The 57,671-nt window shown below is 72.2% G+C and carries 41 protein-coding genes and 2 pseudogenes (1 of these 43 cut by a window edge); 14 read left to right on the forward strand and 29 right to left on the reverse strand.

What is annotated here, in order from left to right; translation table 11 throughout:
* A partial coding sequence (locus tag AB0924_RS17575) for an AAA family ATPase (protein WP_366911869.1) occupies positions 1-1,731 on the forward strand: 1,731 nt, incomplete at its 5' end.
* A 77-nt stretch (positions 1,732-1,808) separates the two neighbouring features.
* Here AB0924_RS17575 and AB0924_RS17580 read toward each other — a convergent pair.
* The 9 genes from AB0924_RS17580 to rimP all read right to left on the reverse strand — a co-directional run bounded on the left by AB0924_RS17580 (position 1,809) and on the right by rimP (position 14,672).
* Positions 1,809-2,756, reverse strand: a complete 948-nt coding sequence (locus AB0924_RS17580) for a bifunctional riboflavin kinase/FAD synthetase (protein ID WP_358935819.1) — start codon at positions 2,754-2,756, stop codon at positions 1,809-1,811.
* Positions 2,757-2,885: 129 nt separating this feature from the next.
* Positions 2,886-6,362: a trypsin-like peptidase domain-containing protein gene (locus AB0924_RS17585; RefSeq protein ID WP_366911925.1), complete on the reverse strand. Its 3,477-nt coding sequence runs from the start codon at positions 6,360-6,362 to the stop codon at positions 2,886-2,888.
* 1,283 nt (positions 6,363-7,645) lie between these two features.
* Positions 7,646-8,551, reverse strand: coding sequence for a tRNA pseudouridine(55) synthase TruB (gene truB, locus AB0924_RS17590; RefSeq protein WP_358935817.1), 906 nt, complete (start codon positions 8,549-8,551; stop codon positions 7,646-7,648).
* The gene (gene rbfA / locus AB0924_RS17595) at positions 8,548-9,009 is read right to left on the reverse strand and encodes a 30S ribosome-binding factor RbfA (protein ID WP_358935815.1); all 462 of its coding nucleotides are present in this window, start codon (positions 9,007-9,009) and stop codon (positions 8,548-8,550) included. The genes truB and rbfA overlap by 4 nt, the downstream gene beginning before the upstream one ends.
* Positions 9,010-9,061: 52 nt before the next feature.
* Entirely contained in the window at positions 9,062-9,355 is a 294-nt protein-coding gene (locus tag AB0924_RS17600) for a DUF503 domain-containing protein (protein ID WP_358935813.1), read from the reverse strand.
* Between the two features lie 187 nt (positions 9,356-9,542).
* The gene (infB, locus tag AB0924_RS17605; RefSeq protein WP_358935811.1) at positions 9,543-12,605 is read right to left on the reverse strand and encodes a translation initiation factor IF-2; all 3,063 of its coding nucleotides are present in this window, start codon (positions 12,603-12,605) and stop codon (positions 9,543-9,545) included.
* 149 nt (positions 12,606-12,754) lie between these two features.
* Entirely contained in the window at positions 12,755-13,060 is a 306-nt protein-coding gene (locus tag AB0924_RS17610) for a YlxR family protein (protein WP_358935809.1), read from the reverse strand.
* A gap of 101 nt (positions 13,061-13,161) precedes the next feature.
* A complete protein-coding gene (gene nusA / locus AB0924_RS17615) occupies positions 13,162-14,160 on the reverse strand; it encodes a transcription termination factor NusA (RefSeq protein WP_358935807.1) in 999 nt (332 codons plus the stop codon).
* Positions 14,161-14,162: 2 nt separating this feature from the next.
* Entirely contained in the window at positions 14,163-14,672 is a 510-nt protein-coding gene (gene rimP / locus AB0924_RS17620; protein WP_358935805.1) for a ribosome maturation factor RimP, read from the reverse strand.
* Between the two features lie 238 nt (positions 14,673-14,910).
* On the opposite strand from rimP, the gene AB0924_RS17625 reads away from it, so the two are divergent.
* From AB0924_RS17625 to AB0924_RS17635, 3 genes are read left to right on the forward strand one after another with little or no spacing between them, the layout of a single operon-like run.
* Positions 14,911-15,456: a hypothetical protein gene (locus AB0924_RS17625; RefSeq protein ID WP_366911870.1), complete on the forward strand. Its 546-nt coding sequence runs from the start codon at positions 14,911-14,913 to the stop codon at positions 15,454-15,456.
* Positions 15,453-15,938, forward strand: a complete 486-nt coding sequence (locus AB0924_RS17630; RefSeq protein WP_358935801.1) for a ferritin-like domain-containing protein — start codon at positions 15,453-15,455, stop codon at positions 15,936-15,938. Before AB0924_RS17625 ends, AB0924_RS17630 begins: the two co-directional genes overlap by 4 nt.
* A gap of 52 nt (positions 15,939-15,990) precedes the next feature.
* Complete coding sequence (locus tag AB0924_RS17635; RefSeq protein ID WP_358935799.1) at positions 15,991-16,899, forward strand: aminoglycoside phosphotransferase family protein; 909 nt, start codon at positions 15,991-15,993, stop codon at positions 16,897-16,899.
* Positions 16,900-17,521: 622 nt separating this feature from the next.
* Here AB0924_RS17635 and AB0924_RS17640 read toward each other — a convergent pair.
* The 3 genes from AB0924_RS17640 to AB0924_RS17650 all read right to left on the reverse strand — a co-directional run bounded on the left by AB0924_RS17640 (position 17,522) and on the right by AB0924_RS17650 (position 20,738).
* Positions 17,522-19,225 carry a proline--tRNA ligase gene (locus AB0924_RS17640; protein WP_358935797.1) on the reverse strand — a complete coding sequence of 568 codons (1,704 nt, stop codon included), beginning with the start codon at positions 19,223-19,225 and terminating at the stop codon, positions 17,522-17,524.
* Between the two features lie 110 nt (positions 19,226-19,335).
* A complete protein-coding gene (locus tag AB0924_RS17645; protein WP_358935795.1) occupies positions 19,336-19,869 on the reverse strand; it encodes a GNAT family N-acetyltransferase in 534 nt (177 codons plus the stop codon).
* A 20-nt stretch (positions 19,870-19,889) separates the two neighbouring features.
* Positions 19,890-20,738, reverse strand: coding sequence for a GNAT family N-acetyltransferase (locus AB0924_RS17650; RefSeq protein ID WP_366911871.1), 849 nt, complete (start codon positions 20,736-20,738; stop codon positions 19,890-19,892).
* A gap of 227 nt (positions 20,739-20,965) precedes the next feature.
* Here AB0924_RS17650 and AB0924_RS17655 point away from each other — a divergent pair, with 227 nt between their 5' ends.
* A complete protein-coding gene (locus tag AB0924_RS17655; protein WP_366911872.1) occupies positions 20,966-22,816 on the forward strand; it encodes a SpoIIE family protein phosphatase in 1,851 nt (616 codons plus the stop codon).
* A gap of 238 nt (positions 22,817-23,054) precedes the next feature.
* Here AB0924_RS17655 and ispG read toward each other — a convergent pair whose 3' ends face one another.
* The 3 genes from ispG to dxr form a co-directional block, all read right to left on the reverse strand.
* Positions 23,055-24,212 (reverse strand): flavodoxin-dependent (E)-4-hydroxy-3-methylbut-2-enyl-diphosphate synthase, encoded by a 1,158-nt coding sequence (gene ispG, locus AB0924_RS17660; RefSeq protein ID WP_358935789.1) that lies wholly within the window; start codon positions 24,210-24,212, stop codon positions 23,055-23,057.
* A gap of 170 nt (positions 24,213-24,382) precedes the next feature.
* The gene (locus tag AB0924_RS17665) at positions 24,383-25,687 is read right to left on the reverse strand and encodes a site-2 protease family protein (protein WP_358935787.1); all 1,305 of its coding nucleotides are present in this window, start codon (positions 25,685-25,687) and stop codon (positions 24,383-24,385) included.
* A complete protein-coding gene (dxr, locus tag AB0924_RS17670) occupies positions 25,684-26,949 on the reverse strand; it encodes a 1-deoxy-D-xylulose-5-phosphate reductoisomerase (protein ID WP_366911873.1) in 1,266 nt (421 codons plus the stop codon). Before dxr ends, AB0924_RS17665 begins: the two co-directional genes overlap by 4 nt.
* Before the next feature lie 275 nt (positions 26,950-27,224).
* On the opposite strand from dxr, the gene AB0924_RS17675 reads away from it, so the two are divergent.
* Positions 27,225-27,686 (forward strand): hypothetical protein, encoded by a 462-nt coding sequence (locus AB0924_RS17675; protein ID WP_366911874.1) that lies wholly within the window; start codon positions 27,225-27,227, stop codon positions 27,684-27,686.
* A 29-nt stretch (positions 27,687-27,715) separates the two neighbouring features.
* Here AB0924_RS17675 and AB0924_RS17680 read toward each other — a convergent pair whose 3' ends face one another.
* The gene (locus AB0924_RS17680) at positions 27,716-29,653 is read right to left on the reverse strand and encodes an acyl-CoA dehydrogenase family protein (protein ID WP_366911875.1); all 1,938 of its coding nucleotides are present in this window, start codon (positions 29,651-29,653) and stop codon (positions 27,716-27,718) included.
* 708 nt (positions 29,654-30,361) lie between these two features.
* On the opposite strand from AB0924_RS17680, the gene AB0924_RS17685 reads away from it, so the two are divergent.
* Complete coding sequence (locus AB0924_RS17685; RefSeq protein ID WP_358935779.1) at positions 30,362-31,513, forward strand: hypothetical protein; 1,152 nt, start codon at positions 30,362-30,364, stop codon at positions 31,511-31,513.
* A gap of 389 nt (positions 31,514-31,902) precedes the next feature.
* On the opposite strand, the gene AB0924_RS17690 is transcribed toward AB0924_RS17685, so the two are convergent.
* The 3 genes from AB0924_RS17690 to AB0924_RS17700 form a co-directional block, all read right to left on the reverse strand.
* Positions 31,903-33,348, reverse strand: coding sequence for an aldehyde dehydrogenase family protein (locus AB0924_RS17690; RefSeq protein WP_366911876.1), 1,446 nt, complete (start codon positions 33,346-33,348; stop codon positions 31,903-31,905).
* 139 nt (positions 33,349-33,487) lie between these two features.
* Positions 33,488-35,059: a PucR family transcriptional regulator gene (locus AB0924_RS17695; RefSeq protein ID WP_358935775.1), complete on the reverse strand. Its 1,572-nt coding sequence runs from the start codon at positions 35,057-35,059 to the stop codon at positions 33,488-33,490.
* Between the two features lie 138 nt (positions 35,060-35,197).
* Positions 35,198-37,324 carry an ATP-binding protein gene (locus AB0924_RS17700; protein ID WP_358935773.1) on the reverse strand — a complete coding sequence of 709 codons (2,127 nt, stop codon included), beginning with the start codon at positions 37,322-37,324 and terminating at the stop codon, positions 35,198-35,200.
* Between the two features lie 287 nt (positions 37,325-37,611).
* Here AB0924_RS17700 and gabT point away from each other — a divergent pair, with 287 nt between their 5' ends.
* Positions 37,612-38,946 carry a 4-aminobutyrate--2-oxoglutarate transaminase gene (gene gabT / locus AB0924_RS17705; RefSeq protein ID WP_358935771.1) on the forward strand — a complete coding sequence of 445 codons (1,335 nt, stop codon included), beginning with the start codon at positions 37,612-37,614 and terminating at the stop codon, positions 38,944-38,946.
* A gap of 376 nt (positions 38,947-39,322) precedes the next feature.
* Positions 39,323-39,979: pseudogene (locus AB0924_RS17710) on the forward strand (phosphatase PAP2 family protein); the annotation flags it as partial.
* Here AB0924_RS17710 and AB0924_RS17715 read toward each other — a convergent pair.
* The 8 genes from AB0924_RS17715 to AB0924_RS17750 all read right to left on the reverse strand — a co-directional run bounded on the left by AB0924_RS17715 (position 39,921) and on the right by AB0924_RS17750 (position 49,584).
* Positions 39,921-41,735, reverse strand: coding sequence for a glycoside hydrolase family 18 protein (locus tag AB0924_RS17715; RefSeq protein WP_358935769.1), 1,815 nt, complete (start codon positions 41,733-41,735; stop codon positions 39,921-39,923). The pseudogene AB0924_RS17710 and the gene AB0924_RS17715 overlap by 59 nt on opposite strands.
* Positions 41,736-41,804: 69 nt before the next feature.
* On the reverse strand, positions 41,805-42,278 hold the full coding sequence (locus tag AB0924_RS17720; RefSeq protein WP_358935767.1) for a hypothetical protein: 474 nt from the start codon (positions 42,276-42,278) through the stop codon (positions 41,805-41,807).
* Between the two features lie 123 nt (positions 42,279-42,401).
* On the reverse strand, positions 42,402-43,832 hold the full coding sequence (locus AB0924_RS17725; RefSeq protein ID WP_358935765.1) for an FAD-dependent oxidoreductase: 1,431 nt from the start codon (positions 43,830-43,832) through the stop codon (positions 42,402-42,404).
* A 23-nt stretch (positions 43,833-43,855) separates the two neighbouring features.
* A complete protein-coding gene (locus AB0924_RS17730; protein WP_358935763.1) occupies positions 43,856-44,656 on the reverse strand; it encodes an ABC transporter permease in 801 nt (266 codons plus the stop codon).
* Positions 44,657-45,586, reverse strand: a complete 930-nt coding sequence (locus AB0924_RS17735; RefSeq protein WP_366911877.1) for an ABC transporter permease — start codon at positions 45,584-45,586, stop codon at positions 44,657-44,659.
* Between the two features lie 2 nt (positions 45,587-45,588).
* On the reverse strand, positions 45,589-46,752 hold the full coding sequence (locus AB0924_RS17740) for an ABC transporter ATP-binding protein (RefSeq protein ID WP_358935759.1): 1,164 nt from the start codon (positions 46,750-46,752) through the stop codon (positions 45,589-45,591).
* Positions 46,749-47,996: a spermidine/putrescine ABC transporter substrate-binding protein gene (locus tag AB0924_RS17745; protein ID WP_366911878.1), complete on the reverse strand. Its 1,248-nt coding sequence runs from the start codon at positions 47,994-47,996 to the stop codon at positions 46,749-46,751. Before AB0924_RS17745 ends, AB0924_RS17740 begins: the two co-directional genes overlap by 4 nt.
* 49 nt (positions 47,997-48,045) lie before the next feature.
* Positions 48,046-49,584 carry a gamma-aminobutyraldehyde dehydrogenase gene (locus tag AB0924_RS17750; RefSeq protein ID WP_358935755.1) on the reverse strand — a complete coding sequence of 513 codons (1,539 nt, stop codon included), beginning with the start codon at positions 49,582-49,584 and terminating at the stop codon, positions 48,046-48,048.
* Between the two features lie 239 nt (positions 49,585-49,823).
* Here AB0924_RS17750 and AB0924_RS17755 point away from each other — a divergent pair, with 239 nt between their 5' ends.
* The gene (locus AB0924_RS17755) at positions 49,824-50,387 is read left to right on the forward strand and encodes an NADAR family protein (RefSeq protein WP_366911879.1); all 564 of its coding nucleotides are present in this window, start codon (positions 49,824-49,826) and stop codon (positions 50,385-50,387) included.
* 37 nt (positions 50,388-50,424) lie between these two features.
* On the opposite strand, the gene AB0924_RS17760 is transcribed toward AB0924_RS17755, so the two are convergent.
* The gene (locus AB0924_RS17760; protein ID WP_366911880.1) at positions 50,425-51,207 is read right to left on the reverse strand and encodes a DUF4190 domain-containing protein; all 783 of its coding nucleotides are present in this window, start codon (positions 51,205-51,207) and stop codon (positions 50,425-50,427) included.
* Positions 51,208-51,330: 123 nt separating this feature from the next.
* Between AB0924_RS17760 and AB0924_RS17765 the strand changes: the two are divergent.
* Both AB0924_RS17765 and AB0924_RS17770 read left to right on the forward strand, forming a co-directional pair.
* Positions 51,331-52,487, forward strand: a pseudogene (locus tag AB0924_RS17765) (adenosine deaminase).
* A gap of 101 nt (positions 52,488-52,588) precedes the next feature.
* Entirely contained in the window at positions 52,589-53,275 is a 687-nt protein-coding gene (locus AB0924_RS17770) for a glycerophosphodiester phosphodiesterase (RefSeq protein WP_358935749.1), read from the forward strand.
* A gap of 65 nt (positions 53,276-53,340) precedes the next feature.
* Here AB0924_RS17770 and AB0924_RS17775 read toward each other — a convergent pair whose 3' ends face one another.
* A complete protein-coding gene (locus AB0924_RS17775) occupies positions 53,341-53,868 on the reverse strand; it encodes a hypothetical protein (RefSeq protein WP_358935748.1) in 528 nt (175 codons plus the stop codon).
* Between the two features lie 206 nt (positions 53,869-54,074).
* Between AB0924_RS17775 and AB0924_RS17780 the strand changes: the two genes are divergently transcribed.
* A complete protein-coding gene (locus tag AB0924_RS17780) occupies positions 54,075-56,474 on the forward strand; it encodes an excinuclease ABC subunit UvrA (protein ID WP_366911881.1) in 2,400 nt (799 codons plus the stop codon).
* 167 nt (positions 56,475-56,641) lie between these two features.
* Positions 56,642-57,671, forward strand: partial view of an acyltransferase family protein gene (locus AB0924_RS17785; RefSeq protein WP_358935744.1) — the 5' portion only. The gene runs 8 nt beyond the window's last position; the window shows 1,030 of its 1,038 coding nt (coding positions 1-1,030); its start codon is at positions 56,642-56,644; its stop codon lies off the right edge, out of view.

The following is a 57,671-nucleotide window of genomic DNA, read 5'->3' on the forward strand; positions in this document are numbered from 1 at the left end:
GGCTTCCCCCAGCAGGGACAGCAGCAGGCCCCCGCAGGGCCCACTCCCCCCGGCGGCTACGGCTTCCCGCAGCCCGGACAGCAGCAGGCCCCCACCAGCCCCACCCCGCCCGGCGGTTACGGCTTCCCCCAGCAGGGACAGCAGCAGGCCCCCGCAGGGCCCACTCCCCCCGGCGGCTACGGCTTCCCGCAGCCCGGACAGCAGCAGGCCCCCACCGGCCCCACCCCGCCCGGCGGTTACGGCTTCCCCCAGCCCGGACAGCCGCAGCCGTCCGCGCAGAACCCGGAGGCCGGTGCGGCGGGCCAGGCCGCGCAGCCGGCCGCCGATCCCCGGGCCGGTGCCGCATGGCCACAGCCGATCCAGCACGACCAGCGGCAGCCGACCAACCCGGGTGCCGCGCCGCTGGGTTACACCGCGGCCGTGGAGCTGTCCTCGGACCGGCTGCTCAACAACAAGCGGCAGAAGGCGAAGAGCGGCCGGCCCGCCGCCGCCGGGTCCCGTTTCAAGCTGGGCGGGAAGAAGGAGGAGGCCGAGCGGCAGCGGAAGCTGGACCTGATCCGCACGCCGGTGCTCTCCTGCTACCGGATCGCGGTCATCAGCCTCAAGGGCGGCGTCGGCAAGACGACCACCACCACCGCCCTCGGCTCGACCCTCGCCACCGAGCGGCAGGACAAGATCCTCGCGATCGACGCGAACCCGGACGCCGGCACGCTCGGCCGCCGGGTGCGCCGGGAGACCGGGGCGACCATCCGCGACCTGGTCCAGGCGATCCCGTACCTGAACTCGTACATGGACATCCGGCGGTTCACGTCGCAGGCGCCCTCCGGTCTGGAGATCATCGCCAACGACGTCGACCCGGCCGTCTCGACCACGTTCAACGACGAGGACTACCGGCGCGCCATCGACGTGCTGGGCAGGCAGTACCCGGTGATCCTCACCGACTCCGGCACGGGCCTGCTCTACAGCGCGATGCGCGGAGTGCTCGACCTCGCCGACCAGCTGATCATCATCTCGACGCCGTCCGTCGACGGGGCGAGCAGCGCCAGCACCACGCTGGACTGGCTGTCCGCGCATGGCTACGCCGACCTGGTCTCCCGGTCGATCACGGTCATCTCCGGGGTACGCGAGACCGGCAAGATGATCAAGGTCGAGGACATCGTGTCGCACTTCGAGACCCGCTGCCGCGGGGTGATCGTGGTGCCCTTCGACGAGCATCTGGCCGCCGGTGCCGAGGTCGACCTCGACATGATGCGGCCGAAGGTGCGGGAGGCCTACTTCAACCTCGCGGCCATGGTCGCCGAGGACATCGTGCGGCACCAGCAGATGCACGGTCTGTGGACCAACGACGGCAACCCGCCTCCGGTGGCCGCCCCGCCGATGCCGGGCCAGCAGATGCCGGCCCAGCCGTACCCCGGTCAGCCGATGCCGGGCCAGCCGTATCCCGGACAGCCCGCGGCGGACCAGCCCTACCCCGGTCAGCCGTACCCGGGTCAGCCGTATCCGGGTCAGTCACACCAGGGCCAGCCTTATCCGCAGCAGCCCGGCCGGCCGTACGCGCCGCAGCAGCAGCCGTACCCACCGCAGCAGGCACAGCCGGGGCAGGCGCAGCCGTACCCGGAGCAGCCGGCGCAGCCGGGCCCGCCCCACCAGCAGGACGCCCCTGCCCAGCCCTATCCGCCGCAGCCCGGCCCGCCCCAGGCCCAGCCCCCGCAGGCTCCGCCGCAGCAGTAGGCCCCGGGCCACGGGGACGGTACGACGAAGGGCGGCCGGTGCGCATCGCACCGGCCGCCCTTCCATGTCCAGGGGGTCTACGCCTCCGCGGCCACGATCTCCCGGCACCGCTTCACGTCGTCGGCCATCTGCTCCAGCAGCGCCTCGAGCGACTCGAACTTCGCCTGGCCGCGGACGTAGGCGACGAAGTCGACGGCGACGTGCAGGCCGTACAGATCGAGGCCGACGCGGTCGATGGCGTACGCCTCCACCGTGCGCTCGGTGCCGTCGAACTGCGGGTTGGTGCCCACCGAGATCGCGGCCGGCATGGCCTCGCCCTGCGCGTGCAGATAGCCGGCGTACACGCCGTCGGCCGGGATCGCGGTGTGCGGAAGCGTCTCCACGTTGGCCGTGGGGAAGCCCATCTCGCGGCCGCGCTGGGCACCGCGCACCACCACGCCCTCCACTCGGTGCGGACGGCCCAGGATCTCGCGGGCACCGGTCACATCGCCCTCGGCGACCAGGCGCCGGGTCAGGGTCGAGGAGAACGGCTCGCCGCCGCCCGCCTCGCCGGTGACGTACAGGTCGACGACCTCGACCTCGAAGTCGTAGATCTCGCCCTGCTCGGTGAGGAACCCGACGTTACCGGCCGCCTTGTGGCCGAAGCGGAAGTTCGGGCCCTCGACGACCGCCTTGGCGTGCAGCTTGTCGACCAGGACCTTGACCACGAACTCGGCGGGCGACAGCTTCGAGAACTCGGTCGTGAAGGGGAGGATCAGGACCGCGTCGACGCCCAGTTCCGTCATCAGCTCGGCTCGGCGGTGGTGCGGGGCGAGCAGCGGCGGGTGGCTGCCGGGGCGGACGACCTCGCTCGGGTGGGGGTCGAAGGTGACGACGACGGCCGGGACGCCCAGCTCGCGGGCGCGGTCGACGGCGTGCTTGATGATCAGCTGGTGGCCGCGGTGGACGCCGTCGTAGGAACCGATGGTGACGACGCTGCGCCCCCAGTCCTGGGGGATGTCCTCCAAGCCACGCCAGCGCTGCACTGTGACCGCTCCTCGAACCCTTGTCCGTGTCTACCGTTGACCTCTTGTGCAGGTCTAAGGGTGCCATGCCGGGTGCCCGGCGCCCGCATCGGCATGGAGGCTGTGACCGGGCGCACGTTCCCCGGCAGCTCAGGCCGGTACGCGGACGCCGGCCAGGTTGTCGATCATGCGGTGGGCGCTGGGGCCCACCACCGCGGCCCAGTCGTCGGGGGCCTCGCTCAGCCAGCGGGCCATCCGGGCGGCGAAGCCGGGCGCGTGCCGGGCCAGGTCGACCAGGGCGCAGTCGAAGCGGGTGGCGCCCTCGGGGGTGCGGACGAGGAGCAGCCCGGTGCGGTGGACCAGTGCGCGCAGCTCCGTCTCGCGGCCGTCTCCGTGCGGGGCCGCGGCGTACAGGACGGCGTCCAGGACGGACGGCTCCCGCTCATGGGCGAGCAGAAGGTCAAGCAGCTCGCGGCGCAGGGGCCGGGATGCGAGGGCTCCGGGGGCGGCGAGGACGGTGGCCAGGGCCGCCCGGGCCTCCTCGGGGCCGTCGTCGAGCAGTCCGGTGACCAGGGGCAGCAGTACGGAGCGGGCGACGGGGCCCCGGTCCAGGCAGCGGTCGACGTGGTCGGCCACGGGCCCGGCCAGCTCCGGGCGTGTCTCCACCACGTCCCGGACCAGGGCGGCGACCCGGCCGGCGACGGCATGGGAGGTGACGTCGGCGAGCGGGCGCAGTGTCTCCCCGGCGTCCGCGCCGCCGCCGCCGCTCAGGCGGGCGCGGAACGCCTCCAGGACCGGCCCGGGGTGGGTGTTCAGGGCCGGGACCAGGGCGGCGGGCGGGAACAGCGGATCGCCGTCGGCGAAGTGACGCAGGGCTTCGGTCAGGTGGCGGTCGCGGGTTGCGGGGTCGCGGACCAGGAGGGCGAGGGCACCGCCGTGCAGGGTGCGGTCGGCGGGACGGGCGAGCAGGGCGAGGGCGGCGTAGCGCAGCAGCTCCCGGTCGGCCGCCGAGTGGACGTGGGGGGCCGCGCGCAGCCCGGACACGACGGCCGCGGCGCGGCGGGCGGGGCGCTCGTCGTGCGCCCAGCGGTCGACGGCCCGGCAGAGCGCCGAGGGCTCGTCCTCGGCGAGGACGGCGAGCAGTTCGTCGGCGCGCGGGTGCCCACTGGTCGCGAGCACCTCGGTCAGGTCGTCCAGGGCCCCGTGCCGATGAGTGTGCAGCAGCGCCTGGGCTGCGGTCGCCACGGTGGCGTCCGGGGCCGCGGGCAGTGGTCGCTCGTCGTCGAACCAGCCGGCCAGGTACGGCTGTACGACGCGCGGCCGGTCGGCGAGCAGCCGGGCCACGGCGTCGAGGTGGCGTCCGCCCGCGTCGGCCGGCTCCGGTGGCGCGGTGTCCGCCAGGACCAGCTCGCGCAGCAACGAGAGGCGTTCCTCGACCGGGACGGGCAGTGCGGTCCAGAAGGCCGGCCCGAACTCGGTCGGCACGGTGCGCTGTTCGCGGCGCCAGGTGACGATGTGATCGGCGAGGATGCGCAGCACCCCGGTGTACGGCGTCGCGTCCGGGACGGCCAGCAGAGTACGGGCGATGAGCCGGGCGGGCCACCAGGAACGCGGCTCCGTGTCGATTGCGTCCGTCAACTCACCCAGTCGCAGCGCGAGTTCGCGGTGGCCCTGCTGGCGGGCGAGCAGGAGCAGGGCCTGGACCACCGGTCCGACTCGGTGGTGCGGCAGGGGCGTGAGGTGAGGATCCCGAGGGGGGCGGTGGACGAGGGCGTCGAGGGCCTCATCCAGGTCGAGGTGCAGACCCTGGATCCAGTCGGCCAGCTCCTCGTGGGCGAAGCGGTAGCCGTCGCCGGCCGGGACCAGGAGACCTTCGGCGAGGACGGCGGAGGCCCAGCCGGAGCCGCCGCCCAGCCGGGCCGGAGCGGGCCCCCACGGGAACACCGCCTCGAAGGACTCCCGGTCCAGCTCGCCCTGTCCGGAGCCGAGGCTGCGCCGGGCGGCCTGGTGCGCCTGCCCGGCCACCCGGGCGGCGAGCCGCCGTACGGCCGTGCCGCGCAGGCCGTTCTCGGCGGCGAGGCGGACCGCGACACGCAGGCACATCAGGTCCAGGTGGGCGGCGAAGACCTCGTGCCGGTCGACGGGGCCGGCGGGCGAGACGTCGTCCGGAAGGGCGGCGCGGACCTCGGAGAGCAGGCGCAGGGTGAGCGGGTGCCGGGCGTCGCGGTCGTCGAGGACTCCCTCGGGGACGCGGTAGCGGGCACGGGCCTCGCGGGCCTCCTCGCGGGTGAGATCGTCGATCCGCACGCACGGCGGCAGCGGGGCCCCGGCTTCCGCCGTGGTCGGGGCGTGCAGCAGACCGGCGGGGAACTCGGCCCCGGCACGCTCCCAGTACTCCTCACGGCAGGCCACCACCAGCCGCGTCCCGGTCTCCCCCAGCCACTCCGCCGTGCCCCTGATCCACTCGGGCAGTCGGCCGGCGAGGGCGGGCGGCATCTCCTCCGGTCCGTCGAGCAGGAGCAGCAGCGGGCGGCCGGCCCGCCGGGCGAGGCCGGCCACCCGCTCCGGAGTGGGGTCGGCGGTACCTGCGGGCGGCGCGGAGGGACCGGCGGCGACGATGCGCGCGGCGCGCGCCAGGCAGCGGCGCACCGCGTCGGCCACGGACTCGTCGGCGTCCTCGAGGTCGGCACCACGCAGCCACAGGGTGGGGGCGGACCGCTCGGCCCCGTGGCGGCGGGCGGCGAGGGCCCCGAGTTCCGTCGTACGGCCGCTGCCCGGGGCGCCGACGAGGCCGAGCACGGCGCGGCCCGCGGCAGCCGCGCCATCGCCATGGCCATTGGCATCGGCATCGGCATCGGCATCGGCATCGGCATCGGCATCGGCGAAGGCACTCAACTCGACTGTCACCCGCTCTCGTTCGACCGGTCGCACGGGAGTGAGGCCGGCCGCGCCGGTGTGTCCGGCCAGGGCGCCGGGCGGGCCGTCCTGGCCCACGGAGGTGGCGGCCAGTTCGAGGACACCGGCCAGGTTGAGGTCGGCGCCATGGGCGGGCACGGTCGCCGCGTTGCGGGTGAGCAGTTCGGCGAGCGGGCCCTCGGCCGCCGGTCGCAGGGGCACCGCGAACCCGGTGTCGCGCCGGGCGGAGCGCAGGGCGGTGCCGAGCACGGCGAGCACCGCGCCGGTCCCGGCGTCGAGCACCGGCCCCCCGGTCGCGCCACCGCCGAGCCGGAGCGCGTCCTGACCCGCCGTTCCGATGGCCAGCTCCAGGGCGTCCTCGATGAGGTGGAAGCCATCGGTCCCGGTGTAGGTCACCTGGGTGGCGGCCAGTACGCGTGCCTCGCGCCAGCAGCCGGCGGCGACTCTGACGTAGGCACCGGCCTCGACCCGTTCCCGAACCGTCAGCGGCAGCGGCGCCACGTCCAGCCCCTCCGTACGGACCAGGGCCAGCCCGAGCTCCGGCAGCGCGGTGACGGCCTCGGCGCCGACCAGGCAGGTGCGCTGCCCGGCGGCGTGCAGCACGAGCCGCCCGAGCCCGTCGACGGCCTCGTGGCTGGTGAGGAGGGTGCCGCTGTGATCAGCCAGAAACCCCGTGCCCCGGGGACGCCCGGCCAGATCACGGATCTGCACGAGCCCGTCGAACCCGGCGCGGTCCGCGCCACCACCACGGCCGGCGACAACGGCCCGACCCGGCACGGCGATCCGGCTCAGGGCACCGGCCCGCCCGGGATAGCCGGCCACGCTCTGACCGCCGGCCTCTTTTGACCCGGCGATCGGCCCCGTCCCTGCGATCGGCCCCGGCCCGCCGATCCGCTCCGGGCCGCCGATCGGCTCCGGGCCGTCGGCACACAGCGAATCACCGGTCCTGCTCGAATCGCCGGTTCCCTTCAGCCCGCCGATCGGCCCCGGGCCGTTGGCACGCCCCGAATCGCGGGTCCCCCTCGGACCGACGATCGGCTCCAGGCCGTCGGCAGGCCCCGATTCACCGGTTGCCCTCGGGTCACAGGACCCCTTCAGCCCGCGTAGCGGCTCCAGGCCGCCTGCCCGCCATGGTGCACCGGTCCCGCCCGGAACGGCGGTCGAGCCCGAGTCTCCGGTCGCCCCGAGTGCGCCGGCACGGCTGGAGCCACCGCCCCCGCCCAGGCCACCGGTCGACTCCGGGCCGCCAGCACCGCTGGAGCCACCGGCCCGGCCTTGGACTGCGACACGGTTCGATTCGCCACTCCCCCTCGGGGCGGCGATCCAGCCCGGGAGGCCGACCCAGCTCGCTCTGAGGGTCTGCCTGGGGACGCCGATCCCGTCTGGGCCACCGCCCCTGCCCGGATCGCCGGCAGGGCTCGGCGCGCCGGTCACGCTCAGGCAGTCGATCGGGCCTGGGCCGCCAACCGGTCCCGAAGCAGCGGCGGGGGCGCCATCGCCGGTCTGGGCAGGGACACCGTCCCGACCCGCGACGCCGGCCCCGTCCGTGCGTCCGGCCGTGCGCCCGACCGCGCTCACCTCGCCCGGGACGACGGGCCCGCTCGAGTCGCCGTCGCCGTCGCCGTCGCCGTCGCCGGGGTCCAGGAACTCCGTGCGGTTGATGGGCCGGGCGAGGTTCAAGACGTCGGTGGGTTCTGGCTTTTCGTCCTGTGCCGCCATGGCCGTACCCTCCCCGCCCGTACACGCGTGCCCTGGTCTTCGACGGTAGGCGGGGGATGATCAGCGGGACAGTTCGCGGAGCGAAAGCGCCCCCTTCCGCTCCCCCGGTTCACTCCGAGCGCCCGCCCGGTCGGGTGAATGAGCGGGGGCGGCTGGATACACCCTAGGGGTGGGGGAACCGAGGGGGGACCCGTGGAGCGGCGGCACCGGCGGTACCCCGTGGCCGCCGCCGCTCCACGGGCAGGCTTGAGCGCCGCCCGGAGGCCGGGTACCGGTCAGCCGAAGACGGCCAGGCTCTTCGCCTTGCCCTTCTGCTCCTCGACGAGGGCGAGGAATCGGCCCTCCAGGTCGAACACGGCGACGGGTCCGGCGCCCGCGTACTCCTCGGGCATCTCCAGGCGGACGCCGTTGAGCAGCAGCCCGGCGCGCCGGGCGTCCACCTGCCAGCGCGGGAACGCCGCCGTGGCCGCCTCGGCGATGGGCATCACGGTCAGCTCCTGCTGGAGCTGGTCGAGCGTCTTCGCGGAGTCGAGCTTGTACGGCCCGACGCGCGTCCTGCGCAGCGCGGTGAGGTGGCCGCCGACGCCCAGGTCGGCGCCCAGGTCGCGGGCGAGGGCGCGGATGTAGGTGCCGGACGAGCAGACCACCGAGACGACCAGGTCGAGCACGGCGGTGCCGTCCTCGGCGACGGCGTCCCGGACGTCGTACACCGCGAAGGAGGACACGGTGACCGGGCGGGCCGGGATCTCGAACTCCTCGCCCTCACGGGCCCGCTTGTACGACCGCACGCCGTTGATCTTGATGGCGCTGACCTTGGACGGCACCTGCATGATGTCGCCGGTCAGCTTGGCGATGCCGGCGTCGATGGCGTCCCGGGTCACCTTGGAGGCGTCCGTGGTGGAGGTGATCTCCCCCTCGGCGTCGTCGGTGAGCGTGTTCTGGCCCAGGCGGATGGTGCCCAGGTACTCCTTCTCGGTCAGCGCGAGGTGCCCGAGGAGCTTGGTGGCGCGCTCGACGCCGAGGACCAGGACGCCGGTTGCCATGGGGTCGAGGGTGCCCGCGTGGCCGACCCGGCGGGTCCGGGCGATGCCGCGCATCTTGGCGACCACGTCGTGCGAAGTGAAGCCCGACGGCTTGTCGACGATGACAAGGCCGTCGGGCGTGGTGTGCTTCTGGGTCATTCCGCGGCGTCGCCGTCCGTCTCGGCGCTCTCGTCCTCGTCCGGCTTGCGGTACGGGTCGGCGCCGCCCGCGTACGCCGCGCCCGCGGAGGCCTCGCGGACCTTCGCGTCGGACTGCCGGGCCTTGTCGAGGAGGTCCTCGATGGTGCGGGCGGTGTCCGGAAGGGCGTCCGCGACGAAGCTGAGGGTCGGCGTGAACTTCACACCGGCCGCGCGGCCGACCTCGGAGCGCAGGATGCCCTTGGCGCTCTCCAGGCCGGCGGCCGCGGCCTGCCGCTCCTCGTCGTCCCCGTAGACCGTGTAGAAGACGGTCGCCTCCCGCAGGTCACCCGTGACCCGGGTGTCCGTGATGGTGACGTGCGAGCCGAGCCGCGGGTCCTTGATCCCGCGCTGCAGCTTCTGGGCCACCACCTCCCGGATGAGGTCCGCCAGCCTTTTCGCCCGCGCGTTGTCGGCCACTGGTCCGTCTCCCGTTCTTTCTTCTTCTGGCGTTCTGTTGGTCTGGTCGTCGTCAGTCGTCTTCACCGTGGAGGCGCCGTCTCACGGACAGCAGTTCCACTTCGGGGCGGCCGGCGACCAGCCGTTCGCACCGGTCCAGTACGTCGGTGAGGTGCGCCGTGTCGCCGGAGACCATGGCCATGCCGATGATCGCTCGCCGGTGGAGGTCCATGTGGTCCACCTCGGCCGCGCTCACCGCGTACTTCCGCTGGAGTTCGGCGACGATCGGGCGGACGACGGAGCGCTTCTCCTTCAGCGAGTGGACGTCGCCGAGGAGCAGGTCGAAGGACAGAGTCCCCACGTACATGTGTGTAACCGGTTCACCCGCCGGTACGGGATCGGTGGCCCCGGGTCCGTATGGCCGGGGACACCAAGAACGGTACCCCGTACCCGCCGGTGGCTCGACAGGGTTTCCGCGGCACCGTCGGCCGGACCGTTGCCCGGGGACGGAGCCCCCGGGCAACGGCGCGCCGGCCGGCGGCGAACCGTGGGTGTTACACCCGCGGCTTCTCTCGCATCTCGTACGTCGCGATGACGTCGTCGACCTTGATGTCGTTGAAGTTTCCGAGGTTGATACCACCCTCGTAGCCTTCGCGGATCTCGGTGACGTCGTCCTTGAAGCGACGCAGGCCCTCGATGTTGAGGTTCTCCGCGACCACCTTGCCGTCGCGGATGAGGCGCGCCTTGGTGTTGCGCTTGACCTCGCCGGACCGGATGAGCACACCGGCGATGTTGCCCAGCTTGGACGACTTGAAGACCTCGCGGATCTCCGCCGTGCCGAGCTCGACCTCCTCGTACTCCGGCTTGAGCATGCCCTTGAGGGCCGCCTCGATCTCCTCGATCGCCTGGTAGATGACCGAGTAGTACCGGACGTCCACGCCCTCGCGCTCGGCCATCTGCGCCGCGCGGCCGGCCGCGCGGACGTTGAAGCCGATCACGATGGCGTCCGAGCCCATCGCCAGGTCGATGTCGGACTCCGTGACCGCACCGACGCCGCGGTGCAGGACGCGGATGTCGACCTCTTCGCCGACGTCCAGCTGGAGCAGCGAGGACTCGAGGGCCTCGACCGAACCGGAAGCGTCACCCTTGATGATCAGGTTCAGCTGCTGGACCTCGCCGGCCTTGAGCACCTTGTCCAGGTCCTCCAGCGACACGCGGCGCGTGCGCTTGGCGAACGCGGCGTTGCGCTCACGGGCGGCGCGCTTCTCGGCGATCTGACGGGCCGTACGGTCCTCGTCGACCACCAGGAAGTTGTCGCCCGCACCCGGGACGTTGGTCAGGCCCAGGACCTGGACCGGCGTCGAGGGTCCGGCCTCGGCGACGTTGTTGCCGTTGTCGTCGAGCATGGCGCGCACCCGGCCGTAGGCGTCGCCCACGACCATCGTGTCGCCGACCCGCAGCGTGCCTCGCTGGACGAGGACCGTCGCCACGGCACCGCGGCCGCGGTCGAGACGGGACTCGATCGAGATGCCCTGCGCGTCCTGGTGCGGGTTGGCCCGCAGGTCGAGCGAGGCGTCGGCCGTGAGGACCACGGCCTCCAGCAGCGAGTCGATGTGCAGACCCTGCTTGGCGGAGATGTCGACGAACATCGTGTCGCCGCCGTACTCCTCGGCCACCAGGCCGTACTCGGTCAGCTGACCGCGCACCTTGGTCGGGTCGGCACCCTCGACGTCGATCTTGTTGACCGCGACGACGATCGGCACCTCGGCGGCCTTGGCGTGGTTGAGCGCCTCGACCGTCTGCGGCATGACGCCGTCGTTGGCCGCGACGACCAGGATCGCGATGTCGGTCGACTTCGCACCACGGGCACGCATGGCGGTGAACGCCTCGTGACCCGGGGTGTCGATGAAGGTGATCTTGCGCTCTTCGTCGTTGACCTCGGTCGCGACCTGGTAGGCACCGATGTGCTGGGTGATGCCGCCGGCCTCGCCCGCGATGACGTTCGTCTTGCGGATGGCGTCGAGCAGTCGGGTCTTACCGTGGTCGACGTGACCCATGACGGTCACGACCGGCGGACGGACGACCAGGTCCTCCTCGGAGCCCTCGTCCTCACCGAACTCGATGTCGAAGGACTCGAGCAGCTCGCGGTCCTCCTCCTCGGGGCTGACGATCTGAACCGTGTAGTTCATCTCGTCGGCGAGGAGCTGCAGCGTCTCGTCGGAGACGGACTGCGTGGCGGTGACCATCTCGCCGAGGTTCATCATGACCGCGACGAGGGACGCCGGGTTGGCGTTGATCTTCTCCGCGAAGTCCGTGAGCGACGCGCCGCGGGAGAGGCGGATGGCCTCGCCGTTGCCGCGCGGCAGCATCACGCCGCCGACGCTCGGGGCCTGCATGGCCTCGTACTCCTGGCGCCTCTGCCGCTTCGACTTGCGGCCACGACGCGCGGGACCGCCGGGACGGCCGAAGGCGCCCTGCGTGCCACCGCGGCCACCGGGACCGCCGGGACGGCCACCGAAGCCGGGACGGCCACCGCCGCCACCGGGACCACCGGGACGACCGGCGAAGCCGCCGCCACCGCCACCGGGACCACCGGGACGACCGGCGAAGCCGCCGCCACCGCCACCCGGGCGACCGGCGAAGCCGCCGCCACCCGGACGACCGCCACCGCCACCGGGACGACCGCCGCCACCGGGACCACGGCCGCCGGGGCCACCGCCACCGGGACGCGGGCCGGCAGCGGGACGCTGCGGCATCATGCCGGGGTTCGGACGCGGACCGGCCGGGCCGGGACGCGGACCGCCCTGCGGGCGGGGCATGCCGGACGGCGACGGACGGTTACCGCCCGGAGCCTGCGGACGCGGACCGCCGCCCTGGCCGGGAGCCTGCGGACGGGGACCGGCGCCGGGGGCACCGGGACCGCCGTGGCCTCCGGCCGGCCGGGGACCGCCCTGCGGGCGGGGCGCCTGCGGGCGCGCCATACCGGTGGAACCACCGGACGTGAAGGGGTTGTTGCCCGGACGCGGGCCGGCCGGGCGGGCACCCGGACGCTGACCCTGGCCGCCGGGGCGCTGGGCACCCTGGCCCGGACGGCCACCCTGGCCCTGACCGGGGGCCGCGGGACGGCCACCGGGCTTCGGCGCACCCGGACGGGCGCCGCCGGGACGCGGGCCCTGCGCGGCCGGAGCCTGCGGGGTCTGCGCGGGCGGAGCCGGCGGAGCGGTGAACTCCGGGGCGGCCGGCGCCGGACGCGGCGCGGGCTTCGGACCCGGGACCGGACGCGGGCCGGGGGCCGGCGTCGAGGCGGCGGGAGCCGACGGAGTCGCGGGCTGCGGGGCGGCCGGCGGCTTGGGGGCGCCCGGCTTCGGTGCAGCCGGACGGGCCGCCTGCGCCGGAGAGGGCGCGGCGGGCCTGGGGGCAGCCTTGCGGGGGGCGGGCTTGCCGGACTTGCCGGAGCCACCACCCTGGAAGGCGTCGGTCAGCTTGCGTACTACGGGCGCTTCGATCGTCGAAGACGCCGAACGGACGAATTCACCGAGTTCCTGGAGCTTGGCCATGACGACCTTGCTCTCGACACCGAACTCCTTGGCGAGTTCGTAGACCCGGACCTTAGCCACTTCGCTCCTCTGAGGTCCGGGTTGCGTCCGGACCGTCGCTAGTTCATGGGCGTACTCATCGCGTACTCATCGAGTGCTCATCGCAATCTCGACCTGCTTTCGACTCGCGAGGTACCAGGCCGCGCGGGGGGTTCCGCACGGCTCGCTTTCTACGGTGTTGCCTGCGTTGCCTGCTCGGCAACTGTCTGTCGCTCGACGTAGTGGCGCAACGCCTTTACGTCGAGCGGCCCGGGGACGCGCAGCGCCCGAGGGAACGCCCGGCGGCGTACCGCCTGGTCGATACAGACCAGGTCGGGGTGTACGTATGCACCCCGGCCGGGCAGCGTACCGCGAGGATCGGGAACGCACCGTTCCTGATCCGCCACGGTCCGCAGCAGAGCGTCCTTGGCCGCTCGCTGCCTGCACCCCACACAGGTGCGTTCAGGGCATGCGCGGGCTTGCGTCCGGCCAGACACTCCTAAGTCTACCTCCCCGCACCGACCTAACCCCTTCGGGGGAAAAGTCGAACACTTGCTTGCTGCGAGCTGACGTGATCTCAGCGCCACTCGGCCGAGATCTATTCCCCGTCGCGGTCCCCGACCTGCTCGGTGTCCGGCCGGATGTCGATCCGCCAGCCGGTCAGCCGGGCGGCGAGCCGGGCGTTCTGCCCTTCCTTGCCGATCGCCAGCGACAGCTGGTAGTCCGGCACGGTCACCCGGGCGGACCGGGCGGCCAGGTCCACGACGTCCACCCTGCTCACCCGGGCGGGTGACAGCGCGTTCGCCACCATCTCGGCCGGGTCGTCCGACCAGTCGACGATGTCGATCTTCTCACCGTTCAGTTCGCCCATCACGTTGCGCACCCGGCCGCCCATGGGGCCGATGCAGGCGCCCTTGGCGTTCAGGCCCGAACGGGTGGACCGCACGGCGATCTTGGTGCGGTGACCGGCCTCGCGGGCGATCGCGGCGATCTCGACCGAGCCGTCGGCGATCTCCGGCACCTCCAGGGCGAAGAGCTTCTTCACCAGGTTGGGGTGCGTGCGGGAGAGCGTCACCGAGGGGCCGCGGACGCCCTTGGCCACTCGGACGACGTACGACCGCAGACGCATGCCGTGCTGGTACGTCTCGCCCGGCACCTGCTCCTGCACCGGCAGGATGGCCTCGAGCTTGCCGATGTCCACGAGCACGTTCTTGGGGTCGCGGCCCTGCTGGACCACGCCGGTGACGATGTCGCCCTCACGGCCGGCGTACTCGCCGAGCGTCGCGTCGTCCTCGGCGTCGCGCAGCCGCTGCAGGATCACCTGCTTGGCGGTGGTGGCGGCGATCCTGCCGAAGCCGGACGGGGTGTCGTCGAACTCGCGGGGCGCCTGGCCCTCCTCGAGGTCCTCCGGGTCCTCCTTCGCCCACACGGTCACATGCCCGGTCTCCCGGTTGAGCTCCACGCGCGCGTGCCGGCGGCTTCCCTCGGTGCGGTGGTAGGCGATGAGGAGGGCCGACTCGATCGCCTCGACCAGCAGGTCGAAGGAGATCTCCTTCTCCCGCACCAAGCCCCGCAGGGCGCTCATGTCGATGTCCACGGCTACGCCTCCTCCTCTTCCTTCATGTCCTTCTTGTCCTTGCGGTTGAACTCGACCTGCACGCGCGCCTTCGCGATCTCCGGGAAACCGAGTCTGCGGGCGGTCGCCTTGCGGCCCTTCACCCCGGGCACCTCGACCTCGATGCCCTCCTCGTCCACTTCGAGGATGCGCGCGACCACTTCGCCGCCGTCGGTCAGCTGGAACCTCACCAGCCGGTCGGTGGCGCGCACGAAGTGCCGGTGCTCGGTCAGGGCGCGCTCCGCGCCGGGGGTGCCGACCTCCAGGTCGTACGCTTCGTCGCCCATCGCGTCGGTCTCGTCGAGCTTCGCCGAGAGCGCGCGGCTCACATCGGCGATCCGGTCCAGGTCCGCTCCGGTGTCGGAGTCGACGGTCACGCGCAGCACACGCTTGCGTCCGACGGATTCCACGGCGATCTCTTCGAGGTCCAGCCCCTGGGAGGTGACGAGCGGTTCGAGCAGCTCTCGCAGCCTCTCGCTCTGGGTGGTGCTCATCCGGGTGACTCCTCGGCCGCGTGTGCTGTTGTGGGATGGGTCGCGTGTCTGATCAAAGGGTATCCGGTCGCAGGGAGTGTTGCCGTCCACCTGTGTACGCGCGGTGCCGGTGAGTGGCGTACCGGCGGGGCGCGGGTACGGTGATCACGGGCATGCCGCCCGATGGGCGTCGCCCCTCCCTGCGGTTCCCTGCCGTTGCCTGCCGTTCCCTTCGTACGAGTGCCCGAGGACGTCTGCAGTGTCGTACCCTCCGCCGCCGCGCACCCTCTCGGGTCCGCGCAGAAGATCCCTGCTCGCCTCGGCCGCCGGGGCCGCCCTGCTGGTGGGCTGCTCGGCCGGTCCCGACTCCGCCGCCGGCGGGACCCTTTCGGTGACCGCGCGGGCACGCGCGCGTGCGGCCCGGGACAGTGAGGGGCTGCTGGAGCGGTACGACGCGGTGCTCGCCGCGCACCCCGCGCTCGCGGAGCCGCTGGGACCGCTGCGGGCGCAGGTCGCGGCGCACCGGGCGGCGTTCGCCGGCCGCACCGCCACCGGCACGCAGGCGCCGGTGTCCGCCTCCGCCGGTTCTGCCGCACCGACGGCCACGGCCGCGTCCTCGCCGGCCCTGGCCGTGCCCGTCGGCGAGAAGGACGCGCTGGCGTTCCTCGCCACCGCCGAACGGAGCCTCGCCGACCGCCGGGCGAAGGACCTGCTGGACGTGCCGGGCGAGCTGGCCCGGCTGATGGCGTCGGCGGCGGCGGCCGGGGCGGCGCACGCGTATCTGCTGACCGAGGGGGCCAAGTGAGCGAGCGGGACGGATCGGCCGAACTGACCGCGCTGCAGGCCGCGTTGGCGGCGGAGCACGCCGCGGTGTACGGGTACGGCGTCGTCGGCGGGCGCGTCGGCGACAAGCGGCTGAAGCAGGCCCGCGCGGCCTACGACGCGCACCGGGCCCGCCGGGACGCGCTGGTGCGCGAGGTGCGCGAGCTGGGCGGCGAGCCGGTCGCCGCGAGCGCCGCGTACGCGCTGCCGTTCCAGGTGGCGGACTCCGCGGCCGCGGTGCGGCTCGCCGCCGATCTGGAGGAGCGGGTGGCCGGTGTCTACTCGGACCTGGTCCGGGCGACGGCCGGGGAGCGGCGCGGTGCGGCCGCCGGGGCGCTGCGGGAGGCCGCGGTGCGGGCGGTGCGCTGGAGCGGGGAGAGCGTAGCCTTCCCTGGGCTCGCCGAGCGGACCGGTGACGACACGGGTGCGGCGGGGCCGAGTACCTCGGCGTCCCCGTCGAGGTGACGGCGGAGCCGCCCGCGGGGCAGGCTCAGGAGAGGAAGGAAACGACTCGCGCATGGTTTTCGAACCGCCCCGGCGGCTGGTGCGGGCGCTCGGTGAGACGGCGCCGGCCGGGGACGACTGGCTGGCACGGCTGCCGGAGACGGCCGAACGGACGGTCGCGCGGCGCGAGTTGACCGTGGAGCGGGTCCAGGTGCCGGGCGGCCGCAGCAGCCTGGTGGTACTGGTCCGGCGGGCGGACGGCACACCGGCGGTGCTGAAGCTGGCCCCGGGCCGGGCCCGGCCGGAGAGCGAGCGGGCGGCGCTGGCGCACTGGGCGGGACGGGGTGCCGTACAACTGCTGGAGTCGGACGCAGGGGACAGCGCGGCCGGGGCGCTGCTGCTGGAGCGGCTGCACCCGGATGTGTCGGTGCGGTCGCTGCCGGAGGCGAAGGCGCTGCTGGAGGCGGCGGGGACGCTGCGGCGGCTGTGGGTCGAGCCACCGGACGGGCATGCCTTCGAGACGGTGGCGGAGCGGACCGGGCGGCAGGCGGAGGCGATGCGGGCGGGCGCGCTGGCCGAGCCGGAGACGGCACCGCTGGTGGACGCGGCGCTCACGGCCCGTGCGGAACTGCTGGCCGCGCCGCCGGAGCACCGGCTGCTGCACGGCACGTTCCGGCAGAGCAAGGTGCTCGCCGGGGAGCGGATGCACTGGCTGGCGGTGGGGCCGGACCCGGTGGTCGGCGAGTGCGCCTTCGATCTCGCGCGGCTGGTGCGCGACCGGGTGGAGGACCTGATCGCCAACCCGTCCGGGGCGTCCACCACCCGTCGCCGGATCAAGCGGCTCGCGGAGTCGCTGGAGGTGGACCTGGAACGGCTGCGGGGCTGGACCCTGTTCCGCGCGGTGGAGTCCGGAGCCCGGGCCCTGCGAGTGGGCCGCCCGAAGGACGCGGAGCTGCTGCTCGAATTCGCGGGCTGGCTGTAGCCCCGGCGGGCGGCGCCCGGCACGGCGGGACGCCCCGCGGCCCCGGTCTGCGCGGCCGCATGCCCGGGCCGTCCTTCGCGCTCGGGGTTCTCTTCCAGGAGACGCGGGCGCGCGCGATGACCGCCGGGACCGGTCCGCTCGCCGCGGCCTCGGGCCCGAGCACGACGCCGGCACGGCAGGGACCCGACAGGCATCGAGCCCTCTGCGCCTCCCGGCGCGATCCAGCAGGACACCGCCCGCAACCGCTCCGCGCGGAGCAGGACGCGAAGCCGCGTCGACGGCCGCCGACGCCCGGCCTGCGCGGCCAGGGGCCCGAGTACGGCATGGACGCGGCAGGGACCCGACAGGCACCGAGCCCCGCGGCTCCCGGCGGGCACGGCATGGACGCGGCGGGGGCCCGGCGCGGAGCCACGTGACCACCGGGGCGGAGGCCCGCCGGACGGGACGTCGTGGTCGGCCAGCATGACCACCGGGGCGCCCACGACGGAACGCCCCGCACCCGCAAGTCACCGGCCGCGACCGCGGCAGCGCCCCCGCGCGGCCACCGGCCCCGACCGCGGCAACGCCACACGGCTCACGCCCCGCTCCCCCGATGGGGCGCGGGGCGCGAGCCGGTCAGGGGTCAGGCGGACAGACGGGCGATGGCGTCCTCGACGGACAGCTCCTCGCGCTCGCCGGTCTTGCGGTCCTTGAGTTCCAGCACGCCCTCGGCGGAGCGGCGGCCGGCCACCAGGATCTGCGGTACGCCGATCAGCTCGGCGTCGGTGAACTTCACGCCCGGGGAGACACCGGCCCGGTCGTCGACCAGGACGCGCAGGCCGGCGGCCCGCAGCCGCTCCGCGACGTCGAGCGCCAGCTCGGTCTGCACCGCCTTGCCGGCGGCGACGACGTGCACGTCGGCCGGGGCGACCTCCTTGGGCCAGACCAGACCGTGCTCGTCGGCGTGCTGCTCGGCGAGGGCGGCGACCGCGCGGGAGACGCCGACGCCGTAGGAGCCCATGGTCACGCGGACCGGCTTGCCGTTCTGGCCGAGGACGTCCAGCTTGAGGGCGTCGGCGTACTTGCGGCCCAGCTGGAAGATGTGGCCGATCTCGATGGCGCGGTCCAGCTTCAGGCCGGTGCCGCACTTCGGGCAGGGGTCGCCGTCGCGCACCACGACGACGTCCACGTACTCGTCGACCTCGAAGTCACGGCCGGCGACGACGTTCTTCGCGTGCGTGTGCTCCTTGTTGGCGCCGGTGATCCAGGCGGTGCCGGGGGCCACCCGCGGGTCGGCGACGTACTTGACCTTGTCGCCCAGGCCCTGGGGGCCGACGTAGCCGCGCACCAGGTCGGGGCGGCCGGCGAAGTCGGCCTCGGTGACCATCTCGACGGCGGCCGGGGCGAAGTGCTCCTCCAGCTTGCCGAGGTCCACCTCGCGGTCACCGGGGACGCCGACGGCGACGATCTCGCCGTCCACCTTGACCAGCAGGTTCTTCAGGGTGGCCGAGGCCTGGACACCGAGCGAGGCGGCGAGGGTCTCGATGGTCGGGGTGTCGGGGGTGGGGATCTCCTCGAGCGCGGGGACGTCCGAGCCGTCCACCGGCTGCAGCTCGTAGGTGATGGCCTCCGTGTTGGCGGCGAAGTCACAGTTCGGGCAGTCGGCGAAGGTGTCCTCGCCGGCCTCGGCCGGGGCGAGGAACTCCTCGGACTTCGAGCCGCCCATGGCGCCGGCGGTGGCCGCGCAGATGCGGTAGTCGAGGCCGAGCCGGTCGAAGATGTTCTGGTAGGCCTGGCGGTGCAGGGCGTAGGACTTCGCCAGGCCCTCGTCGTCGAGGTCGAAGGAGTACGAGTCCTTCATCAGGAACTCGCGGCCGCGCAGGATGCCGGCGCGGGGGCGGGCCTCGTCACGGAACTTGGACTGGATCTGGTAGAGGATCACCGGCAGGTCCTTGTAGGACGTGCACTGGTCCTTGACCAGCAGGGTGAAGATCTCCTCGTGGGTCGGGCCGAGGAGGTAGTCGCCGCCCTTGCGGTCCTTCAGCCGGAACAGCTCCTGGCCGTACTCGTCCCAGCGGCCGGTGGCGTCGTAGGGCTCGCGCGGCAGCAGGGCGGGGAGGGAGACCTCCTGGCCGCCGATGGCGTCCATCTCCTCGCGGACGATCCGCTCCACGTTGGCGAGGACCTTCTTGCCGAGCGGCAGCCAGGACCAGATGCCCGCTGCGGTACGGCGGACGTAGCCCGCGCGGACGAGGAGCTTGTGGCTGAGGACCTCGGCGTCCGCCGGGTCGTCGCGCAGCGTCTTCGCCATCAACTGGGACATGCGCTGGACCGGTGCGTTCGCCATGGTTGTCGTACTCCTGCCGGATGAGGGTCCCCCCGCTCCTGCGAAGCCGGGAGTGGGGGAGGGCTACGGCATAGGAGGTTAGCCGGGCGGGCTGTGCCGGTGGAAATCGGTTAACCCCTGCGCAGCGGCAGGGGGGCGCCCATCACGGCGTACGGCTTGGCGGCGCTCGGGAAGTGCACCTGGCGGGCGAGGTCGATGTAGCCGAGGGAGTGGTAGAGGCCGCGGGCGGGGCTCTCGACGTCGATCGCGGAGAGGATCGAGCGGGGTTCGTCGGCGCCGTCGGTGATGGTGGTGATCAGGCGGCGGCCGATGCCCCGGTTCTGGTGGTCGGGGTGGACGTGCAGCTCGGTGATGACGAAGGAGTCGTCCAGCCAGTATTCGTTCCGCCCGGCGCGGAGGTAGGGCTCCACGACGGTGGACCACCAGTGGCCGCGGGAGTTGGGCATGCCGTAGACGAAACCCACGAGGTGGCCCCGCGCGGTCGTCGCGCCGAGGGCCCGGGCGCCCGGGTACTGCATGTGACGCTGGACGATCTGGCGGCGTACGGCGACTTCCTCCGGGCCCAGACCGAAGGCGAGGGCTTGGACGGACAGGGCCTCATCGACGTGGGCTGCGAGGTCCAGGGGGCCGATCACGAGGTCCATGCGGGGAGCGTACAGGGGCCTCAGAACAGGATGCTCATGAAGGCTCCCACCTCTTGGAAGCCCACCCGGCGGTACGTGCGGCGCGCCGCGGTGTTGAAGTCGTTCACGTAGAGGCTGACCACGGGCGCCACGTCGGCCAGGGCGTAGCGCAGCACCGCCGCCATGCCGGGCGCGGCCAGGCCCCGGCCCCGGTACTCGGGGGCGACCCACACGCCCTGGATCTGGCAGGCCTGGGCCGTCGCCGCGCCGATCTCCGCCTTGAAGACGACCTTGCCGTGCTCGTCGAGGCGGGCGAAGGAGCGGCCGGAGCCGACGAGCTCGGCCACCCGCGCCTGGTACAGCAGGCCGCCGTCCCCGGCCAGCGGGGACACCCCGACCTCCTCGGTGAACATCGCCACGCACGCCGGCATGATCGTCTCCATCTCGTCCTTGCGGATGCGGCGGACGTAGGGATCCGGGGCGATGTCACCGGGCATGCGGTCGGTGACCATCAGGGGCTGCTGGGCGCGGACCTCGCGGGCCGGGCCCCAGTGCGGTTCGAGCAGGCGCCAGAGCTGGGCGGTGGAGTCGGCGGGTCCGACGATGGAGGAGCAGCGGCGGCCGGCCCTGCGGGCGCGGTCGGCGAAGGCGCGCACCGCGCGCGGGGTGGCGCAGATGGGGACGAGGTTGGCACCGGCGTAGCAGAGGGACGTGAGCATGCCGTCCTCGTACCAGCCCCACATCTCGCCGCCGAGCCGCCAGGGGTCGAGGCCCGCGACCTGCACCCGGGAGGTCACGAAGGCGTTCGCGACCGGCTCGCGGTCGAGGACGGCGAGCGCGGCGTCAAGGTCGCTCGGTTCGAGCACCCGGGAGGTGGTCTGGGTCAACACGGGCGGGGCCTCACGCTGGGGTTCTGCTGATCTCCGCACTGTACCTGCGGATTCCTGGCGGCGCCGCCCCCCGGTACCGGGCCCGGGGCCGCGGTGGGGCCGCGGGCAACACGCCGCGCCGAAGAGGGAGCGACCCGCGACTAAAGGTGAAAATGACACAAGAAGCCATTTATCGGACGGTGGCGGGAACGCGGTGGGTGTGGCACCGGAAACGAGGGCGTGAGGGCATGAGCGGGGCGGACGCGAGCCGTGAGCCGGAGCTCCCGGACGCGATCCTGCGTGATCTGGGCACCGGTGTCTTCACCATCGACCTGGCCGGTCGCATCACGTACGTCAACCCGTGGGCCGAGCAGCTCCTGGGCCGGACGGCCGGCGAGATGCTCGGCCGTGACGCGCACGACCTTCTGCACCGCCGTCCCGACGGCAGCGCGGTGCCCCGCGAGCAGTGCCTGATGCGGGCTCCGCTGCATGACAACCGGTCCGTCGAGCAGGGCAGCGAGGAGTACTTCCTGCGCGCCGACGGCACGACGCTGCCGATCATCTGGGCGACCACTCCCCTGCGGCTGGCGGGCCTCAGGGCGGGGCTGGCGATCGTCTTCAGCGACTTCAGCCTGCACCGGGAGGCCGAGCGGCGGGCGGCGGCGCGCACCAGCGCCCTGGAGGCGCTGACTGCCCGGCTGAACCTGGTGTCGAAGATCTCCTCGGTGCTGATCTCGGCCCGGAACCCGACCGGTCAGGTGCGCCGGGTGCTGCGGATGCTCGTCCCGGAACTGGGCGACTGGGCCGCGGTGGCCCTGCGCTCGGAGCGGACCGGGGCGCTGGAGCGGGTCGCCGTCCGCTGTCCTGCGCACCCGCACCGGGCGAAACAGCTGGAGGGTCCGCTGTCGCCGCTGCCGCGCAGGGCCCGCCGGGCGCTGGCCCGGGCGACGAGTGACGAGGAGCCCGTGCTGCTGATCGCGGAGGAGCTGCGGGACGGGGACGCCCCGCTCGCCGCGACCCACGGGCCGCTGTTCGAGCGGCTCGGCGGTCACTCGGCCGTCGTGGTGCCGCTGCGCGCCCGCCGGCACCACTACGGGATGCTGACCGTGGGCCGCGCCGACGCGTCCCCCGCGTTCACCGACGCCGAGGTACGGCTCCTCGCCGACCTGGGCTGGCGTGTGGCGCTGGTGCTGGACAACGAGCGGCTCTACGAGGAGCAGCGCAACGTCGCCGCGACCATGCAGCGTCAGCTGCTGGCCCCGCTGCCCCAGGTGGACCACCTGCGGATGGCCGCGCGCTACCTGCCCGCGCAGCGGGCGATGGAGATCGGCGGCGACTGGTACGACGCCTTCCTGCTCAGCGACGGGGTGATGGCCCTGGTGATCGGGGACGTGGTGGGCCACGACCTCAAGGCCGCCGCCCACATGGCCGAGGTCCGCAACATGCTGCGGGGCCTGGCCTGGGTCGACCGGGAGCCGCCCAGCGTGATCATGCGCCGCCTCGACGAGGCGGTGACGAACACCAGCGACGCCCCGATGGCCACGCTGCTCTTCGCGCGGATCGAGGGCCCCGAGGGCGGCCCATGGCGGCTGCGCTGGGTGAACGCCGGGCACCCGCCGCCGCTGCTGGTGAGCCGTGAGGGCGAAGCGCGGTTCCTGACCGGCGGGCACGGGCCGCTGATCGGCATGAGCGCCACGCTGCACCTGGGCCTGAGCTGGCCGGACGCCACCGCGGAACTGCCCGCCGAGTGCACGCTGCTGCTCTACACCGACGGCCTCGTGGAGAGCCGGGACCGCCCGATCGACCTCGGCATGGCCAAGCTGCGCCACCACGCCGCCATGCTGGCCGGGCGGCTGGGCGAGGGGACCGTGGACGACTTCTGCGACGAGCTGCTGAGACGGATAGGGCCGAGCGGTGACGACGTGGCCCTGCTCGCGCTGCGCATGCCGGCCGCAGGCGCGGGCGCCCCCGGCGACCGCAGCGCCCCACCGCCTCCGCAGTCCCCCTACAGCCCGGCCGCCCCGGACCGCGCCGCTCCCGGCTCGGTCCAGCAGGACGCCCCGGTCCAGGACCCGACGCGGGGCGAAGGAGAGGAGTGAGGGGACCCGCCGCATCCCGCCCGGCTCGCAGAGGGGCGCCCGGGGCACGCCCGACGGGGCACGCCCCACGGCACGGTGACCTCGCCGCGCGCTACCGCTCCCCCACCTCCCCGACAGCCGGACGCCCCGGGCCCGGCCCGCTCCGGACGCGTCCAGCAGGACGTTCCGGCGCAGGGCCTGGCACGGGGCGCGCGAAGGGAGCGAGCCGGCCGGCAGTTCGGGCCGGCCGGTGTGGGCGTCAGCCCGCTACCGAGACCTCGGGCTCGCCGGAGGCCACGCCGTCGGCCTCCATGGCCTCGGCGAGCTTCATGGCCTCCTCGATGAGGGTCTCCACGATCTTGGACTCGGGGACGGTCTTGATGACCTCGCCCTTGACGAAGATCTGGCCCTTGCCGTTGCCCGAGGCGACGCCGAGGTCGGCCTCGCGGGCCTCGCCGGGGCCGTTCACGACGCAGCCCATGACGGCGACGCGGAGCGGGACCTCCATACCGGTCAGACCGGCGGTGACCTCTTCGGCCAGCTTGTAGACGTCGACCTGGGCGCGGCCGCAGGACGGGCAGGAGACGATCTCCAGGCCGCGCTGCTTGAGGTTCAGGGACTCCAGGATCTGGTTACCGACCTTGACCTCCTCCACGGGCGGCGCGGACAGCGAGACCCGGATGGTGTCGCCGATGCCCTGGGAGAGCAGCGCGCCGAAGGCGACCGCCGACTTGATCGTGCCCTGGAAGGCGGGGCCGGCCTCCGTGACGCCGAGGTGCAGCGGGTAGTCGCACTGGGCGGCGAGCTGCTTGTAGGCCTCGATCATCACGACCGGGTCGTTGTGCTTGACCGAGATCTTGATGTCCCGGAAGTCGTGCTCCTCGAACAGGGACGCCTCCCACAGGGCCGACTCGACCAGCGCCTCCGGGGTGGCCTTGCCGTACTTCTGCAGCAGCCGCCGGTCCAGGGAACCCGCGTTGACGCCGATCCGGATCGGGGTGCCGTGGTCCCTGGCGGCCCGCGCGATCTCCTTGACCTTGTCGTCGAACTGCTTGATGTTGCCGGGGTTGACGCGGACGGCGGCGCAGCCCGCCTCGATGGCGGCGAAGACGTACTTCGGCTGGAAGTGGATGTCCGCGATCACCGGGATCTGCGACTTGCGGGCGATGGTCGCGAGGGCGTCGGCGTCGTCCTGGGTGGGGCAGGCGACCCGGACGATCTGGCAGCCGGACGCGGTCAGCTCGGCGATCTGCTGGAGGGTGGCGCCCACGTCGGACGTACGGGTCGTGGTCATCGACTGGACCGAGACGGGCGCGTCCCCACCGACCGCCACGGATCCGACCTGGATCTGCCGGCTCTTCCGGCGCTCGGCCAGCTTGGTCGGAACGGACGGCATGCCGAGAGAAATCGCAGTCATCTGCTGTGCAACCCCAAGTCGTGGATCAAGGTCCGGTCCCGTGATCGGCGGGCTCCAGGCTTCGAGATTACGGCACGGGCGCGGGCCGGGGCACATCCCACCCGGCAAACACGCTCAATGGAAGGCGGCCCGGAACACGGGGCTTCCGGGCCGCCTCCGACATCCGGTGGCTAGGAGATTTTCACCGGGTTAACGACGTCGGCGATCAGCACGAGGATCGTGAAGCAGACGAAGATGCCCGCCACCACGTACGCCACCGGCATCAGCTTCGCCACGTCGAAGGGGCCCGGGTCCGGGCGGCGCAGCACGCGGGCGACGCCGCGCCGCAGCGACTCCCACAGGGCGCCCGCGATGTGCCCGCCGTCGAGCGGGAGCAGCGGGAGCATGTTGAACAGGAACAGGGAGAGGTTGAACCCGGCGACCACGAACACGGCCATGGCGAGCTGCTGCGAGGCCGGGATGTCCAGCGTGGCGATCTCGCCGGTGACCCGGGCCGCGCCGACGATGCCCATCGGGGAGTCCGGTTCGCGCGGGCCGTCGCCGAAGGCGGCGTCCCACAGGGCGGGGATCTTGCCGGGCAGGGCGATGAGCGAGTCGACGGCGTCGCCCACCCGGTCGGTCATCCAGGTCACGGACTGGCCGAAGTCCTGTTTGACGACACCGGTGGCGGAGCTGAAGCCGAGGAAGCCCGCCTTGACGTACTGGCCCTGGACGTAGGTTCCGCTGGAGTCCTTCTTGGCGACCTGGTTCGTGGCGATCTTCGCATGCAGGGTCAGCTCCTGGCCCTTGCGGTCGACGACGAGCGTGACGTCCTTGCCCGCGCTGTCCCGGATGAGGTCGGACAGCGTGTTCCAGTCCCTGGTCGGCGTGCCGGCGAAGGAGACGATGCGGTCGCCGTTCTTCATGCCGGCGGCCGCCGCCGGGGAGGCGGGGTCGGACTTCTTGCAGCTGTCGCGGTTCTCGCTCTGCGCGATGACGCAGGGCGAGACGGAGGCGACGGTGGTGGTCTGCTGCTGGATGCCGAAGCCCATCAGCACGGTGAGGAACAGGCCGATCGCGAGCACCAGGTTCATGAACGGGCCCGCGAACATGACGATGACGCGCTTCCACGGCTTGCGCGTGTAGAACATGCGTGTCTCGTCGCCCTCCTTCAGCTCCTCGAAGGCGGCGGAGCGGGCGTCCTCGATCATGCCGCGCCACGGCGAGGTGGAGCGGGCGGAGACCCGGCCGGCGTCGTCGGGCGGGAACATGCCGATCATGCGGATGTAGCCGCCGAGCGGGACGGCCTTGATGCCGTACTCGGTCTCGCCCTTCCTGCGCGACCAGATGGTCGGGCCGAATCCGACCATGTACTGCGGGACGCGGATGCCGAAGAGCTTGGCCGTGGACAGGTGCCCCAGCTCGTGCCACGCGATGGAGACGAGCAGGCCGACCGCGAAGACCACTATGCCGAGGATGAACATCAAGGTCGTCATGCACGCGCCTCCGCGGTCCGGTCTGTCAGTTCGCGGGCCCTGGCCCGGGCCCAGGTCTCCGCTTCGAGGACGTCCGACACGGTGAGCGGAGTTCCCGTGACCGGGGTGCCGTGCTCCTCCACCACCCGGGTCACGGTCTCCATGATTCCGTTGAAGGGCAGTGCGCCGCTGCGGAACGCCTCGACGCATTCCTCGTTGGCGGCATTGAACACCGCCGGAGCGGTGCCCGCGAGCTGCCCCACGTGCCGGGCGAGGTTCACCGAGGGGAAGGCCTCGTTGTCGAGCGGGAAGAACTCCCACGTGGAGGCCTTGCTCCAGTCGAAGGCGGGCGCCGCGTCCGGGACCCGTTCGGGCCAGCCCAGACCGATGGCGATGGGCCCGCGCATGTCGGGGGGCGTCGCCTGGGCGATCGTGGATCCGTCGGTGAACTCGACCATCGAGTGGACATACGACTGCGGATGCACGACGACCTCAATGCGGTCGAAGGGAATGTCGTAGAGCAGGTGCGCCTCGATGACTTCCAGGCCCTTGTTGACGAGGGTCGCCGAGTTGATCGTGATCACCGGGCCCATCGCCCAGGTGGGATGCGCGAGGGCGTCCTCGACGGTGACGTTCGCCAGCTCCGCCCTGGTCCGGCCGCGGAAGGGGCCGCCGGACGCGGTGACGACGAGCTTGCGCACGTCGGCGCGGGTGCCGGAGGCGAGTGCCTGGAAGAGCGCGGCGTGCTCGGAGTCCACCGGGATGATCTGCCCGGGCTTGGCGAGCGCCTTGACCAGCGGGCCGCCGACGATCAGCGACTCCTTGTTGGCGAGCGCCAGGGTGCGGCCCGCCTCCAGGGCGGCCAGGGTGGGCGCGAGGCCGATGGACCCGGTGATGCCGTTCAGCACGGTGTGGCAGTCGGAGGCCGCGAGGTGGGTGGCCGCGTCCGGTCCGGCGAGGATCTCGGGCAGCGGCTCCGAGGCGCCGTAGAGCCCGGTCAGCGCCTCGCGCAGGGCGGACACGGCGTCCTGGCGGGCGACCGCGACGGTCCGCGCCCGCAGGCGGTGCGCCTGCTCGGCGAGCAGGGCCGGGCGGGCACCGTTCGCGGAGAGCGCGGTGACCCGGAAGCGGTCGGGATGGCGCAGCACGAGGTCGATGGCCTGGGTTCCGATGGACCCGGTGGAGCCGAGGATCACCACGTCCTTCGGGCCGTCGCCCGCGACGGGGTCGTACACGAGGTGCGGGTCGGCGAGGGGCGCGGGGCTGGCGGGACTGTCGGTCATCCCCCCATTGTCGCCGCAAGCCGCGCGCGTCCGGACAGGGCGTCCCCCATGGAAGGGCGCGTCACCGGTTTTCGTCGCCGGATGGGGTGATTGTTCTTGAAACTCCCCATGTGGGGTCGAGGTGAACATCATCCACACCCGCGCGTCAACGACGACCGCGAGGGCCGCCGGACCGGGTGATTTCCCGGGTGCGGGGCCCTCACTCATGGCATCCTGCCCGCTGGAGCCAAGTCCAAGTGGCTCACAGGGGGAGGAGAGACACCACGATGAACCGCATGCGCACGACCGCGACCGTCCTGGCGGCGGCGGGGGTCGTCACCGCCGCTCAGCTCGGTCTGGGCGGTGTCGCGTCCGCCGCGACGGCGACGAGCACCGGCTGCCCGGTCGACCTGGTCTACCCGAGCCGCTTCTACGTCGACTCGCACGGCTGGGTGACCAACGGCGGTCTGTACTTCGGGATCAAGAACAAGAGCACCACCAAGAGCTTCAAGAAGGTCACGTTCACCGTCACGAACGTCCGCAACATCCGCTTCGGCACGGCCAAGGCGAAGGACGGCAAGGTCACCAAGAACACGACCAAGACGGTGTCCGTGTACACCACGACGCTCAAGAAGAAGACCAGCCTCGGGCTGAAGGTGCCCACGCACCTGCTCAACACCCGTTCCTACAAGGTGAAGTTCACCCTGAAGGGCACCGGCTGGAACTGCGCCTCGAACCAGGGCACCTGGGGCGTCTGAGCCCAGGCGCCCGGTCCGGGGCGGGATGTTCAGGCGCCGAAGGGGCGCCGTTCGTTCGGCCGTGCGGACGGTCCGGGGGTCGCGTCGGCGATCCACGGGCCGTCCCCGGACGGGTCGATGACGCCCTCCTCGAGCCAGGTGTAGGCGCCGCCGAGGACTCCCTTGACCACCTTGCGGTCGAGGTCGTCGGTGTTGGCCCACAGGCGGCCGAAGAGTTCCTCGACCCGGATGCGGGCCTGGCGGCAGAAGGCGTCGGCGAGCTGATAGGCCTCGCGGCCGTGCTCGCCCTCACCGCGCAGCCGCTCGGCGCGGACGCAGGCCGCGCTCATCGCGAACAGTTCGGCGCCGATGTCCACGATCCGGCCGAGGAAGCCCTGCTTGGTCTCCATCCGGCCCTGCCAGCGGGACATGGCGTAGAAGGTGGAGCGGGCCAGCTTGCGGGCGTGCCGCTCGACGTAGCGCAGATGGCCGGAGAGGTCGACCTCGCGCTTGAACTCGCCGTACGAGGACGGCAGTTGTCCGGGGCCCGCGACCAGCTTCGGCAGCCACTTGGCGTAGAAGACGCCCGCGTTCGCGCCCGCCCTCGCCTTGTCCGAGAGGGTCTTGTCGGGATCGATGAGGTCACCGGCGACCGAGAGGTGGGCGTCGACGGCCTCGCGGGCGATCAGCAGGTGCATGATCTCCGTGGAGCCCTCGAAGATGCGGTTGATGCGCAGGTCGCGCAGCATCTGCTCGGCGGGGACGGCCCGCTCGCCGCGCGCCTTCAGGGACTCGGCGGTCTCGTAGCCGCGGCCGCCGCGGATCTGGACCAGCTCGTCGGCCATCAGCCAGGCCATCTCGGAGCCGTAGAGCTTGGCGAGGGCGGCCTCGATGCGGATGTCGTTGCGGTCCTCGTCGGCCATCTGCGAGGACAGGTCGAGCACGGCCTCCAGGGCGAAGGTGGTGGCCGCGATGAAGCTGATCTTGGAGCCGACGGCCTCGTGCAGCGCGACCGGCTTGCCCCACTGCTCCCGCTCCGCCGCCCACTCCCGGGCGATCTTCAGGCACCACTTGCCGGCTCCGGCGCACATCGCGGGCAGCGACAGCCGGCCGGTGTTGAGGGTGGTGAGCGCGATCTTCAGACCCGCGCCCTCCGGGCCGATGCGGTTGGCGGCGGGCACCCGGACCTGGTGGAAGCGGGTGACGCCGTTCTCGATGCCGCGCAGCCCCATGAAGGAGTTGCGGTTCTCGACGGTGACGCCCTCGGCGGTGGCCTCCACCACGAAGGCGGTGATGCCGCCCTTGTGGCCCTCGGACTTCGGCACCCGGGCCATGACGACGAGCAGGTCGGCGACGACTCCGTTGGTGGTCCACAGCTTGACCCCGTCGAGCACGTAGGTGTCGCCGTCGGGCACGGCCGTGGTGGCCAGGCGTGCCGGGTCGGAGCCGACGTCCGGCTCGGTGAGCAGGAAGGCGGAGATGTCGGTGCGGGCGCAGCGGGGCAGGAAGGCGTCCTTCTGCTCCTGGGTGCCGAAGATCTTCAGCGGCTGCGGTACGCCGATCGACTGGTGGGCGGAGAGCAGGGCGCCGACGGCGGGGCTGGCGGAGCCGGCCAGGGCCAGCGCCTTGTTGTAGTAGAGCTGGGTCAGGCCGAGACCGCCGTACTTCGGGTCGATCTTCATGCCGAGGGCGCCGATTTCCTTCAGGCCCGTGATGACCTCGTCCGGGATGCGGGCCTCGCGCTCGATGCGGGCGGAGTCGACCGTCGACTCGCAGAAGGCGCGCAGTTCGGCCAGGAACGCCTCCCCGCGCCGTACGGACTCGGCGTCGGGGAGCGGATGGGGGTGGATGAGGTCGAGCCGGAAGCGGCCGAGGAACAGTTCCTTGGCGAAGCTCGGCTTGTGCCAGTCCTGTTCCCGGGCGGCCTCCGCCACCTGGCGGGCCTCGCGTTCGGTGACGTTGGTGCGTTGGGTGGTGGGGGCGGACATTGAGGCTCACCTCGCCGCGAAGAGGGATCATTGAGGGTCGTTCGTTACCGACCGGTGCTACTGGATCGTTGGTACCCGAAACGGGCCGGTCCCACCACCCCTCGCGCGCCGTTCGGGTGGAATGGCCGCCGAAGGCGGGTGACGGCGGGGTGTACTGGTTTCGCACGGCACTCCCGCCCGTCGGATTCGCTGTCGAAGCGCTTCGCGAGCCGCGGCCGGGCCGGGTGAGGGGGCTCGTCGACGAGGCCGTCGCCTCCCGCGGCGCCCGGGTGGTCGCCTTGACCGCCGGCCGCACCGTCCTGGGCGGCGGGACGGCGGCCGCCGACGCCTACGGACTTCCCGGCCGAGCAGGGGGCCCTGAAGCATCCCGGCGAGAGCCGCGGCGCGCAGGAACCGGCCGAGCTGTGCGTCCGTCTGAACTGCTCCCTGCGGACCTGGCGGGCGGTCCGCAAGGCGATCACCGGGGCCCTGTGCCCGGAGGGAACGGCATCGCACGCGTGCCGCCCGCGCCCGCTCCGCCTCATGACCATGCCACCGCGACGCACTGATCGCCACGGGCCCGCTTTCGGTCGCCGTCGGGGGGCGTGCTTCCCGGGGTCCGCCCGCGGCCGTCGCGCTGCGGTTGCCGCCGCCCCGCCCACCTCGTTAGCTGGAACGAGGGGCGAGGCCCATCGGGCGACGAGGCTCATGGAGCGGCGAGGAGCGGCGATGATCACGCAAGGGCAGATCGAGCGAATCCTGCGGCTGAGAGGCGACGGACTCCCAGTGGTGTCCGTGTACGTCCCGGTGAACCCCGGCAGGCCCGACCGCCGAGAATTCGACAGCCGCGTAACGAGCCTGATGAACCGCATCCAGCCGCTCGCGGAGGACGCGTCGGCCGAGCACGCCGTGCGGCTCTCGCTCCGCGAGGATATCGCGAGGATCGAGAAGACACTGAAGGAAGAGCCCCTCAGGCCGGGAACCATCGCGGTCTTCTCCTGCGCCGGCCACGACGTCTACGAACAGGTGTGGCTGCCCCGCAGGACGCGCGAGAACATCGTGGTGGACGCCGATCCCTATGTCCGGCCCCTTCTGGGTGTGCTCGACGAGTACTACCGCACCTGCGCCGTCGTCGTCGACAAGAGCGTGGGCCAGGTCTGGGAGTACTACCTCGACGAGGTCCGCGAGCTCGAGGTGATCCGTGACCGCGTGCTGAGCAAACACGCCTACTCCGACGAGTTCGCCGAGTACCGCGTCCGTAACAAGGCGGACGAGCTGAGCAAGAAGCACTACCGGCGGCTGGTCGGCGAGCTCAAGCGACTGTTCGGGAGCGGGGGCTATGACCTTCTCGCCGCCGGCGGTCAGGCGCACGAGGTGTCGGTCTTCGTCGACTTCCTGCCGCGTGAGCTGACGGACCGCCTCGTCGGGACCTTCACCCTCGACCTGGAGACCGCGACGCCCGAGGACATCCGGCAGAAGGTGGGGGAGCTCGTCACCGACCACGCCGAGGAGGAGCAGCGGCGGCTGGTCGGCGAGATCCTCGAGGCCAAGGCGGCCCGCAGACCTGCCGCCGTCGGGCTCGACGAGACGCTGTGGGCGGCGTCCGTGGCCGCGATCCGGACGCTGGCGGTGGACGGCCAGGCCGTCGTGACGGGCTTCGTCTGCGACCGGGACGGGCTGCTGACGCGCTCGGGGAAGACCTGCCCGCTCTGCGGGGAGCCGCTGCGCGAGGTGCCCGACGTGATCGATGAAATGGCCGAGGCCGCCATCGACGACGGCGGCGAGGTGCGGCACGTGGACACGGAGACGGAACTGCGCACGCAGCGGGCCGGAGCCCTGCTGCGGTTCGAACTCCCCCCGCAGCCGACCTCCGCTCAGTAATCGGGCCGACTCTCTTGACTCTGCCGCGAACCAGAGCAATCGTGACAAACAGGACCGGTCAACCGCGACAGGGTTCCTCACGGAACACCTGTCGGGCACCGGCCAGGTCCCCGGCGATTTCTGAGAGATGCGAAAGTGTTGATCGGGACTTTCCGGGGACCGCCCGTGCATACGGGCAAACAGAGGATCACCGCTGCCGGCGTCGGCCGGGCGTGAGCATCCGTGTCAGAGCCGGCGGCGCTTGTCGATGTCCTGAGCGCACTCCCGCAAGGGTTGGGAAACCGGCCATTCTGACGCTCTTCGAATGCAGGTCGGTGCCCTGGAAGCAGAAACGGCCGGAGCCCCCGCACAGTGGGCTCCGGCCGTCCCTCCGACCTGTTCGTGTCAGGTCAGAGCGCGAGCCCGGTGAGGACCAGCACGCGCTCGTATGTGTAGTCGTCCATCGCGAACCGCACGCCCTCGCGGCCCACACCGGACTGCTTGGCGCCGCCGTACGGCATCTGGTCGGCGCGGTAGGACGGCACGTCGCCGATCACGACGCCGCCGACCTCGAGGGCGCGGTGGGCGCGGAAGGCGACCTGCAGGTCGTGCGTGAACACACCCGCCTGGAGGCCGTACTTGGAGTCGTTGACGGCGGCGAAGGCCTCGGCCTCGCCGTCCACCTTCCGCACCGTGAGGACCGGCCCGAAGACCTCCTCGCAGGCGATCGTGGTGTCGGCGGGCACCTCGGTGAGGACGGTCGGCGTGTAGGAGGCGCCGTCGCGCTCGCCGCCCGTGAGGAGCTTCGCGCCGGCGGCGACGGCCTCGTCCACCCAGGACTCGACGCGCTTGGCGGCGTCCTCGCTGACGAGCGGGCCGACGTCGGTCTTGGCGTCGCTCGGGTCACCGGTGACCTGGGCCTCGACGGCGGCGACGATGCGCGGCAGCAGACGGTCGTACACGGCGGCGTCCGCGATGACCCGCTGCACGGAGATGCAGGACTGGCCGCCCTGGTAGTTGGAGAAGGTCGCGATGCGGGTCGCGGCCCGGTCCAGGTCCTCGTCGCTCGCGAAGTCGCCGAGCACGACGGCCGCGCCGTTGCCGCCGAGTTCCAGGGTGCAGTGCTTGCGCGGCACCGAGTCCATGATCGCGTAGCCGACCTTCTCCGAACCGGTGAAGGAGATCACCGGCAGGCGCTCGTCCTGGACCAGGGCGGGCATGCGGTCGTTGGCGACCGGGAGGATCGACCAGGAACCGGCGGGCAGCTCGGTCTCGGCGAGCAGGTCACCGAGGATGAGGCCGGACAGCGGGGTGGCCGGGGCGGGCTTGAGGATCATCGGGGCGCCGGCGGCGATGGCCGGGGCGATCTTGTGCGCGCACAGGTTCAGCGGGAAGTTGAACGGCGCGATGCCGAGGACGACGCCCTTCGGGAAGCGGCGGGTCAGCGCCAGCCGGCCCTGGCCGCCGGCGTCGGTGTCCAGGCGCTGGGCCTCGCCGCCGTTGAAGCGGCGGGCCTCCTCGGCGGCGAACCGGAAGACGGAGACGGCACGGCCGACCTCGCCCCGGGCCCACTTGATCGGCTTGCCGTTCTCGGCGGAGATCAGCTGGGCGATCTCCTCGGTGCGCTCGACCAGACGCCTGCTGACGTGGTCGAGGGCGGCGGCACGCACGTGGGCCGGGGTGGCGGCGAAGTCGTCGCGGACGGCGTACGCGGCGGCCACGGCCTCCTCGACCTGGGCCTCGGTCGGCACGCTGACCTTGCCGACGAGACGGCCGTCCCACGGGGAGGTGACGTCGAAGGTGTCCTCGCCGGTGGCCTGGCGGCCGGCGAGCCAGAAGGCGTGGGTGGAAGTCATGTGTGTCGTCCCGGCCCTTCCGCGTTGTGGGTGTGCGTTCGGTTCGTGGTCCACGGTAGGGCGGCGGCGGGCCGGGGTCGCTTGTCCGAGTCGTAGCAGTCGGGGGGTGGGGTGCGCCGGTTTGGCGCGGTGGAGCCGGTCACTCCGTCGACGTCGTCTTCAGGGCCAGCCACAGTTCCATGCGGACGTCGGGGTCGTCGAGGCTGCGGCCCAGGATCTCCTCGACCCTGCGCATCCGGTACCGCAGGGTGTGCCGGTGGACGCCAAGGTCCGCCGCGGCCGCGTCCCACTGGCCGTGCCGGGAGAGCCAGGCGCGCAGCGAGGCGACCAGGTCCCCGCGGCCCGTCGCGTCGTGCTCGTACAGGGGCCGCAGCAACCCGTCGGCGAAGGCCTTCACCGCGTCGTCGGCCAGCAGCGGCAGCACCGAGCCCGCGGCCAGCTGGTCGTGCTCGACGAGCACCCGTCCGCGTCGCCGCGCCACCGAGAGCGCCTGCTCGGCCTGCTTGTAGGCGGCGGCCGCCGCTATCGGGCCGGCCGGCGCCGAGAGGCCGACGACCAGGTCGTCCTCCTCGGCCGCCCCCTGCTCGGGCACGCCCCGGGCGCGCTCCAGCCCCGACGCGTACCGGGTGCACGCAGCCACCGCCGCGCCCCCGTCGGCGACCAGCACCACCAGCCGCTCCCGCTCCGGCACCACGAGCACCGCCTCACCGGAGCGCGCCGCCGCGGCGTCGACCGTCTCCGCGAGCGTGCCCAGCGGGTCGCCGCCGGACCCCGGCTCGGCGACGATCATCCGGAACGGCGCGTCGAGCAGCCCGCCGTACAGGTCACCGGCGACCGCCCGGGCGTGGTCGGGCTCGCCGGCGAGCAGCATGCGCAGCACCGCCGCGCCGATCCGCTGTTCGGCCGCGTGCAGCGAGCGGGAGCGTTCGGTGGTGAGGGTGAGCAGGGCGATCGCGGAGTGCAGGGCGTAGCGCTCGGCGGTGCCCAGCGCGGCCGCCGTGCCCACGGCGAGCGCGTCCCGCGGGCGCTTCCCCGTCCCCAGAGAGTGCAGTTCCACCCGGTCCTCGTTGTCCGGTCCGCCCACCACCGACGACGCCGGAGCGGGCCGTTCCCGCAGCCGCTCCACCTCGGCGGTGAGCCGGGCGGCGCGGCGGCCGGCCCACTCGGGCGCGGCGGCGACGACGGCACCCGAGGCGTCGTACAGCGCCGCCCAGCCGTCGATCTGCGCGGCGAGCGCGCCGAGCAGTCCCTCGGGGCCGGCGTTCAGCGCCTGCCGGGTCAGCTCGCGCTGGGCGGCGAAGCCGGCCGTGACGGCCCGGTACTGGTCGGCGGCGATCGCGGCGGAGACGGCCTTGCTGATGGCGAGGAACGGGGTGCGGCGGGGCACTTCCAGCAGCGGCAGCCCCTCCTCCTCGGCGGCGTCGACGAGGGCCGCGGGAATCTCCTCGTAGTTGACGCCGACCGCGAAGCCGAGCCCGACCACTCCCGCACCGGCCAGCCGCCGCACGTACCGCCGCATGGCCTGCGGGTCCTCCGCGTCCAGCTTGAGTGCGGTGATCAGCAGCAGCTCGCCGCCCTCCATGTAGGGGACGGGGTCGGCCAGCTCGCTGACGTGCGCCCACCGGACGGGCACGTCGAGGCGGTCCTCGCCCGCGCGCACGGTCAGCTTGAGCGCGGAGTGGTGGACGAGCGAGGCGAGCGTCGGGGGCATGGGGCCTTCAGGTCGTGGTGAACCGGTCGGACGGGGGTTGCGGTGACGGCCGGTTCGGATCATTTGGCCACCGCGTATGAACAGCCTATGCCGATTCTGCCGCACCGTACGGTCCGCCGGTGGCCGTTCGGCCCTGCCTCAGCCCCGCAGATCCACCAGCAGCGGCGGCGCGTGCTCACCCCGCACGGTCGTCAGCGACAGCACCGCGTGCCCGGGCGGCACCCCGTGCGCCAGCTCGGAGGCGGACCAGCGCTCGCGCTCCACCTGGCGGACGGTGACGGCCCGGGCGGTGGGCGCCTGCCCGGTGATGACCCGGCGCAGCATGTGCACAGCCTTGCCGGCCGGGGTCTCGGCGATGATCTGCCGGTCGGTGACGTCCCGGGTCTCGGTCCACTCCTTGCCCCACACCTCGGCGAAGTCCTGCCCGTCCCAGGGGGTGAGCCCGGACAGGGCCATCCGGCATCCGGTGGAGCCGAGCAGCGGGCCGCGCAGCGGCCGGGGCACGTCGTCCAGGGTGCGCAGCGTCAGTACGGCGCCCGCGCCCGCCGACCGCAGCCGCTGGATGCCCCGGACCGCCTCGGGGGTGACCACGCCGGAGGCGTCGTCGAGGAGCAGGCAGGCGAACAGCGACCGGTCCTCCCGCGCCGTCACACTGGCCGTGAACTGGGCCAGCACCAGCCGGGCCAGGATCCGGGAGGCGTCGGCGTGGCCGCGCTGCGGCAGGTCGATGCGGACCCGCACCGGGTGGTCGAGTGCCTTCAGCGAGAACGGCCGGGACTCCCCGGTGGTGTCGAAGAAGGCGGCGAAGGCGGGCCGGTCGAGCAGCGCGACCCGGTCGGCGAGCACCGCGCCGACATCACCGGGGTGGGCCATCTGCCGCTCCCGGGCGTCCAGTTCGCGGAGCAGCGAGGCATGCCCGGTGTCGGTGAGCGCCTTGCGGAGGGCGGCCAGCGGGCCGGGGGTGCCGTCGAGGAGCTGGCGCAGCTCGGGGACGGAGGGGAAACGCCCGTGGACGGCCCGGAAGGGGCCGAGGAGCTGGGCGAGGACGGTGGTGGAGCGTCGGCTGTCGCTGCCGGGGTGTGGGTCGGCGAGGTCGCCGACGAGGGCCTCGGCGAGTATGGCGGCGGCCTCATCGGGGTCGGTGGTGCCGCCGTACAGGTCGAGGTCGTAGACGGAGTCGGGGTGCCCGACCCGCACGACGACGTCGTAGGACTCGGCCGGCCCGAGCCCGGCGCCCGCCGCGCCGACGACCACGAGCGCGGCCTGTCCGGCGAGCGCGTGCAGGCACAGCGACTCGGCGAGCGGCCGGACCACGGAGCCGGTCTTGCCGGAGCCCGCCGGACCGACGGCGATGAGGGAGGTGCCGAGCAGCTCGGGCCCGAGGGCGAGTCCGGCGCCCCGGTAGTGGTAGGGGTTGCGCGGGTCGTCGGCGGTGGTGCCGAGCCGCACCTGACCGGTGACCAGGTCGTGCCGGGCCTGCCGGGCGGGCAGGTCGCGCTCGCCGGAGGGGTGCGGGCAGGCGGCGGCGCCGTCCCTGAGCACGGCCCCGGTGAAGGTGGCGAGGCTGTGCGCGCCGGACCGCACGCCCTGCCAGGCCCGGCTGATCCGGGCGTGGTCCACGTCCCGCATCAGGCCGGCCCGCGCGTCGGCGGCCAGCCGCGCGGCGGCCTCGTGCGCGCCGGAGGCACGCAGCTGAGGCCACTCGGCGGGGTCCTGTTCGGGTGCGGGGGGCGGTTCCGTGGCGGGCGCGGCCGGACGCCAGGCGGGCGGGCCGTAGCGCCGCCAGACCTCGCCCCAGCGGCCGAGCCGGCCGACGACGAGCATGATGACGACGGCGATGAGCGTGTAGTACGAGTACCAGAGGACGGCGTTGCCGACGCGGCTGTTGCCCTGGCGCCAGGAGTCCGGGGTGAACAGCTCGAGCGGCAGCACCCACCAGCCCCCGAGGTAGCCGTTCCACAGCAGGGACCAGACCAGCCAGCCCACCAGGAACGCGATCAGCGCGCCGCTCAGCAGTTGCCGGGCGGGGATCAGCTCGGGTTCCTGCTCGGGCCGCGGCCGGTGCCCGAACCGCCACACGCCGGGCGCCGCCTGCGGCCTGGACGCCCGGAGCCAGGCGAGGAAGGCCGAGCCGTCCGGCCGCGGCGGCGCGCCCGGCGGAACCGGGGGCATGGGCGGTAGGGCGGCGCCCTCCGGGGGCACCGCCGGGCGCGGCACCGGATTCGCATGCGTGCCGCGCGCGTCCCGGGTCCCGTCGCTGTCCATGGCCCTTTCCCCCTGACCTGCCGTTCCGTCCATCGTCAGCGAGCCAATCTAACGCCCCGGGAACGGGAGTTCACCGCTTACGCGGCCGTGCGGACGGCCGGTCCCGGCACATCCGTCACCCGTTGCTATGTCCACCACGGACAACGGGCCTCGCCGACAACGCCCACATGGAGCATGCCCACCCGCCCTTCCCGGCCCTAACCTGCGAAGAAAGAGACAAGCGTCCGAAAAACGCACCGTCCGGAACCCCCGGGAACACCCGGTACGCAAGATCACAGGGAGCCCCCATGACCGCACTTCCGCAGGAGCGCCGCGTCGCCACCGCCATCCCCGGCCCGAAGTCGCAGGAGCTGCAGGCCCGCCGCACCGCCGTGGTCGCGCAGGGCGTGGGCTCCACGCTGCCGGTCTTCGTCACCCGGGCCGGCGGCGGCATCATCGAGGACGTCGACGGCAACCGTCTGATCGACTTCGGCTCCGGCATCGCCGTGACCTCGGTCGGCGCCTCCGCCGAGGCCGTCGTGCGGCGCGCGGGCGCCCAGCTCGCCGACTTCACCCACACCTGTTTCATGGTCACCCCGTACGAGGGCTACGTGGCGGTCGCCGAGGCCCTCGCCGAGCTGACCCCGGGCGACCACGCCAAGAAGTCGGCGCTGTTCAACTCCGGCGCCGAAGCGGTCGAGAACGCCGTCAAGATCGCGCGTGCCTACACCAAGCGCCAGGCGGTCGTCGTGTTCGACCACGGCTACCACGGCCGTACGAACCTGACGATGGCGCTGACTGCGAAGAACATGCCGTACAAGCACGGCTTCGGTCCGTTCGCCCCCGAGGTCTACCGCGTCCCGGTCGCCTACGCCTACCGCTGGCCGACCGGCCCGGAGAACGCCGGCCCCGAGGCCGCCAAGCAGGCCATCGACCAGATCACCAAGCAGGTCGGCCCGGACAACGTGGCCGCGATCATCATCGAGCCGGTGCTCGGTGAGGGCGGCTTCATCGAGCCGGCCAAGGGCTTCCTGCCGGCCGTCCGCCAGTTCGCCGCCGACAACGGCATCGTGTTCGTCGCGGACGAGATCCAGTCCGGCTTCTGCCGTACCGGCCAGTGGTTCGCCTGCGAGGACGAGGGCATCGTCCCGGACCTGATCACCACCGCCAAGGGCATCGCCGGCGGTCTGCCGCTGGCCGCGGTGACCGGCCGCGCCGAGATCATGGACGCCGCGCACGCGGGCGGCCTCGGCGGCACCTACGGCGGCAACCCGGTGGCCTGCGCCGGTGCGCTCGGCGCCATCGAGACGATGAAGGAGCAGGACCTCAACGCCAAGGCGAAGAACATCGAGGCGGTCATGAAGGCCCGCCTCGGCGCCATGGCGGAGAAGTTCGACATCATCGGCGACGTGCGCGGCCGCGGCGCGATGATCGCGATCGAGCTGGTCAAGGACCGCGCCACCAAGGAGCCGAACCCGGAGGCCACCGCTGCACTCGCCAAGGCCTGCCACGCCGAGGGCCTGCTGGTGCTCAGCTGCGGCACCTACGGCAACGTGCTGCGCTTCCTGCCCCCGCTGGTGATCGGCGAGGACCTGCTGAACGAGGGCCTCGACATCATCGAGCAGGCCTTCTCGCGCATCTGAGCGACCTGGTCGCACCTATGGACAGTTCCTGCGGCAGGCCGTGTGAAGAAGGTGTGCGGGGTGGATGGCGGGACGCGATTGCGTCTGCCCAAGCGCCCCGGCCTGCCGTAGGTTCTACCCAGATGAGAGATACACCCCGCCCACAGGGGACTGTGGGCGACCTCAGGCCGGGGCCTCCCCAGCTTCGACCTGGTCGTGCCCTCGCGCACACAACCGGGGCCTGACGGCTCCGGGATCTCCTCACCGATCGGACGGTCGCCGCCCCAAACCCCCCGGGGCGAGCGACGTTCCGGTCCGGACGGCCGCCCCGGAACCACCCCCCCTGTTCCTGGGCGGCCGACCTCCTTCCCGGCCGAAACCTGCCAGTCTGTCCCTCATGGCTGTGCTCCTGGGTCTGTGCCTCCTCCTTCTTCTCCTCTTCGCGGTGATCACCTGGCAGGTGGTCGCCGACGGCCCGCTGACGCGTGTGGACGAGCGGCTCAGCGAGGCCCTGGTCCACCCGGACCGGTTCTCCGGCGGCCTCTCCGACCTCGGCAACGTCGAGGTGGCGGTCCCCGTGCTGCTCCTGGCCGCCGGGTACGTCGCCTGGCGCGGCCGCGCCGCGGGCACGCACCTGTGGTGGCTGCGGCCGGCCACCGCGGCCGTCCTGATGGCACTGGTCCCGGCGGTCGTGGTCCCGCTGAAGGAGTGGACGGACCGCCCGGGAACACCGGTGTCCCCGGGGACCGGCTACTTCCCGTCCGGCCATACGGCGACGGCGGCGATCGCGTACGGCTCCGCGACCCTGCTGCTGCTTCCCTGGCTCCGCTCCCCCGCCGCCCGCCGGCTCCTCGTCGGCGGCTGCGCGGCCCTCGTCCTCGGCGTCTCCTACGGTCTGGTCCGCCGGGGCTGGCACTGGCCGCTGGACGTGGTGGCCAGCTGGTGCCTGAGCACCGTGCTGCTGACCACCCTGTTCCTCGTTCCCCGTGCCGTGCTCAGCCGAAGTAGGCGTCGAAGTTCTTCTGGAACTCCCAGTTCGCGTAGCGGTCCCAGTTCACCGACCACGTCATCAGCCCCCGCAGGGCGGGCCAGGTTCCGTGGGTCGCGTACGAGCCGCAGTTCGTCCTCTTCGTGAGGCAGTCCAGGGTCTTGGTGACCTCGGACGGCGAGACGTAGCCGTTGCCCGCGTTGGTCGACGCAGGCATGCCGATGGCGACCTGGTCGGGGCGCAGCGGCGGGAAGACGTTGTTCGCGTCGCCCGCGACCGGGAAGCCGGTGAGCAGCATGTCGGTCATGGCGACGTGGAAGTCGGCGCCGCCCATGGAGTGGTACTGGTTGTCCAGGCCCATGATCGGGCCGGAGTTGTAGTCCTGGACGTGCAGCAGCGTCAGGTCGTCGCGCAGGGCGTATATGACCGGGAGGTACGCCCCGCAGCGCGGGTCCTGCCCGCCCCACTTGCCGGTGCCGTAGTACTGGTAGCCGTTCTGCACGAAGAAGGTCTCCGGTGCCATGCTCAGCACGAACCTGGAGCCGTACTTGGCCTTCAGGGTCCTCAGGGCCGAGATCAGGTTGGTGATCACGGGGGTCGTGGGGTTCTTGAAGTCCGTGTCGTTCGTGTTCAGGGAGAGCGAGTGTCCCTCGAAGTCGATGTCGAGGCCGTCCAGGCCGTAGTCGTCGATGATCTTGGACACCGAGGCGACGAAGGTGTCCCGCGCGGCCGTCGTGGCGAGCTGGACCTGGCCGTTCTGGCCGCCGATGGAGATCAGCACCTTCTTGCCGGCCGCCTGCTTGGCCTTGACCGCCGTCTTGAAGTCGGCGTCGCTCTCCACGTTCGGGCACTCGGTGACCGGGCAGCGGTTGAACCGGATGTCGCCGGAGGTGACCGAGGTCGGCTCGCCGAAGGCGAGGTCGATGACGTCCCAGCTGTCGGGCACGTCGGCCAGGCGGGTGTAGCCGGAGCCGTTGGCGAAGGTGGTGTGGAGGTAGCCGACCAGCGCGTGCGCGGGCAGGCCGGGTGAGCCGCCGCCGGTGCCGGCCGGGGTCGTCGCGGTCACGGTGGCCGACTTCGCGGATTCGCCCGCGTCGTTGACCGCGGTGACCTGGAAGCCGTACGCCGTCGAGGGCGTGAGCCCGGTGACGGTGGCCGAAGTGCCGCTCGCCGTCTGCACCCTGACCCCGTCGCGGTAGACCGCGTAGCCGGTGGCGCCGGTCACCGCCGACCAGGACAGGGCGACGGAGGACGAGGTGACGGTGCCGGTCTTCAGGCCGGTGGGCGCGGCGGGCGGCTGCTGCGCGCTCCCGCCCGGGCCGGTGAGGGAGATGTCGTCGGCGTAGTAGGCACCGGTGCCGTACCAGCCGTGGGTGTAGACGGTCACCTTCGTGGTGTCGGCGCCGGTGGTGAAGGTGGTGGACAGCTTCTGCCAGTCGGCGGCGGACTGGGTCCAGGTGGAGACGTCTGTGGTGCCGGTGCCGGTAGCGCCCAGGTAGACGTAGGAGCCGCGGACGTAGCCGGACAGGGTGTACTGCGCGTTCGGCCGCACGGTCACCGTCTGCGCGCACTGGGCGTTGTCGCTGCCGGCCGGCGTGGCCCGCAGCGCCGAGCCGCCGCTGTGCACGGGTGAGGTGACCGTCGTCCCGGCCGTGCAGGTCCAGCCGTCGAGGCCGGACTCGAAGCCGCCGTTCTTCGCGAGGTCCGCGTCGGCCGCGTGGGCGGCCGACGAGAGCGCGGTGATGCCGGGTACGGCCAGCAGCGCGGCCGTGAACAGGGCGAGGAGGGATCTGGGGCGTCGGTCGCGTCTGGCGCGGTCCACAAGGGCCTCCGGAGCTGGGGGAGTTGGAGGGGCGGAGCGCACTCAACTTGGTCCAGACCAATCCTGTTGTCAAGATGTCGGGCCGCTGTCCGTCTCTCTCCCGCCCCGGGCCAGCTCCGCGGCCGCCTCGTGCATCGCCAGTTCCAGCAGCGCGGGGTCGGTCAGCGTCCCCGAGCCGTCCGGCGGCACCAGCCAGCGCACGGTCCGGGTCGCCCGGCCCGGGTACGGCACGACGATCCAGGTGCCGGCTCCGGCGGTACGGATGCCGGTGCCCAGCCAGCGGGCCGCGGTGCCGGGCGGCACGAAGAAGCCGACCCGGCTGTCGCCGAAGTCGACGAGCACCGGGCCCGGCAGGCCGAGGACCCGGGTGAGCACGTCGAGCGTGGGATACCCGAGCTCCCCCGGCAGGATCAGCACGTCCCAGGCCCGGCCGGCGGGCAGCAGTGTGACCCCGAGCGGATTGCGCTCCCACGCCCAGCGGCAGGCCTCGGGATCCGGCGCGACGGCCACCAGCCACTCGATCGCCGTATTGGCCGCACTCATCAAGAAGACCTCCTCGTTCCTCGGGACGCGGTCGCGTCCAGAAGGAAGAAGGAGGTCCTCCCTGGTGCATTACGCGGGTTGCGACCCCTCTTTCGAGTGAGCCGTATCACCCCCGGGCCGGGTTCAGCTGTCGAAGCCGAGGCCCAGCCGGTCCATCGTGCGCAGCCACAGATTGCGCCGGCCGCCGTGCGCGTCCGCGCGGGCCAGCGACCACTTGGTCAGGGCGATGCCGGTCCAGGCGAAGGGCTCCGGCGGGAACGGCAGCGGCTTGCGGCGCACCATCTCCAGCTCGGTCCGCTCGGTGCGCTCCCCGTCCAGCAGGTCCAGCATGACGTCGGCCCCGAAGCGGGTGGCGCCGACACCGAGGCCGGTGTAGCCCGCCGCGTACGCCACCTTGCCCTGGTGGGCGGTGCCGAAGAACGCCGAGAAGCGCGAGCAGGTGTCGATCGCGCCGCCCCAGGCGTGGGTGAAGCGGACGCCCTCCAGCTGCGGGAAGCAGGTGAAGAAGTGCCCGGCCAGCTTGGCGTAGGTCTCCGGGCGGTCGTCGTACTCGGCGCGCACCCGGCCGCCGTAGTGGTGGACGGCGTCGTAGCCGCCCCACAGGATCCGGTTGTCGGCGGACAGCCGGAAGTAGTGGAACTGGTTGGCCGAGTCCCCGAGGCCCTGGCGGTTCTTCCAGCCGATGGACTCCAGTCGGTCGGCGCTCAGCGGCTCGGTCATCAGCGCGTAGTCGTAGACCGGGACGGTGTACGAGCGCACGCGCCGCAGCAGGCTCGGGAAGATGTTCGTGCCGAGCGCGACCCCGCGGGCACGGACCGAACCGTACGGGGTGCGTACGGCCATCCCGGCGCCGTACTGCTTCAGGGTGAGCGCGGGTGTGTGCTCGTAGACGCGCACCCCGAGCTCCACGCAGGCCCGCTTCAGCCCCCAGGCCAGCTTGGCCGGGTGCAGCATGGCCACGCCCCGGCGGTCCCACAGACCGGCCTCGAAGGTCGGCGAGTTCACCTGCTCGCGCACCGCGTCGGCGTCCAGGAACTCGATGCCGTCGGCGAGGCCCTTGGCCTCCAGTTCCCGGTGCCAGTCGCGCAGTTCCCGGGCCTGGTAGGTCTCGGTGGCCACGTCGATCTCACCGGTGCGCTCGAAGTCGCAGTCGATGCCGTACCGGGCGACGGCGGCCTCGATGCCGTCGAGGTTGCGCCGGCCCAGCTCCTCCAGCCGGTGGATCTCGTCCGGCCAGCGGGTCAGGCCGTTGGGCAGTCCGTGGGTGAGGGAGGCGGCACAGAAGCCGCCGTTGCGGCCGGAGGCGGCCCAGCCCACCTCGCGGCCTTCCAGCAGGACCACGTCCCGTCCCGGATCGCGCTCCTTGGCGCTCAGCGCGGTCCACAGTCCGCTGTACCCGCCGCCGACGACCAGCAGGTCACAGGTCTCGGTGCCGGTGAGGGCGGGCTCGGGGTGGGGCTTGCCGGGGTCTTCCAGCCAGTACGGGACCGGCTGGGCTTCGGAGAGGGCGGAGATCCAGTTGTCTTTGCCACGACTCATGGCGCTCGGGGCCATGATTTCAACTCCCTACGGGGCTGCTACGCCTTCTGGCTGTTACGGCGGTTGGTGATGAGCATCGAGACCAGGACGAACAGCACGGCGACCAGGAACATGGCCGTACCGATGACGTTGATCTGCACGGGCGTTCCGCGCTGCGCCGAACCCCACACGAACATGGGGAACGTGACGGTCGAACCGGCGTTGAAGTTGGTGATGATGAAGTCGTCGAAGGAAAGCGCGAACGACAGCAGCGCGCCCGCCGCGATGCCCGGTGCCGCGATCGGCAGCGTCACCCGCAGGAACGTCTGCACCGGCCCGGCGTACAGGTCGCGGGCCGCCTCCTCCAGGCGCGGGTCCATCGACATCACGCGCGCCTTGACGGCGACGACGACGAAGCTGAGACAGAACATGATGTGCGCGATCAGGATCGTCCAGAAGCCGAGCTGAGCGCCCATGTTGAGGAACAGGGTGAGCAGCGAGGCCGCCATGACGACCTCGGGCATGGCCATCGGCAGGAAGATCAGCGAGTTCACGGCGGACCGCGCGCGGAAACGGTAGCGGACCAGCGCGAAGGCGATCATGGTGCCGAGGGCGGTGGCCCCGACCGTCGCCCAGAAGGCGATCTGGAGGCTGAGGGTCAGCGAGCCGCACATGTCGGCGACTCCGCACGGGTCCTTCCAGGCCGCCGTGGAGAACTGCTGCCACTCGTAGTTGAAGCGCCCCTTCGGTCTGTTGAAGGAGAACACGGTGACGACGATGTTCGGCAGCAGCAGATAGGCGAGCGTGAACAGCCCGGCGATGACCACGAGATGACGCTTGAGCCAGGTGACGAAGGGCATTTAGACCAGATCCTCCGTCCCGGACCGGCGGATGTAGACCGTGACCATGAGCAGGATCGCGGCCATGAGGATGAAGGACAGCGCCGCGGCGGTCGGATAGTCCAGGATCCTCAGGAACTGGGTCTGGATGACGTTTCCGATCATGCGGGTGTCGGTGGAGCCGAGGAGTTCGGCGTTGACGTAGTCACCGGTCGCGGGGATGAAGGTGAGGAGCGTTCCGGAGACCACGCCCGGCATCGACAGCGGGAAGGTCACCTTGCGGAAGGTGGTCCACGGCTTGGCGTACAGGTCGCCGGCCGCCTCGTGCAGCCGCCCGTCGATCCGCTCCAGCGAGGTGTACAGCGGCAGGATCATGAACGGCAGGAAGTTGTACGTGAGACCGCACACCACCGCCAGCGGGGTGGCGAGGACGCGGTCGCCCGCCGTCCAGCCGAGCCAGTCGGTCACGTCCAGGAGGTGCAGCGAGTTCAGCGCGTGCACGACCGGGCCGCTGTCGGCGAGGATCGTCTTCCAGGCCAGAGTGCGGATCAGGAAGCTGGTGAAGAACGGCGCGATCACCAGCACCATGATCAGGTTGCGCCAGCGGCCCGCGCGGAAGGCGATGAGGTAGGCCAGCGGGTAGCCGAGCAGCAGGCACAGGACGGTCGCGGCGGCCGCGTAGAAGACGGAGCGCAGGAACTGCGGCCAGTACTCGGCCAGGGCGTCCCAGTACGTCGCGAAGTGCCAGGTGACCTTGTAGCCGGCCTCCAGGGAGCCCGTCTGCACGGACGTGGAGGCCTGGTAGATCATCGGCAGCGCGAAGAACACGACGAGCCACAGCAGGCCGGGCAGCAGCAGCCAGTACGGAGTGAACCGGCCGCGCCTGCGCGGGGGCGTCTTCGCGGGTTCGGCGGGGGCGAGGGGCGGTGGCGCCTCTTGAAGCGTCGACATGGTCAGGCGGCCTCTTCCTCGACGGTCTCCACACCTGCGTCGATGTCCTGGGCCGCGTCCAGGCCGAAGGTGTGCGCCGGGCTCCAGTGCAGGACGACCTCGGCGCCGGGGACCAGCCGGCCGTCGCGCTCGACGTTCTGGACGTAGACCGCGAGTTCGTCGCAGACGGGGCTGTCGATGACGTACTGCGTGGAGACACCGATGAAGCTGGCGTCGGCGATCCTGCCGGTGAGGCGGTTGCGGCCCTCGGGGATGGAGCCGGCGTCGTCGGCGTGGGTGAGGGCGATCTTCTCGGGACGGATGCCGACCAGCACCTTGCCGCCGGCCGTCGCCGGGGCGGAACACCGCGCCTGGGGCAGCACCAGCTTGCCGCCGCCGGCCTTGAGCACGATGTCGTCGCCGTTCTTCGTGTCGACCTCGGCCTCGATGAGGTTGGAGGTGCCGAGGAAGTTCGCCACGAAGGTCGTGTTCGGGTTCTCGTACAGGTCGCTGGGCGCGCCCAGCTGCTCGACCCGGCCGGCGTTCATCACCGCGACCGTGTCGGCCATCGTCATGGCCTCCTCCTGGTCGTGGGTGACGTGCACGAAGGTGATGCCGACCTCGGTCTGGATGCGCTTGAGCTCGAGCTGCATCTGGCGGCGCAGCTTGAGGTCGAGGGCGCCGAGGGGCTCGTCGAGGAGGAGCACCTTCGGGTGGTTGATCAGCGCGCGGGCCACCGCGACCCGCTGCTGCTGGCCGCCGGAGAGCTGGTGCGGTTTCTTGCGCGCCTGCTCACCGAGCTGGACCAGCTCCAGCATCTCCTCGACCTGCTTCTTCACGCTCTTGATGCCACGCCGGCGCAGGCCGAAGGCGACGTTCTCGAAGATGTCGAGGTGCGGGAAGAGGGCGTAGGACTGGAAGACCGTGTTCACGGGGCGTTTGTACGGCGGCAGATGGGTGACGTCCTGGTCGCCGAGGCACACGGTGCCGGAGGAGGGCTCCTCCAGACCGGCGATCATGCGCAGGGTGGTCGTCTTGCCGCAGCCGGAGGCGCCGAGCAGGGCGAAGAAGGAGCCCTGCGGCACGGTCAGGTCGAGCGGCTGAACGGCGGTGAAGCCGTTGTCGTAGGTCTTGCTGATACCGGAGAGGCGGACGTCGCCGCTGTTGTCTGTCGTCATGGTCGTCACGCCCCTGTGAGCTTCGCGAACTTCTCTTCGTAGGCCGTCTCTTCCTTCTGGCTCAGCGAGCGGAAGGAGTGCGACTTGGCCTGCATGGCCTTGTCGGGAACGATCAGCGGGTTGTTCGCCGCGTCCTTGTCGATCTTCGCAAGGTAGGGCTGCACACCGTCGACGGGAGTCGCGTAGTTGATGTACGCGGCGAGCGCGGCGGCCTGCTCCGGCTCGTAGAAGAAGTCGATCAGCCGCTCGGCGTTCGTCTTGTGGCGCGCCTTGTTGGGCACCAGCATGTTGTCGGTCGACGTCATGTAGCCGCTGTCCGGGATGACGAAGTCGACGTCCGGGCTGTCCGCCTTGAGCTGGACCACGTCCCCGGCCCAGGCGACGCAGGCGGCGATGTCGCCCTTGGTCAGGTCCGAGGTGTAGTCGTTGCCGGTGAAGCGGCGGATCTGGCCCTTGTCGACGGCCTTCTGCAGCCGGGCTATGACGGCGTCGAAGTCGTCGTCGGTGAACTTCACCGGGTCCTTGCCCATGTCGAGCAGGGTCATGCCGATGCTGTCGCGCATCTCGGACAGGAAGGAGACGCGGCCCTTGAGCTTCGAGTTGTCGAGCAGGTCGGAGACCGACTTCACCTCGATGCCGTCGAGCGCCTTCTTGTTGTAGGCGATGACCGTCGGGATGCCCTGCCAGGGGTACGAGTAGGCGCGGCCGGGGTCCCAGTCGGGGTCGCGGAACTGCGGCGACAGGTTGGTGTAGGCGTGCGGCAGGTTGGACGGGTCCAGTTTCTGGACCCAGCCCAGGCGGATCAGCCGGGCGGCCAGCCAGTCGGTGAGGACGATCAGGTCCCGGCCGGTGGCCTGGCCTGCGGCGAGCTGCGGCTTGATCTTGCCGAAGAACTCGTTGTTGTCGTTGATGTCCTCGGTGTACTTGACCGTGACGCCGGTCCGCCTGCGGAACGCCTCCAGCGTGGGATGCCGCTTTCCGCTGTCGTCGACGTCGATGTACTCGGTCCAGTTGGAGAAGTTCACCACCTTCTCCTCGGCCGAGTGGTCCTGGGCGGACGTGCCGCCCTGGGTCTGGCCCGCCGCGGGGATACCGCAGCCGCTCAGCGCCCCGAGACCGCCGACCGTGAGCGCGCCGCCCGCGGAGGCGCGCAGCAGCGACCGGCGGGTCATCGCGGCCCTGCCATTGCGCAGACTGCGCCGCATGGCGGCCGCTTGGGCCGGGGTGAGGCGGTCGGGCTCGTACTGCTCCATGCGCGTGGTGCCCTTTCGGATGGGGTCGGCCTGGTCCGGCCTGTCGTTGCTAGCGGTCCCCGAACACGGTGCGGTGCCAGTCCTTCCTGGCTACCGCGGTGTTGTCGAACATGACGTGCTTGACCTGCGTGTACTCCTCGAAGGAGTACGCGGACATGTCTTTGCCGAAGCCGGAGGCCTTGTAGCCGCCGTGCGGCATCTCGCTGATGATCGGGATGTGGTCGTTGATCCACACACAGCCGGCCTTGATCTCGCGGGTGGCGCGCCCGGCCCGGTAGACGCCGCCGGTCCAGGCGGAGGCGGCCAGGCCGTACGGCGTGTCGTTGGCCAGCCGGATGCCCTCGTCATCACTGTCGAACGGCAGAACGACCAGCACCGGGCCGAAGATCTCGGACTGGACGATCTCGCTGTCCTGGGCCGCGCCGGTGACCAGGGTGGGCCGGTAGTACGCGCCCTTGCCCAGGTCCCCCTGCGGGGCCTCACCGCCGGTCACCACGCGCGCGTAGCCGCGCGCCCGGTCCACGAAGCCGGCGACCCGGTCGCGGTGGGCGTGCGAGACCAGCGGGCCGAGGTCGGTGCCGGGCGCGAACGGGTCACCGAGCCGTACGGTCTCCATCAGCGCGGCCGTCCGCTCCACGAAGGCCTCGTACAGCGGTCGCTGCACATACGCGCGCGTGGCGGCCGTGCAGTCCTGGCCGGTGTTGATGAGCGCGCCGGCGACGGCTCCGTTGGCGGCCGCCTCCAGGTCGGCGTCGTCGAAGACGACGAAGGGCGCCTTGCCGCCCAGCTCCAGGTGGAGGCGCTTGACGGTGGCGGTGGCGATCTCGGCGACCCGCTTGCCGACGGCGGTGGATCCGGTGAAGGAGGTCATGGCCACGTCGGGGTGACCGACGAGGTGTTCGCCCGCCTCCCGGCCGGTCCCGGTGACGATGTTGATCACACCGTCCGGGATGCCCGCGTCCGTGGCGGCCTGCGCGAACAGCAGCGAGGTGAGCGGGGTCGGCTCGGCGGGCTTGAGCACGATGGTGTTGCCCGCGGCGACGGCCGGAAGGATCTTCCAGGCGGCCATCTGCAGCGGGTAGTTCCAGGGCGCGATCGACCCGACGACACCGATCGGCTCGCGCCGGACGTACGACGTGTGGTCACCGGAGTACTCACCGGCCGCCTGCCCCTGCAGATGACGGGCCGCGCCGGCGAAGAAGGCGGTGTTGTCGACGGTCCCCGGCACATCGAACTCACGGGTGAGCTTCAGCGGCTTCCCGCACTGCAGGGACTCAGCGCGGGCGAACTCCTCGGCGCGCTCCGCGAGCACGGCGGCGAACCGGTGCAGGGCGTCGGAGCGCTCACCGGGGGTGGCACCGGCCCAGCCCGGGAAGCCCTCGCGTGCCGCGGCGACGGCCGCGTCTACGTCGTCGGCGCCGGCCAGGTCGTAGGTGTACACCTCCTCACCGGTGGCCGGGTCGACCACGGTGTGGGTACGGCCCGAGGTGCCCTTCGTCAGCCGGCCGGCGATGAACTGCGCGCCGTCCGCGAGGCGGTCCTGGGCGGGAAATCGTTCCGGGATGGCGGTGCTGCCCGGGTTGTGCATGTCGCTCTCCTCCGCCGTTCGTCCCGTCCCCCGCAGGGGTGGGTGGCGTAGCTCCAGCTCGATTTGAGTGCCGATCCTGACAGAGCGAGTGGACTCCAACAAGTGATTCCGTTGTTGCCTTTTGGTTACGCGACGAAATCTGTCGGACCAGATGTCGAGTCGGCGTGGGCTGCGTTCGACATGCTGCTCCGCAACGCGGGCCGAACGGAGTGTCAGTGGTGCGTGCGACACTCGCCTGCATGGGGAAGATCGACGGGGTGGAAGCCCTCATCAGGGAGGTCCGGTCGGGAGCCAGGATCAGGTACCTGCACTTCTGGGGGCACCGGCCGCTGCCGGACGGCCGGATCGGCGCGAGCTGTCTGAGCCAGTGGTGGCCGTCACCCTTCGTGGTGAAGGGCGTCGCCTACGCGACGGCCGAGCACTGGATGATGGCGGAGAAGGCGCGGCTGTTCGGGGACTCGGAGGCGGAGCACCGGGTGCTGGCGGCGGAGCATCCCGCCGAGGCCAAGAAGGCCGGGCGGCTGGTCCGCGGTTTCGGCGAGGCGATATGGGAGCGGGAGCGCTTCCGGATCGTGGTCGAGGGCAGTGTGCACAAGTTCGCCGCGCACGCCAATCTGAGCGCGTTCCTGCGCGGCACCGGCGACCGGGTCCTGGTGGAGGCGAGCCCTGTGGACCGGGTGTGGGGCATCGGCCTGGCGGCCGGCGACGAGGCGGCGTCGGATCCCGAGCGCTGGCGGGGGCCGAATCTGCTGGGGTTCGCGCTGATGGAGGCGCGCGAGCGGCTCGCCGCGTCCGCGCGCTGAGCGCCGGGCGACCCGGCGGGGCCGCCCGGGGCCGGGGTCAGCCCCGCGTCAGCACGGGTGCCGGCACCCGGGGCGCGGAGTTGTAGTACGGGTCGTCGTAGTCGCTGTCGTGCTTCTTGTCCTCGTTGACCGCCATCACGATGGCGAAGACGAGGAACGCGACGACGGCGAGGCCGACGATGATCCCGATGATGCCCGTGATGAAGCCGGCCTGGGCCTGGCCGTGGTTGGTGGCCTCGCCCCGCTCGGCCCGCTTCTTGCCCTTGACGCCGAGCACCACGGCTATCACGCCGAGCACGAGGGACACCACGCCGTAGAGGCAGAACAGGCAGATGGACAGGATGCCCAGCACCATCGCCGCGGTGCCCATGCCGTTCTGCGGGCCCATCGGCATGCCGGGCCAGCCGTAGCCCTGCTGCGGGTACGCGGGGTAGCCGTAACCGCCCGGAGCGGCGGGGCCCGGGCCGCCGGGCGCGGCCGGCGGGGGTGGCATGGCGGACTCGGTCCAGCCCTGGGCCGGTGGCGGCGGCGGTGCGGGCGGGCCGAAGCCCGGCGCCCCGAAGCCGGGGCCCGGCGCGGAGATCATGGTGGCCTGGTCGTGCACGGACGGCTGCGGCGCCGGGGGCTGCTGCGGGGCGGCGGCCGGGGGCTGCGGGGCCTGACCGGGCTGCTGGTCCTGCACGGGGGGCTGCTGCGCGGGGGGCTGCTGCCCGAACGCGCCGGGCTGCGGGCCCTTCTCCAGCGAAGGCTTGCTCTCGGGCGACGCCCACGGGTCGAAGCCCCCGCCCCCGCCTGCGCCCTGCTGTCCCTGGTCCGCCACGTCCCCGCCCCTCCATCGATGGTCAGGCCATGGTAAAGCGTCGGTTCCGCGGCCCCGCGCCGGGTCGCCGTTCCCACCGGCGGCCGGGGCGCCGCCTGCGGCCCGGCCTACGATGACCCCCGGATCACCGATCAGCCGATCACCCGCGCCCGGACCACGGATCTCGGTCCGCGGGCGCCGTTCCCGGGGAGGAACCCTTGACCGACCGCAGCGCCGCATCCCGCTCGGTACCCGCCGCAGGCACGCCCGACCGCGATCTGCACGCCTTCATCGCCGGACTGCCCAAGGCCGAACTGCACGTCCACCACGTCGGCTCCGCCTCCCCGCGCATCGTCTCCGAACTGGCCGCCCGCCACCCCGACTCCAAGGTCCCCACCGATCCCGAGGCCCTGGCCGACTACTTCACGTTCACGGACTTCGCGCACTTCATCGAGGTGTACCTGTCCGTGGTGGACCTCATCCGCACCCCGGAGGACGTCCGGCTGCTGACCTACGAGGTGGCCCGCGACCTGGCCCGGCAGCAGGTGCGGTACGCCGAGCTGACCATCACCCCGTTCTCCTCGACCCGGCGCGGCATCGAGGAGACGGCCTTCATGTCGGCGATAGAGGACGCCCGCAAGGCGGCCGAGGCCGAGTTCGGGACCGTGCTCCGCTGGTGCTTCGACATCCCCGGCGAGGCCGGTCTGGAGTCCGCCGAGGAGACCACCCGGCTGGCCACCGACGACCGGATCCGTCCGGAGGGCCTGGTGTCGTTCGGGCTCGGCGGGCCCGAGATCGGCGTACCGCGCCCGCAGTTCAAGCCTTACTTCGACCGGGCCATCGCCGCGGGCCTGCACTCCGTCCCGCACGCCGGCGAGACGACCGGCCCGGAGACGGTCTGGGACGCGCTGACCGAGCTGCGCGCCGAGCGCATCGGGCACGGCACCAGCTCCGCGCGGGACCCCCGGCTGCTCGCCCACCTCGCCGAGCACCGCATCGCGCTGGAGGTCTGCCCGACCTCCAACATCGCCACCCGCGCGGTCGCCGCCCTGGACGAGCACCCGATCAAGGAGTTCACCCGGGCCGGAGTGCTCGTCACCATCAACTCCGACGACCCGCCGATGTTCGGCACCGACCTCAACAACGAGTACGCGGTGGCCGCGCGCCTCCTCGAGCTGGACGAGCGCGGGCTGGCCGGCCTGGCGAAGAACGCCGTCGAGGCGTCCTTCCTGGACGCGGCGGGCAAGGCGCGCGTCGCGGCGGAGATCGACACCTACACCGACGCCTGGCTCGCCCCCTGAAGCCCTGACCGAAGCCCTGACCGAAGCCGCGGTGTCCGAGGCATCGCCTCGGACACCGCCTGAAGCGCTGCCCCTGGGGGGCGCCCACCACAATGGGGGCCATGCAGACCGTGACCGCCGTGGCCCACCGCGGCGCCCCCTACCGTTTCCGCGAGAACACCCTCGACTCGCTGCGCTGCGCGTCCGGCCTCGGCGCGGACGCGGTCGAGATCGACGTACGGCTCACCCGTGACGGCGTCCCCGTGCTGCTGCACGACGAGACGCTGGAGCGGCTGTGGGGGCACCGCCGGCCGCTGCGCTCGCTGTCGGCCGCCGAGCTGACCGGGCTCACGGCCGGCGGGGTGCCGACGCTGGAGCAGGCGCTGGCCGCGACGGACGGCGGCCGGGTGATGGTGGACCTGTGCGGCCGGGTCGACCGCCGGACCGTGCGGGCGGTCATGGACGCCGTCCGGCAGAGCGGGGCCGGCGACCGGGTGTACTACTGCGCGGGCGCCGAGGCCATGCTCGCCGTACGGGCCGCCGATCCGGCCGCCGAGATCGCCCTGACCTGGACGACGCTCGCCCCGCCCCGGCCCGCGCTGCTGGCCGCGGTGCGCCCCCGCTGGCTCAACTACCGCTTCTCCCTGGTCGACCGGGACCTGGCGGCCCGCGTCCACCGCGACGGATACCTGCTGTCGGTGTGGACCCCGGACACCCGCCGCTCCCTGCGCCGGCTGCTCGACCTGGGCGTCGACTCGATCACCACGAACCGCGTGGACACGCTGCACGCCCTGCGCAACGGCGGCTGACCCCCGGTGGTCGGCCCCGGCGGCGGGCCGCGGGGGCCGGCCCGGGCGGCCGGCCACGGCGCGAGTCAGCCGGCGGGCACCGCCACGGCGGCGGCCGGCCCGGTGAGCGCCTCGAGCCGCTTGATCCTCCGGCGCACGACGTACAGCGGCAGGACGCCGAACACCCCGAAGGACATGTCGATCAGCGTCCACCAGAAGGGGATCCCGCGGACCAGCCCGCACACGAGGGCGAGCGGGATGATCCCGGCGCAGGCGATCATCCCGAACTCCACGACCCAGATGTTGCGCACCGGGTCGCGGTAGGGCCCGTAGAAGGCGACCGCGATGACGAGGTGCGCGAAGGCCAGCCAGTCCGTGCCGTACAGCACGAACGGGTACTCGGCGTCGACGGCGTCGAGCCCCTCGCGCACCCGGGTGATCCAGTCCATGAGCCCCGGCAGCAGTTCGGGCACGGACAGCGCGCGAAGTCCGCTCTCCGTCCAGCGCAGTTCGTGCACCAGCGGAAACGCGGTGGCCCCGCTGAGCACGAGGCACACGACGAAGAGAACCAGCCAGACGCGGATGCCCCGGAGCAGGGCGGCTCTGTCACTCATGGCAGGAGCGTACCCGTCATTTGAACGTGTTCAAAACTACTTACGGGCGAGAAATCGGCCGACCGGTCAGGAATCGAGAAGCGCCGGGCCGGGGCGCGCGGCTAGCGTGCTGCCTGAACCGAGCCGGGCGAGCCGAGGGACCGAGCCGGGCGATGCCAGAGGGAACCGCGCGGGCGGCGCCCCCGACGGATGGAGACACGAAGAGCATGGCCACGAGGACGGACGCCACCCAGCCGCCTGCGCCGCACGTCGCCGACAGCCACGGCCTGATCCGGGTGCACGGAGCACGCGAGAACAACCTCAAGGACGTCAGCATCGAGCTCCCCAAGCGCCGGCTGACGGTGTTCACGGGTGTCTCCGGCTCGGGCAAGAGCTCACTGGTGTTCGACACCATCGCGGCCGAGTCCCAGCGGCTGATCAATGAGACGTACAGCGCCTTCGTACAGGGCTTCATGCCGGCCCTCGCCCGGCCCGAGGTCGACGTGCTCGACGGGCTCACGACCGCGATCACCGTCGACCAGCAGCGGATGGGCGGCGACCCGCGCTCCACGGTCGGCACCGCCACCGACGCCAACGCGATGCTGCGCATCCTCTTCAGCCGGCTCGGGCGCCCGCACCTCGGCTCGCCCAAGGCGTTCTCCTTCAACGTGGCCTCGATCAGCGGAGCGGGCGCGGTCACCGTGCAGCGCGCCGGGCAAGCCGTGAAGGAGCGCCGCAGCTTCAGCATCACCGGCGGCATGTGCCCGCGCTGCGAGGGCCGGGGCACGGTCTCCGACATCGACCTCACCCAGCTCTACGACGACTCCAAGTCGCTGAGCGAGGGGGCGCTCACCATCCCCGGCTACAAGGCGGGCGGCTGGAACCACCGGCTCTACAGCGAGTCCGGCTTCTACGACCCGGACAAGGCGATCAGCAAGTTCACCGAGAAGGAGCTGCGGGACTTCCTGCACCACGAGCCGACCCGGATGAAGATCGCGGGCATCAACATGACCTACGAGGGTCTGATCCCGCGGATCCAGAAGTCGATGCTCGCCAAGGACCGGGAGGCGATGCAGCCGCACATCCGGGAGTTCGTGGACCGCGCGGTCACTTTCACCACCTGCCCCGACTGCGCGGGCACCCGGCTGAACGAGGGCGCCCGGTCGTCGAAGATCGGCGGGATCAGCATCGCCGACGCCTGCGCGATGCAGATCAGCGACCTGGCCGCATGGGTGCGCGGCCTGGACGAGCCGTCGGTGGCGCCGCTGCTGGCGAAGCTGGGGCAGACGCTGGACTCGTTCGTGGAGATCGGCCTCGGCTACCTCGCCCTCGACCGGCCGGCGGGCACGCTGTCGGGCGGCGAGGCGCAGCGCGTGAAGATGATCCGCCACCTGGGCTCCTCGCTCACCGACGTCACCTACGTCTTCGACGAGCCCACCGCGGGTCTGCACCCGCACGACATCCAGCGGATGAACGAACTCCTGCTGCGGCTGCGGGACAAGGGCAACACGGTGCTCGTCGTGGAGCACAAGCCGGAGATGATCGCGATCGCCGACCATGTCGTCGACCTCGGCCCCGGCGCCGGCACGGCGGGCGGCGCCGTCTGCTTCGAGGGCACCCTCGACGGCCTGCGGACCAGCGGCACGCTGACCGGCCGGCACCTCGACGACCGAGCCTCGGTCAAGAAGACAGTGCGCAAGCCGACCGGCACGCTGGAGATCCGCGGGGCGTCGGCGAACAACCTGCGGGACGTCGACGTCGACATCCCGCTCGGGGTGCTCACCGTCGTCACCGGTGTCGCCGGGTCCGGCAAGAGCTCCCTCGTGCACCGCTCGATCCCCACCGGGGCGGGCGTGGTGTCGGTCGACCAGACCCCGATCCGCGGCTCACGGCGCAGCAACCCGGCGACGTACACCGGGCTGCTCGACCCGATCCGCAAGGCCTTCGCCCAGGCCAACGGCGTCAAGCCGGCCCTGTTCAGCGCCAACTCCGAGGGCGCCTGCCCCACTTGCAACGGCGCCGGCGTCGTCTACACCGACCTGGCGATGATGGCCGGTGTCGCCACCACCTGCGAGGAGTGCGAGGGCAAGCGGTTCGAGGCGTCGGTGCTGGAGTACCACCTCGGCGGCCGCGACATCAGCGAGGTGCTCGCGATGCCGGTCTCCGAGGCCGAGGAGTTCTTCGGCGCCGGCGAGGCACGCACCCCGGCGGCGCACCGCGTACTCACCCGGCTCTCCGACGTGGGGCTCGGCTACCTCACCCTCGGCCAGCCGCTGACCACCCTCTCCGGCGGCGAGCGCCAGCGCCTGAAGCTGGCCACCCACATGGGGGACAAGGGCGGCGTCTACGTCCTCGACGAGCCCACCTCCGGCCTGCACCTCGCCGACGTCGAGCAACTGCTGGGCCTGCTCGACCGGCTCGTCGACTCCGGCAAGTCGGTCATCGTCGTCGAACACCACCAGGCGGTCATGGCACACGCCGACTGGATCATCGACCTCGGCCCCGGCGCCGGCCACGACGGCGGCCGAATCGTCTTCGAGGGCACCCCCACCGACCTGATCACCGCCCGCTCGACCCTGACGGGAGAGCACTTGGCGGCGTACGTCGGCGACGACGGGAAGAACTGAGCCCTCCCGTCAGGCCCATGCGCGGTGCGGCACCCGCTCCCGCTCCCGGGCGCGCGTTTACCTTGCCCGGGAGCGGCGAGACGCACGGAATGCCGCACTCCGAGGCCAGGACGACGGCCGCCGACGCGAGACCGACCGGTGACGGTGCCGCACGGGTGCCCGCACGCGTGCCGCGAACCGATCGCGAACCGTCCGCGCGGCGGGACGCGTTCTTCGACAACGCGAAGTACCTGGCGATCGTCCTGGTCGCGATGGGGCACGTCTGGGAGCCGCTGCGGGCCGGGAGCCGTGCGGTCAGCGCGCTCTACATGTTCGTCTACGCCTTCCACATGCCGGCGTTCATCGTCATCTCCGGCTATTTCTCACGCCACTTCGAGGCCAGTCCGCGGAACATCCGGCGTCTCGTCACCGGCGTGGTGGTCCCCTATGTCGTCTTCGAGACGGCGTACACCTACTTCACCAGGTGGACCGACGGCGTGCCGGACCGGCCGGTCAGTCTGCTGGACCCGCTGTATCTGACGTGGTTTCTGGCCGCCCTGTTGATCTGGCGACTGATCTCCCCGATCTTCCGCAGCGTGCGCCATCCGCTGCCACTCGCACTCGGGGTGGCGGCACTGGCGACCCTGTCCCCGTCCATCGGCAAGGATCTCGACCTGCAGCGCGCGCTGCAGTTCCTGCCGTACTTCGTGCTGGGCCTGTGCCTGAAGCCGGAGCATTTCCGGCTGGTGCGCCGCAGTCGGGTGCGCGTCCTTGCCGTGCCGGTGTTCGCGGGCGCGCTCGCCTTCGCCTACTGGGCGGTGCCCCGCATGGACGACGCATGGCTCTTCCACCGTTCCGCCGCCGCGGCCTTCGGAGTGCCCGCCTGGTACGGGCCCGTCATGACCGTGGCACTGTTCGGCTGCTCCGTGACGCTGACCGCCTGCTCCCTCGCCTGGGTCCCCGGACGCCGTCTCTGGTTCACCGCGCTGGGCGCGGGCACGCTCTACGGCTACCTGCTGCACGGCTTCTTCGTCCAGGCCGCGAACCACTGGCACTGGTCCGACCACCGCTGGTCCCACACCTCCGCCGGCGGGATCACCGTCTCGGTGATCGTCGCCGCCCTGGTGACCGCGCTGTGCACCCCGCCCGTCCGGCGCGTCTTCCGGTTCGCCGTGGAACCGAGGATGGACCGGGCCTTCCGGCCGGCCTCCCTGGAGT

It is taken from the genome of Streptomyces sp. NPDC047869 (assembly GCF_040704065.1).
Lineage (GTDB): Bacteria > Actinomycetota > Actinomycetes > Streptomycetales > Streptomycetaceae > Streptomyces.

Bases quoted from the DNA above. Each gene is read 5' to 3' on its own strand.
- truB (WP_358935817.1), bottom strand. From the start codon at position 8,551: ATGACCCAGAAGCACACCACGCCCGACGGCCTTGTCATCGTCGACAAG.
- AB0924_RS17600 (WP_358935813.1), bottom strand. From the start codon at position 9,355: ATGTACGTGGGGACTCTGTCCTTCGACCTGCTCCTCGGCGACGTCCAC.
- rimP (WP_358935805.1), bottom strand. From the start codon at position 14,672: ATGAGCACCACCCAGAGCGAGAGGCTGCGAGAGCTGCTCGAACCGCTC.
- AB0924_RS17635 (WP_358935799.1), top strand. From the start codon at position 15,991: ATGGTTTTCGAACCGCCCCGGCGGCTGGTGCGGGCGCTCGGTGAGACG.
- AB0924_RS17640 (WP_358935797.1), bottom strand. From the start codon at position 19,225: ATGGCGAACGCACCGGTCCAGCGCATGTCCCAGTTGATGGCGAAGACG.
- AB0924_RS17645 (WP_358935795.1), bottom strand. From the start codon at position 19,869: ATGGACCTCGTGATCGGCCCCCTGGACCTCGCAGCCCACGTCGATGAG.
- AB0924_RS17655 (WP_366911872.1), top strand. From the start codon at position 20,966: ATGAGCGGGGCGGACGCGAGCCGTGAGCCGGAGCTCCCGGACGCGATC.
- ispG (WP_358935789.1), bottom strand. From the start codon at position 24,212: ATGACTGCGATTTCTCTCGGCATGCCGTCCGTTCCGACCAAGCTGGCC.
- AB0924_RS17665 (WP_358935787.1), bottom strand. From the start codon at position 25,687: ATGACGACCTTGATGTTCATCCTCGGCATAGTGGTCTTCGCGGTCGGC.
- dxr (WP_366911873.1), bottom strand. From the start codon at position 26,949: ATGACCGACAGTCCCGCCAGCCCCGCGCCCCTCGCCGACCCGCACCTC.
- AB0924_RS17675 (WP_366911874.1), top strand. From the start codon at position 27,225: ATGCGCACGACCGCGACCGTCCTGGCGGCGGCGGGGGTCGTCACCGCC.
- AB0924_RS17680 (WP_366911875.1), bottom strand. From the start codon at position 29,653: ATGTCCGCCCCCACCACCCAACGCACCAACGTCACCGAACGCGAGGCC.
- AB0924_RS17685 (WP_358935779.1), top strand. From the start codon at position 30,362: ATGATCACGCAAGGGCAGATCGAGCGAATCCTGCGGCTGAGAGGCGAC.
- AB0924_RS17690 (WP_366911876.1), bottom strand. From the start codon at position 33,348: ATGACTTCCACCCACGCCTTCTGGCTCGCCGGCCGCCAGGCCACCGGC.
- AB0924_RS17695 (WP_358935775.1), bottom strand. From the start codon at position 35,059: ATGCCCCCGACGCTCGCCTCGCTCGTCCACCACTCCGCGCTCAAGCTG.
- AB0924_RS17700 (WP_358935773.1), bottom strand. From the start codon at position 37,324: ATGGACAGCGACGGGACCCGGGACGCGCGCGGCACGCATGCGAATCCG.
- gabT (WP_358935771.1), top strand. From the start codon at position 37,612: ATGACCGCACTTCCGCAGGAGCGCCGCGTCGCCACCGCCATCCCCGGC.
- AB0924_RS17720 (WP_358935767.1), bottom strand. From the start codon at position 42,278: ATGAGTGCGGCCAATACGGCGATCGAGTGGCTGGTGGCCGTCGCGCCG.
- AB0924_RS17725 (WP_358935765.1), bottom strand. From the start codon at position 43,832: ATGGCCCCGAGCGCCATGAGTCGTGGCAAAGACAACTGGATCTCCGCC.
- AB0924_RS17730 (WP_358935763.1), bottom strand. From the start codon at position 44,656: ATGCCCTTCGTCACCTGGCTCAAGCGTCATCTCGTGGTCATCGCCGGG.
- AB0924_RS17735 (WP_366911877.1), bottom strand. From the start codon at position 45,586: ATGTCGACGCTTCAAGAGGCGCCACCGCCCCTCGCCCCCGCCGAACCC.
- AB0924_RS17745 (WP_366911878.1), bottom strand. From the start codon at position 47,996: ATGGAGCAGTACGAGCCCGACCGCCTCACCCCGGCCCAAGCGGCCGCC.
- AB0924_RS17750 (WP_358935755.1), bottom strand. From the start codon at position 49,584: ATGCACAACCCGGGCAGCACCGCCATCCCGGAACGATTTCCCGCCCAG.
- AB0924_RS17755 (WP_366911879.1), top strand. From the start codon at position 49,824: ATGGGGAAGATCGACGGGGTGGAAGCCCTCATCAGGGAGGTCCGGTCG.
- AB0924_RS17770 (WP_358935749.1), top strand. From the start codon at position 52,589: ATGCAGACCGTGACCGCCGTGGCCCACCGCGGCGCCCCCTACCGTTTC.
- AB0924_RS17775 (WP_358935748.1), bottom strand. From the start codon at position 53,868: ATGAGTGACAGAGCCGCCCTGCTCCGGGGCATCCGCGTCTGGCTGGTT.
- AB0924_RS17780 (WP_366911881.1), top strand. From the start codon at position 54,075: ATGGCCACGAGGACGGACGCCACCCAGCCGCCTGCGCCGCACGTCGCC.